Origin of the sequence: Pseudomonas asgharzadehiana (assembly GCF_019139815.1) — a bacterium.
Lineage (GTDB): Bacteria > Pseudomonadota > Gammaproteobacteria > Pseudomonadales > Pseudomonadaceae > Aquipseudomonas > Aquipseudomonas asgharzadehiana.
In genome coordinates this window covers 3,720,295-3,777,965 of record NZ_CP077079.1, presented here as the reverse complement: position 1 = coordinate 3,777,965, position 57,671 = coordinate 3,720,295, and the positions used below count along the sequence as shown (strand labels likewise).

48 protein-coding genes and 1 pseudogene (2 of these 49 only partly in view) are annotated in these 57,671 nt (G+C 59.4%); 34 read left to right on the top strand and 15 right to left on the bottom strand.

Annotation, left to right across the window (positions count from 1 at the left end; genetic code table 11):
- Nucleotides 1-974, top strand: partial view of an acetoin dehydrogenase dihydrolipoyllysine-residue acetyltransferase subunit gene (locus KSS96_RS16960; protein ID WP_065878759.1) — the 3' portion only. 130 nt of this gene lie to the left of the window's left edge; the window shows 974 of its 1,104 coding nt (coding positions 131-1,104); its start codon lies off the left edge, out of view; its stop codon occupies nucleotides 972-974.
- Between the two features lie 75 nt (nucleotides 975-1,049).
- On the opposite strand, the gene KSS96_RS16955 is transcribed toward KSS96_RS16960, so the two are convergent.
- The 3 genes from KSS96_RS16955 to rfaH all read right to left on the bottom strand — a co-directional run bounded on the left by KSS96_RS16955 (nucleotide 1,050) and on the right by rfaH (nucleotide 3,322).
- Complete coding sequence (locus KSS96_RS16955) at nucleotides 1,050-2,132, bottom strand: LLM class flavin-dependent oxidoreductase (RefSeq protein WP_065878761.1); 1,083 nt, start codon at nucleotides 2,130-2,132, stop codon at nucleotides 1,050-1,052.
- Nucleotides 2,133-2,338: 206 nt separating this feature from the next.
- Nucleotides 2,339-2,647, bottom strand: a complete 309-nt coding sequence (locus KSS96_RS16950; protein WP_223271478.1) for a phosphomannomutase — start codon at nucleotides 2,645-2,647, stop codon at nucleotides 2,339-2,341.
- Between the two features lie 165 nt (nucleotides 2,648-2,812).
- Nucleotides 2,813-3,322 carry a transcription/translation regulatory transformer protein RfaH gene (gene rfaH, locus KSS96_RS16945; RefSeq protein WP_017527327.1) on the bottom strand — a complete coding sequence of 170 codons (510 nt, stop codon included), beginning with the start codon at nucleotides 3,320-3,322 and terminating at the stop codon, nucleotides 2,813-2,815.
- Between the two features lie 362 nt (nucleotides 3,323-3,684).
- On the opposite strand from rfaH, the gene KSS96_RS16940 reads away from it, so the two are divergent.
- The 19 genes from KSS96_RS16940 to KSS96_RS16850 all read left to right on the top strand — a co-directional run bounded on the left by KSS96_RS16940 (nucleotide 3,685) and on the right by KSS96_RS16850 (nucleotide 24,952).
- Nucleotides 3,685-4,125: a low molecular weight protein-tyrosine-phosphatase gene (locus tag KSS96_RS16940; RefSeq protein WP_078732845.1), complete on the top strand. Its 441-nt coding sequence runs from the start codon at nucleotides 3,685-3,687 to the stop codon at nucleotides 4,123-4,125.
- A gap of 44 nt (nucleotides 4,126-4,169) precedes the next feature.
- On the top strand, nucleotides 4,170-6,398 hold the full coding sequence (locus KSS96_RS16935) for a polysaccharide biosynthesis tyrosine autokinase (protein WP_068935808.1): 2,229 nt from the start codon (nucleotides 4,170-4,172) through the stop codon (nucleotides 6,396-6,398).
- Nucleotides 6,399-6,602: 204 nt separating this feature from the next.
- On the top strand, nucleotides 6,603-7,766 hold the full coding sequence (locus tag KSS96_RS16930; RefSeq protein WP_068935810.1) for an acyltransferase family protein: 1,164 nt from the start codon (nucleotides 6,603-6,605) through the stop codon (nucleotides 7,764-7,766).
- A complete protein-coding gene (locus KSS96_RS16925; RefSeq protein WP_217855122.1) occupies nucleotides 7,757-9,034 on the top strand; it encodes an O-antigen ligase family protein in 1,278 nt (425 codons plus the stop codon). The genes KSS96_RS16930 and KSS96_RS16925 overlap by 10 nt, the downstream gene beginning before the upstream one ends.
- Nucleotides 9,035-9,059: 25 nt before the next feature.
- The gene (locus KSS96_RS16920; RefSeq protein ID WP_017527332.1) at nucleotides 9,060-10,085 is read left to right on the top strand and encodes a glycoside hydrolase family 5 protein; all 1,026 of its coding nucleotides are present in this window, start codon (nucleotides 9,060-9,062) and stop codon (nucleotides 10,083-10,085) included.
- 20 nt (nucleotides 10,086-10,105) lie between these two features.
- A complete protein-coding gene (locus KSS96_RS16915; protein WP_017527333.1) occupies nucleotides 10,106-11,281 on the top strand; it encodes an MATE family efflux transporter in 1,176 nt (391 codons plus the stop codon).
- Nucleotides 11,278-12,342 (top strand): polysaccharide pyruvyl transferase family protein, encoded by a 1,065-nt coding sequence (locus KSS96_RS16910; RefSeq protein ID WP_068935812.1) that lies wholly within the window; start codon nucleotides 11,278-11,280, stop codon nucleotides 12,340-12,342. The genes KSS96_RS16915 and KSS96_RS16910 overlap by 4 nt, the downstream gene beginning before the upstream one ends.
- An 18-nt stretch (nucleotides 12,343-12,360) precedes the next feature.
- Nucleotides 12,361-13,506, top strand: coding sequence for a glycosyltransferase family 4 protein (locus tag KSS96_RS16905; RefSeq protein WP_017527335.1), 1,146 nt, complete (start codon nucleotides 12,361-12,363; stop codon nucleotides 13,504-13,506).
- Entirely contained in the window at nucleotides 13,499-14,605 is a 1,107-nt protein-coding gene (locus tag KSS96_RS16900) for a DUF1972 domain-containing protein (protein ID WP_017527336.1), read from the top strand. Before KSS96_RS16905 ends, KSS96_RS16900 begins: the two co-directional genes overlap by 8 nt.
- A gap of 53 nt (nucleotides 14,606-14,658) precedes the next feature.
- Nucleotides 14,659-16,065, top strand: coding sequence for a mannose-1-phosphate guanylyltransferase/mannose-6-phosphate isomerase (locus tag KSS96_RS16895; RefSeq protein ID WP_017527337.1), 1,407 nt, complete (start codon nucleotides 14,659-14,661; stop codon nucleotides 16,063-16,065).
- 68 nt (nucleotides 16,066-16,133) lie between these two features.
- Nucleotides 16,134-17,201: a dTDP-glucose 4,6-dehydratase gene (gene rfbB / locus KSS96_RS16890; RefSeq protein WP_017527338.1), complete on the top strand. Its 1,068-nt coding sequence runs from the start codon at nucleotides 16,134-16,136 to the stop codon at nucleotides 17,199-17,201.
- 51 nt (nucleotides 17,202-17,252) lie between these two features.
- On the top strand, nucleotides 17,253-18,131 hold the full coding sequence (gene rfbA / locus KSS96_RS16885; RefSeq protein WP_065878778.1) for a glucose-1-phosphate thymidylyltransferase RfbA: 879 nt from the start codon (nucleotides 17,253-17,255) through the stop codon (nucleotides 18,129-18,131).
- Complete coding sequence (gene rfbC, locus KSS96_RS16880; protein ID WP_003173486.1) at nucleotides 18,128-18,667, top strand: dTDP-4-dehydrorhamnose 3,5-epimerase; 540 nt, start codon at nucleotides 18,128-18,130, stop codon at nucleotides 18,665-18,667. Before rfbA ends, rfbC begins: the two co-directional genes overlap by 4 nt.
- 2 nt (nucleotides 18,668-18,669) lie before the next feature.
- Complete coding sequence (gene rfbD / locus KSS96_RS16875; protein WP_026067226.1) at nucleotides 18,670-19,563, top strand: dTDP-4-dehydrorhamnose reductase; 894 nt, start codon at nucleotides 18,670-18,672, stop codon at nucleotides 19,561-19,563.
- A gap of 430 nt (nucleotides 19,564-19,993) precedes the next feature.
- A complete protein-coding gene (locus KSS96_RS16870; RefSeq protein ID WP_042944548.1) occupies nucleotides 19,994-20,227 on the top strand; it encodes a hypothetical protein in 234 nt (77 codons plus the stop codon).
- Between the two features lie 87 nt (nucleotides 20,228-20,314).
- Nucleotides 20,315-21,427, top strand: coding sequence for a polysaccharide biosynthesis/export family protein (locus KSS96_RS16865; RefSeq protein ID WP_017527342.1), 1,113 nt, complete (start codon nucleotides 20,315-20,317; stop codon nucleotides 21,425-21,427).
- Between the two features lie 14 nt (nucleotides 21,428-21,441).
- Entirely contained in the window at nucleotides 21,442-22,101 is a 660-nt protein-coding gene (locus KSS96_RS16860; RefSeq protein ID WP_017527343.1) for a YjbF family lipoprotein, read from the top strand.
- Nucleotides 22,102-22,133: 32 nt separating this feature from the next.
- On the top strand, nucleotides 22,134-22,865 hold the full coding sequence (locus KSS96_RS16855) for a capsule biosynthesis GfcC family protein (RefSeq protein ID WP_263290948.1): 732 nt from the start codon (nucleotides 22,134-22,136) through the stop codon (nucleotides 22,863-22,865).
- The gene (locus KSS96_RS16850; protein WP_065878782.1) at nucleotides 22,862-24,952 is read left to right on the top strand and encodes a YjbH domain-containing protein; all 2,091 of its coding nucleotides are present in this window, start codon (nucleotides 22,862-22,864) and stop codon (nucleotides 24,950-24,952) included. The genes KSS96_RS16855 and KSS96_RS16850 overlap by 4 nt, the downstream gene beginning before the upstream one ends.
- 88 nt (nucleotides 24,953-25,040) lie before the next feature.
- On the opposite strand, the gene KSS96_RS16845 is transcribed toward KSS96_RS16850, so the two are convergent.
- From KSS96_RS16845 to KSS96_RS16825, 5 genes are all read right to left on the bottom strand, one after another.
- Nucleotides 25,041-26,432 (bottom strand): undecaprenyl-phosphate glucose phosphotransferase, encoded by a 1,392-nt coding sequence (locus tag KSS96_RS16845; RefSeq protein ID WP_065878784.1) that lies wholly within the window; start codon nucleotides 26,430-26,432, stop codon nucleotides 25,041-25,043.
- 244 nt (nucleotides 26,433-26,676) lie between these two features.
- Entirely contained in the window at nucleotides 26,677-27,246 is a 570-nt protein-coding gene (locus KSS96_RS16840; protein ID WP_065878786.1) for a winged helix-turn-helix domain-containing protein, read from the bottom strand.
- Nucleotides 27,247-27,279: 33 nt separating this feature from the next.
- Complete coding sequence (locus KSS96_RS16835) at nucleotides 27,280-27,972, bottom strand: YuxH family protein (RefSeq protein WP_223271476.1); 693 nt, start codon at nucleotides 27,970-27,972, stop codon at nucleotides 27,280-27,282.
- A complete protein-coding gene (locus KSS96_RS16830) occupies nucleotides 27,965-28,693 on the bottom strand; it encodes a winged helix-turn-helix domain-containing protein (RefSeq protein ID WP_026067229.1) in 729 nt (242 codons plus the stop codon). Before KSS96_RS16830 ends, KSS96_RS16835 begins: the two co-directional genes overlap by 8 nt.
- Nucleotides 28,694-29,010: 317 nt before the next feature.
- Nucleotides 29,011-29,553, bottom strand: a complete 543-nt coding sequence (locus tag KSS96_RS16825; protein WP_017527350.1) for a thioesterase family protein — start codon at nucleotides 29,551-29,553, stop codon at nucleotides 29,011-29,013.
- 111 nt (nucleotides 29,554-29,664) lie between these two features.
- On the opposite strand from KSS96_RS16825, the gene KSS96_RS16820 reads away from it, so the two are divergent.
- Entirely contained in the window at nucleotides 29,665-30,624 is a 960-nt protein-coding gene (locus KSS96_RS16820) for a GlxA family transcriptional regulator (RefSeq protein ID WP_017527351.1), read from the top strand.
- Nucleotide 30,625: 1 nt separating this feature from the next.
- Here KSS96_RS16820 and KSS96_RS16815 read toward each other — a convergent pair whose 3' ends face one another.
- Nucleotides 30,626-31,489, bottom strand: a complete 864-nt coding sequence (locus KSS96_RS16815) for a LysR family transcriptional regulator (protein WP_017527352.1) — start codon at nucleotides 31,487-31,489, stop codon at nucleotides 30,626-30,628.
- A 103-nt stretch (nucleotides 31,490-31,592) separates the two neighbouring features.
- On the opposite strand from KSS96_RS16815, the gene KSS96_RS16810 reads away from it, so the two are divergent.
- Nucleotides 31,593-32,597, top strand: coding sequence for a quinone oxidoreductase family protein (locus KSS96_RS16810; protein ID WP_135196920.1), 1,005 nt, complete (start codon nucleotides 31,593-31,595; stop codon nucleotides 32,595-32,597).
- A gap of 62 nt (nucleotides 32,598-32,659) precedes the next feature.
- Here KSS96_RS16810 and KSS96_RS16805 read toward each other — a convergent pair whose 3' ends face one another.
- The gene (locus KSS96_RS16805) at nucleotides 32,660-32,890 is read right to left on the bottom strand and encodes a hypothetical protein (RefSeq protein WP_217855120.1); all 231 of its coding nucleotides are present in this window, start codon (nucleotides 32,888-32,890) and stop codon (nucleotides 32,660-32,662) included.
- A 145-nt stretch (nucleotides 32,891-33,035) separates the two neighbouring features.
- Complete coding sequence (locus KSS96_RS16800) at nucleotides 33,036-33,758, bottom strand: pirin family protein (RefSeq protein WP_065878789.1); 723 nt, start codon at nucleotides 33,756-33,758, stop codon at nucleotides 33,036-33,038.
- A 180-nt stretch (nucleotides 33,759-33,938) separates the two neighbouring features.
- Here KSS96_RS16800 and KSS96_RS16795 point away from each other — a divergent pair, with 180 nt between their 5' ends.
- Both KSS96_RS16795 and KSS96_RS16790 read left to right on the top strand, forming a co-directional pair.
- The gene (locus KSS96_RS16795; RefSeq protein ID WP_065878791.1) at nucleotides 33,939-34,889 is read left to right on the top strand and encodes a GlxA family transcriptional regulator; all 951 of its coding nucleotides are present in this window, start codon (nucleotides 33,939-33,941) and stop codon (nucleotides 34,887-34,889) included.
- A gap of 149 nt (nucleotides 34,890-35,038) precedes the next feature.
- Entirely contained in the window at nucleotides 35,039-36,508 is a 1,470-nt protein-coding gene (locus tag KSS96_RS16790) for an ATP-binding protein (protein ID WP_217855118.1), read from the top strand.
- On the opposite strand, the gene KSS96_RS16785 is transcribed toward KSS96_RS16790, so the two are convergent.
- The gene (locus tag KSS96_RS16785; protein ID WP_065878793.1) at nucleotides 36,455-39,223 is read right to left on the bottom strand and encodes an ATP-binding protein; all 2,769 of its coding nucleotides are present in this window, start codon (nucleotides 39,221-39,223) and stop codon (nucleotides 36,455-36,457) included. The two genes, KSS96_RS16790 and KSS96_RS16785, sit on opposite strands and share 54 nt — an antisense overlap.
- A 58-nt stretch (nucleotides 39,224-39,281) precedes the next feature.
- Complete coding sequence (locus KSS96_RS16780) at nucleotides 39,282-39,680, bottom strand: helix-turn-helix domain-containing protein (RefSeq protein ID WP_065878795.1); 399 nt, start codon at nucleotides 39,678-39,680, stop codon at nucleotides 39,282-39,284.
- A 204-nt stretch (nucleotides 39,681-39,884) separates the two neighbouring features.
- Between KSS96_RS16780 and KSS96_RS16775 the strand changes: the two genes are divergently transcribed.
- Nucleotides 39,885-40,802 (top strand): LysR family transcriptional regulator, encoded by a 918-nt coding sequence (locus tag KSS96_RS16775; RefSeq protein ID WP_017527360.1) that lies wholly within the window; start codon nucleotides 39,885-39,887, stop codon nucleotides 40,800-40,802.
- Nucleotides 40,803-40,935: 133 nt separating this feature from the next.
- On the opposite strand, the gene narL is transcribed toward KSS96_RS16775, so the two are convergent.
- Both narL and KSS96_RS16765 read right to left on the bottom strand, forming a co-directional pair.
- The gene (gene narL / locus KSS96_RS16770) at nucleotides 40,936-41,583 is read right to left on the bottom strand and encodes a two-component system response regulator NarL (RefSeq protein WP_017527361.1); all 648 of its coding nucleotides are present in this window, start codon (nucleotides 41,581-41,583) and stop codon (nucleotides 40,936-40,938) included.
- Entirely contained in the window at nucleotides 41,580-43,382 is a 1,803-nt protein-coding gene (locus tag KSS96_RS16765; protein ID WP_017527362.1) for a HAMP domain-containing protein, read from the bottom strand. Before KSS96_RS16765 ends, narL begins: the two co-directional genes overlap by 4 nt.
- Before the next feature lie 325 nt (nucleotides 43,383-43,707).
- Between KSS96_RS16765 and KSS96_RS16760 the strand changes: the two genes are divergently transcribed.
- The 9 genes and pseudogenes from KSS96_RS16760 to KSS96_RS16720 form a co-directional block, all read left to right on the top strand.
- Nucleotides 43,708-44,949: an MFS transporter gene (locus KSS96_RS16760; protein WP_017527363.1), complete on the top strand. Its 1,242-nt coding sequence runs from the start codon at nucleotides 43,708-43,710 to the stop codon at nucleotides 44,947-44,949.
- Nucleotides 44,950-44,951: 2 nt separating this feature from the next.
- A complete protein-coding gene (locus KSS96_RS16755) occupies nucleotides 44,952-46,349 on the top strand; it encodes a NarK family nitrate/nitrite MFS transporter (protein ID WP_017527364.1) in 1,398 nt (465 codons plus the stop codon).
- Nucleotides 46,350-46,406: 57 nt separating this feature from the next.
- A complete protein-coding gene (locus KSS96_RS16750; RefSeq protein ID WP_017527365.1) occupies nucleotides 46,407-50,180 on the top strand; it encodes a nitrate reductase subunit alpha in 3,774 nt (1,257 codons plus the stop codon).
- Between the two features lies 1 nt (nucleotide 50,181).
- A complete protein-coding gene (narH, locus tag KSS96_RS16745) occupies nucleotides 50,182-51,720 on the top strand; it encodes a nitrate reductase subunit beta (protein ID WP_017527366.1) in 1,539 nt (512 codons plus the stop codon).
- A gap of 3 nt (nucleotides 51,721-51,723) precedes the next feature.
- Nucleotides 51,724-52,479, top strand: a complete 756-nt coding sequence (gene narJ, locus KSS96_RS16740; protein ID WP_217855116.1) for a nitrate reductase molybdenum cofactor assembly chaperone — start codon at nucleotides 51,724-51,726, stop codon at nucleotides 52,477-52,479.
- Entirely contained in the window at nucleotides 52,472-53,149 is a 678-nt protein-coding gene (gene narI / locus KSS96_RS16735; RefSeq protein WP_065878799.1) for a respiratory nitrate reductase subunit gamma, read from the top strand. Before narJ ends, narI begins: the two co-directional genes overlap by 8 nt.
- A gap of 10 nt (nucleotides 53,150-53,159) precedes the next feature.
- Complete coding sequence (locus KSS96_RS16730) at nucleotides 53,160-54,065, top strand: peptidylprolyl isomerase (protein ID WP_065878801.1); 906 nt, start codon at nucleotides 53,160-53,162, stop codon at nucleotides 54,063-54,065.
- A gap of 1 nt (nucleotide 54,066) precedes the next feature.
- Nucleotides 54,067-55,053, top strand: coding sequence for a GTP 3',8-cyclase MoaA (moaA, locus tag KSS96_RS16725; RefSeq protein ID WP_065878803.1), 987 nt, complete (start codon nucleotides 54,067-54,069; stop codon nucleotides 55,051-55,053).
- A gap of 543 nt (nucleotides 55,054-55,596) precedes the next feature.
- Nucleotides 55,597-57,671: pseudogene (locus tag KSS96_RS16720) on the top strand (ribonucleoside triphosphate reductase) (it continues 112 nt past the right edge of the window).

The window sequence follows — 57,671 nt, the reverse complement described above, 5'->3', positions numbered from 1 at the left end:
TTTCCAGCAGCGTCGAGGCGCCGTTCAGTGGCGTGTTGCGCCGGGTGTTGGCCTTGAGCGATGAAACCCTGCCGGTGGGTGCCTTGCTCGGGATCGTGGTGGAGGGCGAGGCCACGGACGCCGAGATTGATGCGGTGATCGACAGTTTCAACGCGGGGTTCGTCTCCACCGCCGCCGAATCCGAAGCCAGCGGCCCGAGCGCGCAGAAGGTCGAGATAGGCGGGCGCTTGCTGCGCTATCTGGACCTGGGCGAAGGCGATACGCCGTTGGTGCTGGTACACGGGTTTGGTGGCGACTTGAACAACTGGCTGTTCAACCAACCGGCCCTGGCCGCCGAGCGCCGGGTGATCGCCCTGGACCTGCCGGGGCATGGCGAGTCGGGTAAGCAGTTGCAAACGGGTGATGCCGAAGAACTGAGCCAGGCGGTGCTGGCGTTGCTTGATCACCTCAAGCTCGACCGCGTGCACCTGGCCGGGCACTCCATGGGTGGGCTGGTCAGCCTGACGCTGGCCAGCCAGGCGCCGCAACGGGTTGCTTCCTTGATCCTGATCGCCAGCGCCGGGCTTGGCGCGGATATCAATGGCGATTACCTGCAAGGTTTTACCGCGGCGAATAACCGCAATGCGCTCAAGCCGCAACTGACCCAACTGTTCAGCGACCCGGCGCTGGTCACCCGGCAGATGCTGGAGGACATGCTCAAATTCAAACGGTTGGAAGGGGTGGATCAGGCGTTGCAGCAGCTCAATTCCCAGCTGTTTGAGGGTGGGCGGCAGCGCCTGGATCTGCGCGCCGTGGTGGCCCGACAACCGAGCCTGGTGATCTGGGGCAGTGACGATGCAATCATCCCGGCCGGGCATGCCGAGGGGCTGGCGGCCCAGGTGGAGATCGTGCCGGGGCAGGGGCATATGGTGCAGTTGGAAGCGGCGGAGCGGGTCAATCAACTGATCGCCACCTTCCTCAAATCCCAACCTTGAAATGCAGTTAAAAAGTGGGAGGGGCGGTGCGACGATTCGACTCGCCCCTCCCACATTGGTTTGTAGTGTTCTTGCTTACGCGACTTGCCTGGCCTGTTCGCGTTGTGCAATCAACTGGCGGGTGAGGGGGATCAATTGCTTGCCGTACTCAATCGCATCATTGAGCGGATCGAACCCACGGATCAGGAACGTGGTAATTCCCAAGTCGTAGTAATCCACCAGCGCCTCAGCGACTTGCTCGGCCGTGCCCACCAGTGAGGTGGAGTTACCTTGCGCCCCGAGCAGCCCGGCAATGCCTGTCCACAAACGCTTATCCAACCGCGCGCCTTGTGCCGCCGCCGCGAGCAAACGGCGCGAGCCTTCATTCGGTGGTTCGCGGCGTACAAAGCCATTCTGCTCGGCCAGCGCGGTGGCCCGTTGCAGGATGTTCTCGGCGCGCGCCCACGCCAATTCTTCGGTCTCGGCCAGGATCGGGCGCAGCGACAAACTGAAGCGAATCGTGCGCCCATGCCTGGCCGCTTCGGCACGCACCTGGGTCACCACCTCGCGCACCTGCTCATAGGTCTCGCCCCACAGCGCGTACACATCGGCATGCTTGCCGGCCACCTCAATCGCGGCAGTGGAAGAACCACCGAAATACAACGGAATATGCGGCTGCTGCGGCGACTTCACCGTGGAGTGCGCGCCTTCGACCTGGTAGTAAGTGCCGGCAAAATCGAAGGGCTGCTCGGCGGTCCATTCCTGACGCACCACGCTCAGGTATTCGTCGGTTCGCGCGTAGCGTTCGTCCTTGCCGATATGGCTGCCATCGGCACGCAGTTCGCGGTCATCGCCCCCGGTGATGATGTGCACGGCGGTACGCCCGCCGTTGAACACATCGAACGTGGCGAACTGGCGCGCCGCCAGGGTCGGCTGGACGAAACCCGGACGGTGAGCGATGAGAAATTGCAGTTTTTTCGTCACGCTGGCGGCGTGGGCGGCGATCAACGTGCTGTCCGGGCTGTTGGAATGAAAGGCCACCAGCGCGCGGTCGAAACCGGCCTCTTCGTGGGCGCGGGCCACGGTTTCCACGTAATCCGGTTGCAGGGTAGGGCCGCTGCGCGGGTGGATCTCGGACGCATGGTGGCCGCCGATATAGCCGATGAATTCGATGCTCATGGTCTGTCCTTGTCGAGTAGGGTGATCAACACCTCCGCCGGGTAGGGGGTCGGTCATGCTCGTTCAAGGTAGGGGCAGCGAGTGGCTGTGTAAAATGCCGTTTGGTTCTATCCTCATTATTAAAAAATAGAATCATGTAGGCGCCATTTGATCAGATAAATGCATTTAGCGTGTATGCCGGCAAGGGTGTCGCCCACCCTGGACGCTCATGTGCGCTCCCGGGTGTCGGATATGTGGGCCAGCAACTCTGCGGTCTTGACCTGCAGGTAGTGGCTGTCGCCGCGACTTTCCACGCACAGGCATACAGACAGGGCGTCACTGACCTGCAACTTGAAACGCCAGTCGGCAAAAACCATGGACAAGCCCGTGCACGACTCATCGCTGTCCAGGGAGTTGTCGGCATATAACACGTGCATGCGTTCAACGACATGCGTCGAGTTATTGACCTCGACATGAATATTTCCCGAAGAAGGGAATAGGCCAATACGCTCTACCAGTAACTTTGATGTGTTCATGGCCGTCCCCTTGCTGTTGCATTCAGGAGGCACTTTATTATGCGAGGGTAAAAAAGTACTGGAATGTTATTTTTAGTCGGCTAGGCCGACTCGGGTTGTTTTCGACGTGTACGACACACGCTTGAAGTTGACGAAGTGTGGTTGTAAATGGCTGATGGTGGGCGTTCAGTCAAGGCTTTTGACTGCGTTGAGCGGCAAGCCGACCCGGTGCTCGCGGTGCAGGAGATTGATCAGCACAATCGCGCGTTCCTCGCCTGTCATACCCAGGAATACGCCCTCGAGTTCAGCAAATGGCCCTTCATTGATACGCACGTTCTCCCCAGGAGCCAACAGCGGTGTCACAAGGGGCTGGTGATTGCGTCGCTGCAATTCGTCGACCAGTTCATCGCCCACCGGCAGTGGATCGCCACCAAATGCGACGATGCGCGAAACCCCACGCGTGGAGCGCAGAGGGCTCCAACTGTCCTGCGAGCTCAACTGAATAAACAGATAACCGGGGAACAGCGATTCAGTCATGACCCGACGCTCGCCTTTTAACAGGCGCTCACGTGTGCAGATGGAGCGAAAGCAGGTGTAGCCCTGGCGCTGCAGATGCGCTTCGGCGCGTTCATCCTGCCTGGCTTTACACTGAACCAGATACCAGGCTTTGGCGGCGAATTCTATCGTTGCGGTCATGGGATGTCCTTATGGCGGTGAGCCTGTTCAGCCGGCACTCGGATGCCACGCGTTGCGTTATTTATTGACTGTTCGTCGTGTCATGTTGATCGAACTAACGCCGGCAGTGCGTGAATGTTAGAAATTGTCGGTGGCGGGTATTAATAGCAAATAAGTGCCCGAGCAGGCGCCGTGTTATTTTTTGTCCGTTTAAAAACTTGGGTGCTGCCCAAGGGGCGTGATAAATAAGTACCGCGTTGAAGTTGTAAAGCGGGCTTTGCTGTTTCTGTGCCTGTCGATGGGCAGGCCTGTGCGTGGTTAAAGACTCTTATGTTCGGCAAGTGCGACGTCACCGCCAAAGTTGAAAAGACGGGGAAATTATCTTGCTTAAAAGAGTGTTGATTGTCTGTGTCGGCAATATTTGTCGCAGCCCCATGGCGGAGCATCTGTTGCGTGAGGCGCTCACTCGTTCCGATATCGAAGTGAGTTCCGCCGGCCTGTCCGCATTGGTTGGCGAGCCCATCGAATCGACGGCACTTGCGGTGCTGGCGGCGCATGGTCATGCGCCCAACGTGCACCAGGCGACTCAACTCGCGCCCCAGGCGATCACCGAGGCTGATCTGATTCTGGTGATGGAACAAAAGCACATCCGCGGCGTGCTCGGCATGGCCCCCGAAGCGCGAGGCAAGGTGTTGATGCTGGGGAAGTGGCAAAGCGACCGAGAGATCAGAGACCCCTACCGTCAAGGTAAACCTGCCTTTGTACACGCGTATGCGTTGATCGAAGAAGCGGTAAACGCGTGGGCGCTGCGTCTAGCAAAGTGACAACCCCCCTTTCTTGAATCGTATTAAGGCAAAGAATCCGACTTATGCAGCAAGTGCCAGTAGCCACCCTACGAGAAGACGACGCCGACGAGATTGATCTCCTTGGTCTGTTTGGAACACTGATCGACCATAAAGGGTTGATTGCAGCGATTACGGGCGCGTTTATGCTGACGGGGGGGGCCTATGCGGTGCTGGCGACGCCGGTTTTCCAAGCGAATGCGTTGTTGCAGGTCGAGGCCAAAAAGAACGATTTGCTGGGTTTCTCCGACGTCAGCAGCATGCTCGGAAAAGAGTCGCCGTCCGCGACCGAAATTGAACTGATCAAGTCACGTGCAGTGATCGGCAAGACCGTGGACGAACTCAAACTCGCCATCCTGATCGAGCCTGAGTACTTTCCCGTGATCGGCGGTTTTCTTGCGCGGCGTTTTAAAAATACCAACCCGGGTGAAGTCTCCAGCCCATGGTTGGGCCTGACCCGTTACGCGTGGGGAGGCGAGCTGCTGAAAATAACCCACCTGGACCTGCCGCCCAACTTGCTCGCCAAAAAACTGACCTTCATTACGGGTGAGGGCGGGGCGTTCACATTGCTCGATGACGATGATGAACTTCTGGCGCAAGGGCAGGTGGGCGAGGCTGTCGAGCAGCATGGCGTTGCGCTCTTCGTTGAAGCGCTACAGGCCAATCCGGGGACTCGGTTCAGCATCGTGCGCAAACCTCGATTGACCAGCATTCTGGATTATCAGGAGGCGCTGGATGTCACTGAGCGCGGAAAAGAATCGGGCATTATCGGGTTGGCGTTAGAGAGTACCGAGCCGGAACTCGCGGTAAAAATCCTCAACAAGATTTCTGCGCTCTATGTCGAACAGAATGTGCAACGTACTTCGGCTGAGGCGGCGCAAAGCCTGGAGTTTTTGAAAGAGCAATTACCTCAGGTCAAAAGTGACCTGGAAAAGGCCGGCAATGCGCTCAACGCCTACCAGACGCGCACAAAGTCGGTGGACATCAGCCTGGAAACCAAAGCGATCCTGGACCAGATTGTGTCGCTGGATACGGCCATCTCTCAGTTGAAACTCCAGCAAGCCGAGATGGACCGCAAATTCACCCGCCAGCATCCGGCCTATCGTGCATTGCTCGCGCAGATCGGTGAGTTGAGCAGCAAGCAACAGAGGCTGTCCGAGAAGGTCCAGGACCTTCCTTCGACACAGCAAGAACTGCTCAGCCTGAACCGCGATGTCGAGGTCGGCACGGCGATCTATACGCAGCTGCTCAACAAGTCCCAGGAACTCGACGTGATGCGAGCGGGCACGGTGGGTAATGTGCGTTTGATCGATGCGGCGGATGTGAACCTCATCAAACCGGTCAAACCCAAGAAAGTGTTGATTGTTCTGGTCGCAACGTTCCTGGGCTTATTCCTGGCGGTGGTGCTGGTGCTGTTGCGCAAAGCCTTGAACAGAGGCATAGAAAGCCCGGAGGCTATTGAGAAACTGGGGCTTGCGGTCTATGCCTCCATACCCTACAGCACGCTTCAAAAAGACCTGGAAGAACAACCTACCGCTACGCAAAAACGCCCTGCTCGCAGTGGCGGGTTGTTGGCCATCAACCATCCCACGGACCTGGCGATTGAAGCGCTGCGCAGCTTGCGCACCAGCCTGCATTTTGCGATGCACGAAGCCAGCAACAATCGCCTGATGATCTCCGGTCCGAGCCCACAAGTGGGCAAGACCTTCGTGTCGGTCAATCTGGCAGCCGTGATCGCTCAGACAGGCCTGCGCGTGTTGGTCATCGATGTTGATATGCGAAAAGGCTACATCCATAAAGTCATGAAAACCTCCAGCGCCAATGGGCTTTCCGATGTGCTCACCAAGCGCTGCGATCTGACAACGGCCATTCATAAAACTGCGATCGAACATTTTGACTTTATCAGCCGTGGGCAAATACCGCCTAACCCGTCGGAATTGCTCATGCATCGAAACTTCACGGAACTGCTATCGCAGGTCAGTGAACAGTATGACTTGGTCATCCTGGATACCCCTCCATTGTTGGCGGTCACCGATGCGGCGATTGTAGGGCGCCAGTCAGGAACGAACTTGATTGTGGCGCGGTTCGGTTTTAACCCCGCCCGGGAAATAGAACTCACCATGCGTCGGTTCGCCCAGAATGGGGTTAACTTGAAAGGCGCTATCTTGAACGGTATTGAAAAAAGAGCCTCGGCGAAATACGGGTACGGTGCGTATGGTTACTATACGTATGAATATAAGTCGGATGTTAATTAAGGCCTGTGGGGCGGGCTGATATAAAGACACGCCGTCATGAATATGGGGTTCTCAGGGAATGACGCTAAACCCTGGGGCGGTAGCGTGGGTTTTTCAAGTTTGTATGACGCACTGTCTGCGCCTGGGACCTGGCCACGGAAGAGAGACAGGCCTGTGTTTTGTTGAATACAGGTAGTTTTTATCCGATTGATAGTTGAGAGAAAGATGGCCATAGCAAATAAACAGGGCTTCTACGTAGAACTCGAGTCCATTCGTGGGGTGATGGCGTGGTGGGTTGTATTTGGGCACCTCTACTCTTGCTTTCGTCCCGCCATGGGGCACGTTCCTGCATTGATTGATAAGGTTCTATTGGCGACCGCTATCCCGGTAGATATCTTTATTTGTTTGAGCGGTTTTTTTATCGCGATGGCGTTGAGCGGCAAAAGCAACGGCTACCGTTCTTACATTATTCGACGTGCGTTCAGGATCATCCCGATTTATCTATTGGCCATCGCGCTTGCCGCGCTGTTATTCAATGAACGGATGAGTGTCCGCATGGACCTGCCGTGGAACACGCCAGCCCAAGCAGCGGCAGTTGAACAGTATTGGGCAAGTATCGCGGGTAATATCACGGCGTACCTGTTGCCTTGTCTGGTGCTGCTTCAGGGCGTGATCCCGGATCAATGGCTGCCCCACGCAGGTGATGCGTTTTTGGCGCCGGCCTGGAGCCTCACCCTCGAATGGCAGTTTTATCTGATCGCCCCTGTGTTGGTCGCCGCTTTTGCATTTGGGCGCGCCAAGGAACTGCTGGTGACGGTGGCGGTGTTGGCGTTTTTACTGCTGGCATATTCCGGCCTGACCTTCTCTTATGGCAGTTTCATATTAATCAAGTTACCGGTTTTCATGATCGGCATGTTGACCCACGATCTGTTTCGTCGCGATGAGGGCGAATGGCGTAACGCGATGTTGATCATGGGCATTGTAGTGTCGGTGGGTCTGATTACCCGTTCGTTCGCCAGTTTTGCCTCGATTGCGTTATGGGCAATAGTAGCGATAGCGTTCAAGTTGAATGGCAAACTTAACCCGCCAGTGCTCGGCCGGTGGTTGGCACTGTTTAAAATGCCGTTTAGGAACCCTGTGTTGCTCAGGTTGGGCGGGATGTCATACCCCACCTATCTGATGCATATTCTGATTATCGATGGGGTGCTGATAGTGGCGAGGAAATGCGGTTATCTCAGTAATGATCGGGTGGGGGTGTTGATCCTGCTCTCGATAGGGCTGACGTATGGTGTTTCATGGGCGGTTCATAAATGGCTTGAAGTGCCGTGTATTGAGATAGGTAAAAGATTGTCCGGGTCCGTTTATTCGCGAGCATTGAAATGCGAGTAACCGCGCTGATAAATTATTTTTTGTTTCCGCTGCTCTTGGTGGCTACGGCATTTAACTTGCGGTATCGGCTGACCGGGGCGGAGATACACCTGGGTGGTGCCGAACTGTCGGTTGCGCCTTACGATATTTTTCTTTTGCTGATTTTGGTATCCATTGTTTTTTTCAGTAAAAAAATCAATCTGGAGAAAATCAAGATCGACAGAATCACCACCCTGGCGATTTTTTTTGTGGTGCTGTCTTCTGTGTCGATCATTAATTCGCAAGCGGTGAGTTTCACGCTGTACGAAATCGTTCGCCATTGGAAAATCATTGTTTTGTTTCTGGTGGTGCGGTCGGTTTTCCATGATGCGAAATCGATGGATAAATTCACCCGGGTGGCGGCGCTGTTAATTCTGTTTGAGACGCTGTATGCGGCTTATCAGTTGGCAACCGGAGATGTGACCGAGGATGCTCAACAGGTCAAAGAACTGTTCGTGGAGAACGGCATTACCCGAGTGACCGGTACGTTACGACACCCCGCCTTGTTATCGTTGTTCACGGTACTGTTGTTGCCATTTTGCGTGTATGGCGCAGTGAATGGGCGCGGCAGGTTGCTGTATATAAGCGCCATCGCGGCGGGTTTTGTGGTGATTTGCCTGACCTACTCCAGAACTCAAATTGTGTTGTATTTTTTTGTGGTCGGGCTGTGCCTGTTCTACTTCAAGCGGCCCAATGGACGTTCTATTTTAAGAAACAAAAAGATCATCTATACCTCGCTGGTGTTTGCCCTGGTCATCATGGCCGGTGCCATTTATAACTTGGAAAATCTCTACGCCCGATTTTTCGATGCGCCAGAGTCGAGTACCACCTCCAGGCTGATTTTGGCCAAGATTGCCCTGAATATGTTTGTCGCCCATCCGATTATTGGCGTGGGGTGGAATAATTTTGTTGATGTGATGGATAAATACGATGAGTTCGGCGCCTCGCAGAGCTTCAGGTACCCCGCCCATAATATGTACCTGCTGGTCATGTCCGAGACGGGGTTGCTGGGCATTGTGAGCTATTTACTGCTTATATGGAGTGTCTACAAGCTGCACAAAAATACGATAAAAAGGCATGTCGGTGTGTCGATTAACAATGCTTCCGCGGCGGCGCTGGTTTCGATCATCGCGATATTGATAACCGGTATTCAGGGCTGGTCATTTCGAGCGGACAGTATACAAGCGATTATCTGGATAAATTTCGGCATCATCTGCGGCCTCAACGATAGGGCAAAACAGCATGTGTAGACGATACTTCCTGTGCCTCTGTCTGTTGGCGATCAGTTTCGTTGCCCAGGCCTCTACCCAACAGGCCGACACCTATAACGCGGGCAAGCAGTTACGCGGTTTCAATATCGATTTGAATTTGAACGAAGAGGATTTCAAACAGTTGGACGGCTTGAACGTGAACGCCGTGCGCGTGGCGTTTGCCTCCCACCCACTGTTTGACGACAGGGGCGGGCTTGATGATGTCGCGGTCAAGGTGCTTGATACCTATGTACGCTACGCGAAGCAGTACAATATTTTACTTCTGGTCGATGTTCATACCTTTCCCGGCAACGTCAAGAAATATTCAGGGTCAACTGAAGACGCATATTGGCGTGACGCCGAACTCATGGGAAACCTGATTGCCAGCTATGCGCAACTGGCGCAGCGCTACAAACATGAAAGCATGGTTATCGGCTATGACATCGTCAACGAACCGGCGCCCATCGAGCGCGGCGTTTATCTGGATTTTATAAAGAAGGTCAGCGCAACCCTGTTGCAGATCTCGCCGGACAAGGTTGTGCTTATCCAGCCGCGTATTACGGTCCAACCCAATGGTATTCCCAATGGGCAACGGTCCAATTGGAGTGAAATCACGCCGTTGATAGACGACCACTCAATAATAGGAAGCCTGCACTATTACGACCCTGGCAACTTTACCCATCAGGGCGTGCGTGGTTTTCCGGCGGATCAACGGTTGCCCTTCTTACTGAGAGGCGAGGGCGGTTTGAGTATGTACTTCAAGAAGACACTGTCCCAGGTGCTGAAACATCCGGGACCAGTGATCGTTGGGGAGTTCAGCGTATCGAATTACAGCCCGGTGGACGATGCGGGGTTGTATATGCAGACATTAATCGATCTGTTCGAGCAAAAGCGTTGGAGTTGGTTTTATCACGCTTATAAAGAAGCGGATATCTGGAACCCTCAGGTTACCCTGACAAACACCGGCTTGGCCCCCGATTCAGCCTCTAAAAAATATGTGCTGTTGAAGCGCTATTTCAAATTGAACGATCGATTTCAGAGCTCCGACTGAGGGCGTGCAGGAGTTTTTCCTTGAAGGCGATTCAATTATTGATCTCATCGTTTGGCGCTGCGGGCGCAACGTTCTTGCTTCAGGTCATCCTCAGTAGAGCCTTGGATGCTGCCAGCTTTGGTCTGGTCTCATATGCCAACGCTATTACCATCACGCTCGGCGCTTTGGCGTTCAGCGGTGTGAACAGTTTGCTGTTGAGGCGTGTCAGCCGAGCACCTGGCGAATATGCGCCGTCGATGCGGGTTGCTTATGTTTGCCTGTCGATCAATACGCTAGCGGCCTTTGCAGTCAGTGTGTTGCTGTTATGTGGTTCGGGAATGGATGGATTCGTGGCCGTTGCACTGGCGACGGGTGTGGCGGCATTGGCGGCGCAGGCGATCGTCATCACTCAAGGCCAGCTCAGGAGCAGCCCGCTGCGGATTTCCGTGGGGCAAGTGCTGGTACCGGTATTCCGGATCATAGCGGTTGCAGGGGTTTTTTATGCGCTGACTCCGAGCCTCGCGAACACCGCCATGGCCCTGGGGGTTGCCAACGTTTCATGTGCGATGTTGTGTTTGATGCTGATGACACGGCACGGCAAACAGGCGGCTTTGAAGGTGCGAAGCTTCCTGAAAGACTCCGTTAAATATTCGTTGAATGGCGCGCTGAATATAGCCCAGTTGCAAATCCCCATTTCGTTGCTGGGGCTTATCTATGGGTCGACGTATTCCGGGTATTTAGCCATTTGTAATACGCTGCTCACGGCGCTGTATATCGCACCCAATACGATTTTTAACACCTACCTTATAAAAAAGTACCACGCACTTTCGGGCGCTGAAAAAAACCTGCCGCTACAGCATGCGCGGTATTCATTGGGCGCGGGGGCGCTGGTTGGCATTGGCCTGAGTGTGTATTCCCATGACCTCGTGCACCTGGTATTTGGTGGCGACTATGTGTATGCCGCGCAGGTGTTGCAAATCGCCGCGCTGTCCATTGGCTTCAGGTTTTTCGCAACACCTTTAGGGGCGGCGTTATTGAGCGAAGAGTGGGTCAGCAAAAAAATAATGGTCGCCAGTGTTGGCGTGGCGTTGCAAGTGGGCTTGTTTGTTGTGTTGATGCCCTTTGAGGCGAACGGTATTGGCGCAAGTATTGTGGCCAGCGAATGCTTTATTGCCGTCTCGTATTACATTCTTTATAAAAAGAGCATGCGTGCATGAACATTGTGATCATTGGCTACTATGGCAATAACTTTGGTGATCTGCTCATGCTCAAGTCGCTGTTGTCTGAGCGACGTGCGGGTGTGGTGTATACGGTATTGACCTACGGCGATGGCGAAGCACTTAAACAACAGGGTTTCATTCGCCAAGGCGCGATTACTGTGGTGGAACTCAACAAGGCCAACCGCTGGCTTGCCTACAAAACAGTGATTAAGTGTTCTGCCATCGTGTGGGGTGGCGGAACATGTTTCATGGATGAGGGCGGCACCGGAGGGGTCAAATACATGGCATTGGCTCGCCTGTTCGGTGCTCATGTCATCTACGCAGGTATTGGCGTCGACAATCATAAAAAGCTGAAAACCCGTTTGATTTTATTTTTTGCGACCGTCATGGCCACAGCCTTTTATATTCGCGATTCAGCCTCGCTGCTGGCGGTGAGGAAAATCAACCCTTGGGCCCGCCGTGAAAAAATCAAACAATCCGTGGACCTGGCCTACGCGCTGGGTACTGACGACGCCGGCGCAGGGGGCGAACTGGAGAGTGCAGGGGACTACATCATTGTGTGTCTGCGCGATCTGCAAGGGTATGGCGAGCAATCCAGCGGCGACATTTATAGCCAATTGCTAGACGTATCCATCAGGATTTGCTGGCGGTTGCGTATTAACCGGATCGGCATATTCAATGCGGATGCAGAGGTTGATACCGGTGTGTCGCGGTACGCACAAAGCGAGTTGAAAGACCGTGGCTTTACGGTTTTCAACATCGCCGGTTCGGATATCGATCGCTCCATGGCGTATATAAAAGGGGCGCGGCACATACTGACGGCGCGGCTGCATCCCGCCGTGGTTGCGTATTCGTTAGGTACGCCGTTTTCCCTATACAACTACTCAGACAAAAATAAGAAATTTACCGCAGAGACTCAGACCGAGACGTGTTTGATTGAGCGCGGTGCGATAGACGAATTTATGCCGACTTACACGGTGGGTGTCAGTGCGGTTGCCACTACGCAGAGGCAACGGGCGCAGTCGACGATCAGCGAAATATATCGGTTGTTAAATTAAGCGGATAAGGATTTTCTCATGGGGCAATTGGCTTATTTCATCATTGAACCGGTTGGCGGGCATGGCGGAATGAATTACTACAATACCGGCCTCGGACAAGGGCTGGTTTGGAATGACGCCTGCGTCAATCTGTATACGTGTCCCGAGTCGCAGGAGCAGAGTTCGAACAATTTCACGATCAATAAGTTTTTCAAGGGTGTGTATGGTCAGTCCAATAAATTCCTGAGGTTCGCTCGCTTCATCGTTGCCTTGCTCAGGTCGATCGTGGATATCAAGAAAAAGGGTGGAAAAACCTGCCACCTGCATTTTTTTCAATATGCGCTACTGGAGTTGATCACCTGCAGGTTATTGCGCTTGAGCCGGATAAAAATCATTGCAACCATTCATGATGTCGAGTCTTTTGCAGGCGCGTCTCTGACCCGCACCCATGCGGCCATTCTGCGGGCCCCGCGGGAATTTATCGTGCATAACGAATTCTCGCGGCGCGAGTTGCAGGGCGTGCTGGCTGCTCAAGGTCTGAAGACGAACATCACCGTCATTCCCCATGGTAATTATCTGCCCTTCGTGAAACGGCGCGAGGGCGTCATTTCGCGTCGGCGTCTGGCGCTGCCTGAAGATAAGAAAATCATACTTTTTTTTGGCCAGATAAAAAAAGTAAAGGGGTTGGATGTACTGTTGAACGCGATGCAGATCGTCGCCAAGCGTGAGCCCCAGGCGGTGCTATTGATTGCCGGCAAGGTGTGGAAGGATTCATTCCAGGGTTATGAGAGTTTAATAAAATCGAACAACATCTCTGACGTGGTTATTCCGCATATTCGATACATCAAGGATGAGGAGGTCGACTTTTATTATTCTGCCGCCGATATTGTGGTCCTTCCCTATAAGAAGATTTATCAAAGTGGCGTACTGCTGATGGCCATGTCGTATGGCTGTATTACGGTGTCTTCACGGTTACCGCCGATGGTCGAGGTTGTCGACGAAAATGAAAACGGGTTTCTGTTTGAAACGGATAACCCGCACGATTTGGCGCAACAAATAATCAACGCGCTGGGTTCCAGCACTGCGCGGCACATTTCGCAGCGCGCTCGCACCACGATGGTTGAAAAACATGATTGGTCACTGGTCGCGCGTCAGCATATTAAGGTGTTCGAAAACTATGAGTAGGCATTTGCTGGTTCTTGGAATAAGAGGTATCCCGGCGCAGCACGGCGGCTTCGAGACATTTGCCGAAAAGTTAGCGGTGTATTTGCAGGCTAAAGGTTGGCGCATCACGGTTTACTGCCAGGAAAGCGGCACGGGCAGCGTCACTGAAACAGAGTGGAACGGTATCCGCCGTGTTCATATCCCGGTGTCTCGGGAGGGTGCGTTGGGCACGGTTATATTCGACTTGAAGGCTGTTTGGCACGCGCTGGGTGAGCGCGGCCTGTTTCTGACGCTGGGCTATAACACCGCTGTTTTCAATAGCCTTCAGCGGCTCAAAGGCCAAGTGAATATTATTAATATGGACGGTATCGAGTGGCATCGGCAGAAGTGGGGGAAGATAGCCAAGGCGTGGTTCTGGTTGAACGAAAGAGCCGGTTGCTGGATCGGTAACCACTTGGTGGCCGACCACCCAAGGATTAAGGAACATCTTGCGACGCGGGTCAGTGCCGACAAGATCACCATGATTCCCTACGGAGGAGATGAAGTGACGTCGGCGGCGGCTGAGGTGTTAAGTACGTTTGCGCTGGAGCCAAATCACTTCTCGATTATTATCGCCAGGCCCGAACCGGAAAATTCTTTTTATGAGATGGTCCAGGCATTCAGTGCGAGCGTCAGGCAGCACAAACTGGTGGTGCTTGGAAACTTCACGCCGAGTACCAACGAATACCATAAGAAAGTGATGGAAGCGGCCAGCGTTGAAGTGGTCTTTCCAGGGGCTATCTACGACGCCAAAGTCGTCCAGGCGCTGAGGTATTTCAGCCGTTTTTATCTGCACGGTCATCGTGTCGGCGGAACCAACCCCTCTCTGGTCGAGGCGTTGGGCGCCGGTTGCGCAATCATTGCGCACGACAACCCCTTCAACCGCTGGGTAGTGGGTGGGGGCGCTGCGTATTTTTCCGATAGCCAGGCGCTTTCTCGATTACTCGATGAACTATTGGAAGACCCACAACGCACCCTGGCATTGAAACAAGCCGGTGCGGCCAGGTTTGCCGAATGCTTCAAGTGGGAGCAGGTGTTGAGTGCCTATGAACAGCTGTTAATTGAATGGTATCCCGCCTGAGCCGTTGATCATTTCAAGCTGATCCTGACGTTTACTTTTCGATGAGGTGTCACATGATTCCGGTGATTTTATCTGGAGGCACGGGTTCGCGCCTGTGGCCGTTGTCGCGTCAATTAAACCCCAAGCAATTTTTATCGTTGGTGGACACTGACATCTCTCTTCTTCAGGCCACTATCCAGAGGTTGAAGGGGCTGGATGTACGGACACCCAGGCTTGTTTGCAACGAAGAACATCGCTTTCTGGCCGCTGAACAACTGCGCAAGTTGGGGCTGGAAGACGCGAATATATTGCTTGAACCCGTCGGCCGTAATACGGCGCCGGCGCTGGCATTGGCGGCATTGCAGGCCACTGCCGATGGGGAGGACCCCTTGCTGTTGATCTTGCCGGCGGACCACACCATCAAGGATGTGCAAGCGTTTCAAGCAAGTATCAACTGCGCCCTCCCATTGGCCCTGGACGGTAAGTTAGTCACCTTCGGCGTTGTTCCGACGTATGCGGAAACCGGCTACGGCTATATCGAGAAGGGCGAACCTGTCGGCGAGTGCGGCTTTCGCGTGAACCGTTTTGTCGAAAAGCCGGACTTGGATCTGGCTCAACAGTACCTGTTGGCCAAAACATTCTTCTGGAACAGCGGCATGTTTCTGTTTCGTGCCAGCCGTTATTTGGAGGAGTTGCAGAAGTTCTGCCCGCAGATCCTTTCTGTTTGCAGTGAGGCGCTGAACAACGGTTCCAGGGATTCGAGCTTCACCCGAGTTGACCGTGATGTGTTTGCTACTTGCCCCGAAGACTCCATTGACTACGCGGTGATGGAGCGCACCGCAGACGCGGTCATGGTCGTGATGAACGCCGGTTGGAGCGATATCGGCTCGTGGTCCGCGCTCGCCGATACATTCGTCAAAGATGCCGAAGGCAACGTATTAAAGGGCGATGTCGTTGCCCAGAACACGTTCAACACCTACGTTCACGCCAACAGCCGCCTGATTGCAACGGTCGGTGTCGAGAACTTGGTCATTGTCGAAACCAATGACGCGATCCTGGTCGCACACAAAGACCAGGTACAGGACGTAAAGAAAATAGTCGAGCGGCTCAAGCAATCCGCCCGGCACGAGTACGTCAATCACCGCGAGGTCTATCGCCCCTGGGGCATGTATGACTCGATAGACAAAGGCCACCGCTACCAAGTCAAACGTATCACTGTGCAACCCGGCGCCAAGCTTTCGGTACAGATGCATCATCACCGGGCGGAACATTGGATCGTCGTGAGCGGTACGGCCAAGGTGACCAATGGAGAGAAGACCTACTTGGTCACTGAAAACCAGTCCACTTACATCCCTATCGGTCAGGTGCATGCGCTTGAAAACCCGGGCGTGATCCCGCTTGAACTGATCGAAGTACAGTCCGGTTCCTATCTGGGTGAGAACGACATCGTGCGCTTTGAAGATAAATATGGCCGAGCGTGAGCGCCGGCGATCCGCTGATCAATAACGGGGCTCGATCGAGTTTTATTCCACCCTCAGGATCTTCACTCATGTTTAAAAAAATCCTCGTTACCGGTGGCGCCGGTTTCATTGGATCAGCCGTGGTCCGCCACCTGATAAATGAAAACCATAGCGTCGCGAACCTCGACTTACTGACCTATGCGGGCAATACCGATTCACTCGCCAGTGTCGAAAACTCGTCGCGCTATCAGTTCTTTAAAACCGATATAGGGGACGGCCCGGCGCTGGACCAGATTTTCATGACATTTCGCCCGGATGCGGTAATGCATCTGGCGGCGGAATCCCATGTCGATCGTTCTATCGATGGCCCCGCTGACTTTATCCGGACCAACATTGTCGGGACATATACGTTGCTTGAAGCGGCCCGGCGCTACTGGAGTGCGTTGGCGCCTGACGCAAAAAACCGGTTTCGCTTCCACCACGTTTCGACAGACGAGGTCTATGGCGACCTGGACGGCCCCGATAGCCTGTTCACGGAAACCACGCCTTATGCGCCCAGCTCGCCCTATTCAGCGTCCAAGGCCAGTTCGGATCATTTGGTTCGGGCCTGGCAGCGTACGTATGGCTTACCCGTGCTGGTGACCAATTGTTCAAATAACTACGGTCCTTATCACTTCCCCGAAAAGTTGATCCCCCATGTGATTCTGAATGCCATTCATGGCCGGCCGCTGCCGGTATATGGCGATGGTTTGCAGGTGCGGGACTGGCTGTTTGTTGAAGATCATGCGCGTGCGCTGTGTGAAGTCCTGTGCCGGGGCGCGGTCGGCGAAACCTACAATATTGGCGGCCACAACGAGAAAACCAATATTGAAGTCGTGGAAACACTTTGCGCGCTGCTCGAAGAGTTGGCGCCCGACAAACCGGCCGGCGTGGAACGTTATCGTGACTTGATCACTTTTGTTAAAGATCGGCCAGGTCATGATCTTCGTTACGCCATCGATGCCGGCAAGATTGCGCGTGAGCTGGGATGGCAGCCTCACGAAACGTTTGAAAGCGGTATACGCAAAACTGTTGAGTGGTATTTGCAAAACAAGACGTGGTGGCAACGCGTACTCAATGGTCAGTACCGGCCGGAGCGCCTGGGTCAGAACGCTTGAACTGGTTAAACACTGCCTCACCCATCGACATTCTCAAAAAGGAAGCACTCCATGAAAGGCATTGTTCTGGCGGGCGGTTCCGGCACGCGCTTGCATCCCATTACCCGCGGCGTCTCCAAACAGCTGCTGCCCATCTACGATAAGCCGATGATCTATTACCCGTTGTCGGTTTTAATGCTGGCCGGTATCCGCGAGATATTAATTATCTCGACGCCGCAAGACTTACCCAGTTTTCGAAGCCTGCTGGGCGATGGTTCTTCTTTCGGCATTGAGCTCAGTTATGCCGAACAGCCGTCCCCGGATGGTTTGGCGCAAGCGTTTATCATCGGCGAAGACTTTATCGGCGACAGCAATGTTGCGCTGATATTGGGCGACAATATTTTCTATGGCTACGGCTTCAGCGCGTTGCTGCATGAAGCGTCCCAGCGCAAGAGCGGCGCTACCGTCTTTGGCTACCGTGTCAGCGACCCCGAGCGTTTTGGCGTGGTCGACTTCGACAGCCACGGCAAGGCGATCAGCATCGAAGAGAAGCCTGAGCGTCCCAAGTCCAATTACGCGGTCACGGGCCTGTACTTTTACGATAACGACGTGGTGAACATTGCCAGGCAGGTCAAGCCCTCAACGCGTGGCGAGCTGGAAATCACCGACGTGAACAACGCTTACATGCAGCGTGGGGATTTGCACGTCAGCGTGCTGGGGCGTGGGTTCGCGTGGCTCGACACCGGCACCCATGACTCCTTGATGGAGGCCGGGCATTTCGTTCAGACCGTGGAAGCACGCCAAGGGCTGAAAGTGGCTTGCCTTGAGGAAGTGGGCTACCGCCAGGGCTGGTTGTCGGCGGCGCAACTGGATAGACAAGCCACGGATTTACGCAAAACCGGTTATGGCCAATACCTGGCACAGGTACTCGCTTCGGAGCCTGCGAAATGAATGTCATCAAAACCAGGTTGCCCGGTGTGCTGATTATCGAACCCCGCGTTTATGGTGATGCCCGCGGGTTCTTCCTGGAGAGTTACCAGCAGCAGCGTTATCGCGACATTGGGATTGAACAGCCGTTCGTGCAAGATAACCACTCGCGCTCCGCACAGGGCGTGTTACGTGGGCTGCATTTCCAACGCAGCCGTCCTCAAGGCAAGTTAGTGCGGGTGACCCGAGGCGCGGTCTACGATGTGGTCGTAGACATCGACCCGGCGTCTGCGACCTGTGGTGAACACGTGGCGGTTGAATTGACCGCCGAGGACCATCTCCAATTGTGGGTACCGCCGGGGTATGCCCACGGTTTCTGCGTGTTGAGCGATACCGCCGACTTTCAATACAAATGCACCGATCTGTATGACCCGAAAGACGAGGGTGGGCTTCTTTGGAATGACCCGGACCTGGGCATCGCCTGGCCTCTGGGTTCGCCGTTGTTATCGGAAAAAGATCAGCGCCACCCGCGCTTGCGCGCCTTGCTGAGCGGAGAATGACCATGCGTGTAATCGTCACCGGAGCACAGGGGCAGGTCGGGCGCGAGCTGCTGCTCAGGGCACCGTCCGGGTTCAACGTGATTGGCTATGGTTCGGGTGAGCTGGATATCAGTGACTCGGTTCAGGTCGAGGAGGTCCTGGCGCGGATCAAGCCGCAACTGTTGATCAATGCGGCGGCTTATACCGCTGTAGACAAGGCTGAGAGCGATATCGAGCGGGCTTATGCGGTGAACCGCGATGGCGTTGCGCACCTGGCGCGCGCAGCGCAGGCACAGGGTATTGCCGTGCTGCATATTTCTACCGATTACGTATTCGATGGCAACCACACGCTCCCCTATACACCGGGTGACGTCACCGCACCTTCAGGTGTTTATGGTTCCAGCAAGCTGGCGGGTGAGCAGCAGCTGCAGCAGCATTGTTCGCGCCATGTGATTTTGCGAACGAGTTGGGTGTTCGGCGCGCATGGCAACAACTTTGTTAAAACCATGCTTCGCCTTGGACGTGAACGCGATGAGCTGGCCGTCGTCGCGGACCAGCGTGGTTGCCCGACTTCCGCCGGCAGTATTGCCGACACCCTGTGGGCGCTGGCGACGATTTTTCGCCGCGACGGCATGCTCAAATGGGGCGTGTACCACTACAGCGGTGCGCCTGCTTGCACCTGGTATGACTTTGCCGATGAGATTTTCAACCAGGCGCGGTCCGAGGCGCTGCTTGAAAAGAAACCTCGGTTGAAGGCGATTACCTCCGCCGAGTTCCCGACGCAAGCCAAACGTCCGGGCTGGTCCGTGCTGGATTGCCAGACCCTCGAACAGGATTATGGGGTGTCGACGCGCAGTTGGAAGGTAGAGCTGCAACAGGTATTGCAACAACTGGGAAGTGCATCACTCGTTATCTAAACTGCCCGGTCAGGGCAGTGATACTTGCGCCTGTTAATACTGGGTTTTCACGGGCGAATGTTATTTTCTGTCGCGGTACGCGTGAATATCATTATTTAACAGAACGCCGTTTCGGTAAGGCTGACGAATAATAACAGTGGGGCGGTTGGCTCGGACGCTGGCGGCTGCAACATTGTGCGTAACATCGCTGTTATGGCGCTGAATGTCCGCAAATATCCTTAAACGTGTTCAATGTTTGCAACGAGTTTTGCGGCCTGTGCGTGACACATGGAAAGTGCTGTTGTATGGCATGCAGCACTTATAAATGACATGCTCCAAACGAGACTGGCGCTTAGCCGAGTGTGTTCGGCTGATACGCCTAAGTCTATATACCTGCTGTTCCATCACCGTCTCTTAATATCAACTTGTTGATGTTGAGGAGGAGTCTGCTATGAAGAAACTGTTTACCGCCAGCTTGCTGGTTTTAATGAGCACCACCGTATGGGCGGCTGAAGAGCCCCTAAGCTTGAGCACCCCGGTGGTAGGCGCTGTCACGGTCGGTGAGACCGTGGTGGCGGCGGTGGTGGTCGCCGGCGCCGTGGCGGCGGCATCAAGCTCCGGAGGAAGCTCCAATGGCGGAACCACAGGGACCTCGGGCACCACCGGAACTACGGGTACCCGTTGAACCCCCTGCGAAGTGTGTTGTTCAAGATCACTCAGAACCTTCTGGGTGATCTTGTTTGGACTTGTCCCCGACTAGTGTAGTGCCATTATGACCCGAAGGCTTTTTGCTGTGACGCTGGCAAGTATTACCTTGCACGGCTGTATGTTTTCCCCTGGCCAACATATGGACACCAGTCAATTGACACGTGACGGCTCTCCCGAGAGTAGCCGGGTGGAGCTTATACCCATCACGCCGAAGCTGATTGCCATGGATGCCGCCCTGCATGTTCGCGAGACGGTTGCCCCCGAACTGCTGTCGTATATTCCGGGCGGTTATCGCGTCGGCGCCAATGACTTGTTGTTTATTACGGTGTGGGATCACCCCGAGTTGACGGCGCCTTCCGGCCCGCAACAACAACTGGATGCCAACGGCCGTCTGGTGCGGCCGGATGGCACGCTGTTTTACCCCTATATCGGCAATGTCCCGGCCGCCGGTAAAACCATCGAAGAACTACGGGCGTATATCGCCGAGCGACTGTCACAGTTTGTAGAAAGCCCTCAGGTGGATGTCAGTGTCTTGCGCTTTGCCAGCCAGGTAGTGGTGGTTTCCGGTGCCGTGGCAAAAGCGGGTCAACAGTCGATCACTACCAATGCGCTGAGCGTGGTGGAAGCTATCGGCGCCGCTGGGGTAGACCCGATGAATGCTGACCTTTCGGGGCTGACGCTGACGCGCGATGGTCGCGAGTACACGCTGGACCTGGACACCCTCAACCGCCGGGACTCGCCACTGCATAAGGTCTACCTCAAAGGCGGTGACCAGTTGTACTTGCCTTACAACGACCTCAAACGGATCTACGTGATGGGGGAGGTCAACCAACCCCGGGCGTTGAGCTTCAAGAGCAAGTCGATGAACTTGTCTGATGCGTTGGGCACCGTGGGCGGTTTGAACCAGACCACCTCCAATGGCAACGCGGTGTACGTGATCCGAGGCGCGGGCAATCTGGAAACCGAGCCGGCCCAGGTGTTCCAACTGAATGCCGAGTCGCCGTCCGCCCTGGTATTGGCCACTCGTTTCGACCTGCAACCGCAAGATATCGTGTATGTCGGCCCGGCCGGCGTGACCCGCTGGAACCGCCTGATCAGCCAGCTTCTGCCTACGGCCAGTGTCCTCGGGACCGGGGCCAGCTCGGTCAACAATCTCAGTGAAGCCAACAGCAGATAAGGCTTAGTCAATCCGTGAAAACTTTGCATACCGGTGCCGTTCTGACGACGGCGCTACTGCTGTGTGGGTGCAACCCCTTGATGAAGGCTTCATGGGACACGTTCAAAGCGTCCGCCCAGGGGCCTGCCTCGCTGGAGTTGACTCCGGCCCAGGTAGCGGCCGTGCCGTATCCGCAAATTCTGGTGACGACCGTTACCAGCGAGGGCGTGATGGCCATGGCGCGTCGACGTGGCGACCTGCAGTTCTGGCTCGCATCCGGCAACCAGGTGTTGCTGATGCGCGACGGCCTGGTGGTGCGCACGGTCGGGCTGGGGGTGTCGCTCGATGGCACGCGCTTTGATGGAGAGTCGCCGTTCAAGCGCGGTCTGCAGCATCTGCACGACGGGCATACCAGCACGCGCTGGATCGATATCTACCAAGGCTACCGCGTCGGCCTTAGCGTCAATAGCCGTTTCAGCAGGCACGACATCGAACCTATCCGGATTCTGAACAGGGACTACGCCTTGCTGCGAATCGACGAGCAGGTGGCGATACCCGATCTGGATTTTCGCGCGACCAATCGTTACTGGGTGGACCCCCAGGACGGTTTCATCATGCAAAGCGAGCAGCACCTGACGCCGCAGATTTTTCTGAAAATAGTGCAATTGCGCCCTGATCGGGAGGCTGTCCGGTGAAGTATCCAAGCCTTTTATTGCTCGGCGCGTGCATGTTCGCCACGGGGCTAAGCCAGGCCGACATCACCGTCAGCGGCGATGTCCGAAGCCCCGGCAACCTCGCCATCCAACCCGGCACACGTCTGCGGGACGTGATCCTTGCAACCCAGCCCAACGCCGAAAGTTACTGGTTGGGCGCCGCGTGGCTGCACCGTTCCCTGGAAGGCCCGCAGGCCCGCTTGAAGGCCGGGGTGTTGTTCGATCTGAAATTGCTGCAGCAAGTCGCCTTGCTGGAGGGGCGTGACACTCGCGCTGCATTGAGCGCGCGTTTGTATAAGCAAGTGGAGCGGTTGCCGGTTACCGGGCGCCAGGTTGCGGTGCTTGATCCGATCGCCCTGGAGGTAGGGTTTGCGCTTGATAGCCCGCTCGATGAGGGCGACCGCCTGATCTATCCGGCCCGGCCGTCCACCGTCGAAGTGTTGGGAGCGGTGGAGCAGACCTGTCAGGTGCCCTATGCCGCAGCGCAAGAAGCCTGGGTGTACGCCCGGCGCTGCGCGATTCTCAGCGACGCCCAAAGCGATTATGTGTGGTTGATTCAGCCCGATGGCCACGTGAGGCGCCTGGGCGTGGCGCCATGGAACCATGAGCAAGGTGTTATGCCTGCCCCCGGCAGCCGGATCCTGGTGCCCATCCGAAGTGATGATCTGCAATCGCCGACACCTGAACTCAATGAACAGTTGGCCGAGTTTCTCGCCACTCAACCCTTGGCTGAGGTGGCCCCTTGAAGCTACGTTTTGCTGCTGCATTGCTCTTGCCGTGTGGGCTGGTTCATGGCGAACCGCGCTACACCCAAAATGACTTTGGCGGTGTCGGTCTGTTGCAGACACCCACCGCGCGCATGGCGCCTGTCGGGGAATTAAGCGCTACCGCCAGTCGTACAGACCCCTATTCGCGCTACAGTTTTTCCTTCCAGCCCTTTGATTGGCTGGAGGGTTCGTTCCGCTATACCGCGATCACTAACCGGCAGTACGGCCCGGAGGCGTTGAGCGGCAATCAAAGCTTCAAGGACAAGGCCATCGATGTGAAAGCGCGGCTTTGGGATGAGAGCCACTGGGCTCCGCAAGTCGCAATCGGCGCCCGTGACATCGGCGGGACAGGCTTGTTCTCCAGCGAATATTTCGTCGCCAACAAGCGTTACGGCGACCTTGATTTCAGCCTGGGTCTTGCCTGGGGTTACTTGGGCAACCGGGGCGATTTGAGCAACCCGCTGGCGATAGTGGGCAGCCAATTCAACGACCGGCCGCAAAGCGATGCGGATGTGGCCAGGGCGGGCGAAGTGAACACCAACGCTTACTTCAGGGGCCACCCCTCGTTGTTTGGCGGGATTGCCTATCAGACCCCCTGGGAGCCGCTGAGCCTGAAGCTCGAATACGAAGGCAATGATTACAAGAATGAGCCGCTGGATAACCCGATCAAGCAAGACCTGCCGATCAACGTCGGCGTCGTCTACAAGTTGGCCGACAGCGTCGACCTGAGCGCTGCTTGGGAACGCGGCAATACTGCGATGTTCGGCATTACGTTGCACACCAACTTTGTCAGCCGCAAGGCCCCCGTCAAAACTTATGACCCTCCTGCCGAACCGCTGCCGCCGCAGGTGCCGTCGACCCCGTTGGACCAGGTGAACTGGGCGAATGTGTCCAGCCGGTTGCAGCAAAACGCCGGCTACCAGGTCAAGCGCATTGCCCAGCGTGGTCCGGAGTTGTTGGTGTATGGCGAACAGTCCCGTTACTTCAACCCGGCCAAGACGGTAGGGCGGGCTAGCCGAATTCTCGACAACAGCGTTAACCAGGACGTCGAATGGTTCACCCTGGTCGATCAGCGTTACGACATGTCGATAGAAGAGACCAGTGTGCCGCGTGGCACCTTCCGCGCGGTGCTCAAGAATGATCGGCCGCTGCAGGATCTCCACCGCGCAACTGAAGTCAATCCGGCGCTCGCCCATCGGGAGACCACCCTCTATACCCAGGCCCTGGACCCGTTCACTTATGGCGTTGGCCTGGGCTACAAACAGAACATCGGCGGCCCTGACGGGCTGCTCTATCAGTTCACCGCCGATGCCGACGCGCAGTACCGTTTTACCCGCGATATCTGGTGGAGCGGCATGCTCAGCGCGAACCTGTACAACAACTATGACAAGTTCACCTACGATGCGCCGAGCGGGCTGCCGCGCGTGCGCACCGACCTGCGTAAGTACCTGACCACCTCCGACGTAACGATGCCGACGTTCCAGCTCAACCATGCCGTGCAGTTGGATCAGAACCTGTATGGCATGGTCTACGGCGGTTACCTGGAATCCATGTTCGCCGGGGTCGGCGGCGAAGTGCTTTATCGGCCCGTGGGGCAAGGCTGGTCAGTGGGCGCCGACGTGAACGTGGTGCGCCAGCGTGATTTCAACCAGGGGTTCGGGCTGCGTGACTATCAAACGCTGACCGGCCATGTCACCAGCTACACCGAGCTGCCGGGTGATGTGCAGGCGGCAGTCAGTGTCGGGCGTTATCTGGCGCGTGATTGGGGCTCCACCGTGGATCTGTCGCGCGAGTTCAAGAACGGCGTGAGGTTTGGCGCATGGGTCACACTCACGACCGCCTCGAAGGCGGACTACGGCGAGGGCAGTTTCGACAAAGGGATCTATATTTCCATCCCGTTCGACGAATTCATGAGTACCTCGACGATGCGTCGCGCCAATATAGTCTGGTCACCGCTGACCCGCGATGGCGGGGCACGCCTCAACCGTGCCTACTCATTGCACACGATGACAGAGGGGCGTGACAGCGGGCGGTTCTACAACAACTTCGAGAAGATCACCGAGTAGACAGGCTGAAGCGAGCAAGCCTGCCGCGCGGATAACGCGGATAAAAAAAGGTGGGAGGGAGCACGCTCCCTCCCACCTTTGGCCGTTATCAGTAGATGTCTTTTGAAAGCAGCGTAAACGGCGTCTTCACCAGGATCTTGATATCCAGCCATAGCGACCAGTTGTTGATGTAGTGCAGGTCGATGTCGACGCGCCGCTGCATCTTCTCCAGGGTCTCGGTTTCGCCCCGGCAGCCATTGACCTGGGCCAGGCCGGTGATGCCGGGCTTGATCCGATGGCGGGCCATGTAGGCAAGAATTTTCCCCGAGTAGTAGTCGTTGTGCGCAATAGCGTGGGGCCGTGGGCCGACCAGCGCCATATGCCCCTGCAGCACGTTGAACAACTGCGGCAGCTCATCAATGGAGGTGCGGCGGATAAACCGGCCTACCGGGGTGATCCGCGAGTCATTGCGGCTGGCCTGGCGCACTTCATGGTCGTCATGCACGCGCATCGAGCGAAACTTCCACACCTTGATCACCTCCCCATTCCAGCCATGACGTTCCTGCTTGAAAATCACAGGGCCTGGCGAGGTGAGCTTGATCAGCAGGGCGAACAGCAACAGCACCGGGCTCAGCACGATGATCGCCAGCAAGGCGATGCTCTTGTCCAGCAGCGACTTGCTCAGGGCGGCGGTGGGGCGGCTGGTCAACGGGCTTTCATTGAGGAAAATCGCCGGCAGCCCATCCACTTCGGCCACGCAATGGTTGAGTAGCAGCATGTTATTGAGGTCGGGTACCCAGATCACATCCACGCTGATGTCGAGCAGGTTGAGGTACAACGCTTCGATGTGCGTGGCTTCCTGCAGCGAGTGGGTGATATAGAGCCGACGAATGCCGTGTTGCCGGATCAATTGCGGCAAGTGCGGCAGCTCGCCGAGTATCTGCGGTTGCGCGCCTTCGACCGCTTCGGCGCGGCTGCCGACCAACCCCACCAATGGCGAGCGTTTCTGGCGCGAGAGTGTTCGGGCCAAGTCCACGGCGAGTTTGCCGGTACCCACGATTAATGACCTTTGCCGTTCATGGAGTTGGCGATGGTAATAGCGGGACAGGCTGTGCAGGGGGATATAACACAGTGCCAATAATGGATAACTCAACGCTGCCCATAGTAATAACGTTTCCAACGGGAACAGTGCGCCGGCGTCACACACCACCCCCACGGCAAACAATATGCCCACCGTTAACAGCCAGCCCATGAACAGCCGTCCCAAGCCCACGGCATAATCATCTTTCTTACTGTAGACATCGCACAGGCTATACGCCGGAAGAGAGGCCAGTATGGTAAAAGCGGCGAGCACTCGATAGGTATGCTCAAGTTGGCCCGTTTTTAAAAATACCAACATAAACAACACGGCAACGACCAAACTTGACGCCAGCGTCCATTGGCCCCAGAACGTTAGACCCTTGGGGGTCAGGTTGCGATGCATTCTAGTATTGTTCAGCATAGTTCTGCTCCCGGTGGCGACCACGCACGTAGTGGCAGGCTTTAATCAAGTCGCGGTATAAGCCGCACTAAACGACAGGCACGCGCAAGCGCGTACCCATGGATAGTAATGAACGGCCGGGGGCATTGGCTGACGACTTATAACAAGGTGTCGGCGATGTTGTTAGGGTGATGTTATAAAAGGGCAGGTATAAAAGGCTGGTAATAGGCAGGGTGTGTGATAAGGCCTGGAGCTTATTATTATATTAACGACGCGCGGGGGTCAGCTCTAACGGCTTCTTGATTTTCTGCGTGAGGCAATAACCACGGTTTCTGACGGCACGGAACAAGCGTTCGCCCTCATTGGCGCGCTTGAACTTTTCCTGCAAACGACTGAGGCACATTTCCAGGCCACGGTAGTGGTCAGGCTCGCGGCCTATATTACGGATCAACTCTTCCTTACTGACCACGCGTTCTTCGTGGTGCAGCATTTTTTGTATTAACGCCGACTCAATACTGGTCAGTGAAATACGCAGATCACCTTTGACCAGTATTCGATCATGTTGGGTCAGCAGCCAGACGTCCTGGGCAGACGGGTGGGGTGTTTCGAGTTGGTTATCCGTAGGGCGAGTGTGGTTATGCGGCGGGCTATCAGCGATCTTGGGCGAAGGCATTCTTGATTCCTGGCGCGCACTGTTAAACGGCTGCGAAAAGGTGAGCACGTGAGTGGCCAGTGCGTTCAAGTCGTAGTGGAACAGCTCTGCATTGGGCGTGAAGTCATGCAGGGCAATAGCGGGAGGCGCCGGGGTGAAGGCGTGTTTTTTAAGGGAGCTCATAGTGTCCACCGATATCAGGGAAGAGGCAGGGTTTTATAAACGGTCGGCAGGTGAGTAATAGCCGCCCTGAAAGTATTCGAATGGCAAGTTTTTAGCCAACATTGCGCTATCGGAAAACTCGATATTTTCGGCAATGAAGCGCACTCGGGCGGCATTGATCAATTCCAGCATGCGCTCGTAGAGCCGATCGAACAGACCGGAGCGCGTATTCAGGCTCAGGCGCAGGGCTGAGTCCGGGAAGGGCATCTTGATGTAGTCGTAGAGTTTCAGGTCGATTAACAGGTCGCCGGGTTTTGTATCAAGTGTGTAGTGGTTGTAGGCCAACTTGATACCGCTCTGGTCTTTGAGTTTATACAGCTGGCGCACCATGGCCCTGCGCTCTACGGGACCTGGCAGCGCGTCGAGCGGGTTATCAATGCTGAGCGTTAAGGTGTGGCCTTGTTTTTCCAGTGCGTGCGCCACCTGAACGATGTTTTGAATGAGGGTATCGTTCATTAACGCAGCCTGATCGACTTTGACAAACCTGTGAGCGATCACCTGAAGTGTTTTACGGCGCGGTAAAGTGCGACGCAGCGCTTCGCCGTAGGCCCAGTCAAGTTGCTCGCGATCACCGCTGCCCACCACGCTGATTTCACTGCCCCACAGGGCTTGACTGCGTTCGACGATGGCCTGCCGGGTCATCGTGAGTTCCATAACGTCGGCGGCGGATAGTTGTTCACTATTCACGGTTCGAACTCTCCTCGATGGCGTGGCAATGGTTGGCGTGAATAAACCCTCGGCTGAGTTTGTAGCCATAGCCACGAATGTTCTGAATGATGTTATCGCCGTAGTGCGCCTTGATCTTACTGCGCAGGCGACTGATAGACTTTTCCAGCGCCCGGGAGTCGTAATACTTGGTATTAAGGCCCATGACTTCGGCAATTTCATTGTGACTCAGGAGTCTGTTCTGGATCAGCGCTTCGAGTACTTTCATTTCAACGAAGGATATTTCCAGCTTTTTGCCGGCGCCATACAGGCACATACGATCTTGGTCGAGCATCAAACCGCAGCAATTCAGGCGCGCGCTTTCGCTTAGGAACGCATCAAACAGGCTTAGTTTTTTGTCGGGGGAGGTTTCTACCACCTTGACGCAATAATCAGCACCGGCCAGGTAGTATTTTGTCTTGCTCAGGGTGGAGGCAAACGTCACAACAACGAATATTGTGCAGGCCGGGTTGTCGCTCCGGGTCTTTCTTATAATGTCCAGCGTTTGATTTATCGCAGAGGGCGTATCAATTTCTATAATGACGGCACGGTAGTGTGCGTGATTTTCATGAGCCTCGATTAGTTGCCCGTAGCAACGTGTATCGACTTTTAAATCATTCGGTACAGTGCGAACTATCAGCGCCCGAAAGTCCTCCGATTTCGATTGAGTTCGTGCGATAGCGAGCACATTGGAAAAATGCATAACCTACTCCCTTTTCTGGCATGCAAGGCCACCAGTTCAATCGCTGCTAGCATTTAGATACTAATCGAATTGAATACGGTAAAACGTGACAAATTTTAACATTCGTCACGTTATTTTTGAGGGCGCGGCGGGGGAGTTGGGGGATGTTGCGAGGTTCTTTAGCTGAACTTAGACATAGGCTAGTGCAAATTCGTAAGGCTCGGTAAGTATTTTAGCCCCAACGATTTTTTTGGCATTGGGGCAAGGTTTAAAGCCTTGCCTCATCGCGGTGCAGGAATGGGAAGGGCGTGATGATCGACGCGAGGGTGGTGGCGCTCTCAGGTCTGCTCCTCTTTGCGTAAGTGCGCACTCATGTCCTCGCAACTTTGCGCCCAGTCCTTGAGCCACTGCGGCATCGGCGGTGACGTCGGGTCCAAGCCCAGTTCCCGTACAAACTCAGCAGGGGGCAGGGTGCCCTTGGCCGAGCGGAACAGCCCGCGCATCACGACGACGCCGACGACGCGGCCGCGACTGACAAAACGGTGTTCCATCAGGCTCCACTTGGCATCCCAGCCGAGCATGCGGGTGTGTACTTCGAACGCTTCGAACAGCTTCAATTCCCGACGGAACTTGCCCCAGGTGTCGCCGACGATGGGCAGTGCCTTGTGGCGTAGCGCAACGCGAAAGGCCCCGGTACGCAAGACGAAATCCATCCGTGCGACATCGGCCAGGGAAAAATAGCGGCCATTGGTGACATGCCGGTTGATGTCCAGGTCCAGGGGCCAGACCCGCATGCGCACCACGGTGGTGGCCAGGCCATGGGCGGGTGTGCGCCATGGGCGACGGCACAGCATAGAAAGCAGACGAAACCAGAGGTTCATAAGGGGAGCGCCAAATGGATGATGAATGGCAGCACTGTAAGGACCGGGAATCCGCTAAGGTAGGTGCGCAAATGACTTATTTCATGCGAAAAGCGCAATCGGGTTCCTTTCATGCACATCACGTTGCTTCTGGCTGATCAATGTTCTGCCGCCAGCGCCACCCTGGCGGTGGAAATGCTCAGCGCGGCCAACCAGTTTGCCGAGCGCCCGCCGTTCGAAATCGTGCTCGCCTCCCTGGACGGCCAAGCAGTGGTGACCTGGGGCGGGCAGCGCCTGCAAGTGGACTGCGCAGTCACGCAGATCGCGCAGACCGACCTGGTGCTCATCCCCGGCTTTCTTTTTACGCTCAAAGACGCATTGCCGGCGTTTCCCGCCTACGGCCCCTGGCTGCGCGAGCAACATGGGCGCGGCGCGGTGCTGGCGTCGATGTGCACCGCCGCCTTCCTGCTGGCCGAAACCGGGGTGTTGCAAGGCCTGCGCGCCACCACCCACTGGGCGTTTGCCGACCTGTTTCGCCGACGTTATGCGCAGGTTCACCTGGACGACGCGCAGATACTCTGCGAGGAAAACCGCGTGATCACCTGCGGGGGCGCCAGCGCGGCGATGGATTTGATGCTGCACCTGATTCGCCGCTTTGGCTCAGCCGAACTGGCCCATACCTGTGGCAAATACCTGTTGGTCGACGGCGTGCGCAGCGAGCAGTCGGTGTATGCCATGTGGTCATTGCCCAGGCATCACGGCGACGGCGAGATACTGCGGGTGCAGTACTGGCTGGAGCAGCACTTTGCCCAGTCACTGGTGATCGACGACGTAGCCCGGCGTTTTGGTTTTGGCGTGCGCAACTTCAAGCGCCGTTTCAAGGAGGCGACCGACTGCACGCCAATCGGTTATCTGCAAACCCTGCGCCTGGAACGGGCCAAACACCTGCTTGAGTCCACCCGCATGACGTTGGAGAGCATCACGTATGCGGTGGGCTATGAAGACAGCAACTCGTTCCGCCGCCTGTTCCAGCAGCGGGTGGGGCTGCTGCCGGCGGCGTATCGCAAGCGCTTCCTCGCCACGTCCAGTTGAGTCAGCGGCGTAACTGCGCCTGGCTCTCAAGGCAGTCGACTAGAAACTCCATCACCACCTTGACCAATGGCGAGCGGCGCATGTCGGGGTACACCGTCAGCCAGATATCGCGCAAAGGGCCTTCGGTGGCGGTGGGGAGCCGCACCAGCAGCGGGTCGTGATCGCCCACCAGGGTCGGCAGCACCACCGCGCCCATGGCCGACCGCGCCGCCATTTGCTGGGTGCTCAAGTCACTGGCGGCGAATGCAATTTCTCGATGGCCGCGCACCTGATGCATCCAGGCCTGCTGGGGCAAGTGATCGCGGCTGCTGTCGTAGGCAATGAAGGCCCACTGTTCGGCGGGCAGGTGCAGGAACGTTGCCGGGCCATACAGCCCAAAGCGCACGACGCCGACTTTGCGGCGCACCAGCGCTTCATCGTCGGGGCGTACGGTGCGCAGGGCAATGTCGGCCTCGCCTTTGTCCAGCGCCGCCAGTTGAGTGGAGGGCAGCAGCACCAGGTTCACTTGCGGGAACCGGGCGCGCAGGCGTGCCACTTGGGGCGCCACGCAATAGTTGGCGATGGACGGCGGGCAACTGATGCGCACCGTGCCCGCCATTTCAATGCAGGCCACGCGCGACAGGCGCATCACCTGCGTGGCCATATCACCCATGCCCGCCGCCAATTCGGCCAGTGCCAGGCCTTGGGCGGTCAGCGGGCGGCTGCGCGGCAGACGGTCCACCAGCTTTACGCCGAGGGCTTTTTCCAGGGCATCTACGCGCCGGCCTACCGTGGCGTGTTCCACCTGCAGCTCGCGGGCGGCGGCCGACAGGGATTGGGTACGGGCCAGTACGGTGAAGTAATACAGATCCTGCCAATCGAACATCGGGTTATTTCCGCACGGAGGGTGTGAAGTATTGGGGAATTTTCCTACTGAGCCCATGCTTTTACCATGGCCGCTTCCCAGTGCAAACGGAGTTGTTCCCTCGATGAAAGCCATCACGCTGCAAACCTACGGCGGCCCTGAAGTGGTCCACGTGCGCCATGACGTTCCCACGCCTCAGGTCACGGCGGGTCACGTGTTGATCAAAGTCGCCTGCGCCGGCATCAACTTCATGGATGTGCATACCCGCCAGGGCAAGTACGCCCATTCGGCCACCTACCCGGTACGCTTGCCCTGTACCTTGGGCATGGAAGGCGCAGGCGTGGTGGTGGAGGTGGGGGCGGGGGTCAGCCATTTGGCCGTCGGCGATCGCGTGGCCTGGTGCATCGCGTGGGGCGCTTACGCTGAATATGCCTCGGTGCCCGCCGACAAGGTTGCGCAGATTCCCAATGCCATCGCCTTCGATCAAGCCGCTGCGGCGATGTTCCAGGGCTGCACCGCGCATTACTTGATTGAAGATGTGGCGCGGTTGCAGGCGGGTAGCACCTGCCTGGTCCACGCTGCGTCCGGCAGCATCGGCCAACTGTTGGTACAGATGGCCAGGCACATCGGCGCCACGGTATTGGCCACCGGCAGTTCAGCGCAAAAATGTGCGATTGCCCGTGAGCGTGGCGCTCATCAGGCCTGGGTGTACGACGACGGCCGGTTTGCCGACCGCGTGCTGGAGGCTACCGCCGGGCAGGGGGTGGACGTGGTGTTTGATTCGCTCGGCAAAAGCACCTTGCGTGACAGCTTTCGTGCCTGTCGCCAGCGCGGCTTGATCGTCAACTATGGCAATGTCTCGGGCTCGCTGACCGACCTTGACCCGATTGAATTGGGGGAGGCCGGCTCATTGTTCCTCACCCGGCCGCGCCTGGCGGATCATATGGCTGACGGCCCGACGGTGCAGCGACGTGCCAATGCAGTCTTTGCCGCGATGCTGGAAGGGGCATTGGTGGTGGATACGCAGGAGCACTACACCCTGGACGCCGTGCAACAGGTGCATGCGCGCATCGAAGCGCGACAACAGATCGGCAAGGCGGTGGTGCGGCTGGACCGCGACCTGCATTAAATCCGAGACGAAAAAAAACCGGCTGATCAGGCCGGTTTGGGGTGCCCCGCGAACAGGGCGGGTTATGCGTGGTTGTCCAACAGACGATCCGCACCGCCTTCAGCCAGGCCACGTTCCTGCAAGCGATCCGCGCCGCCTTCAGCTATACGGTTGCCTTGCAGGCGATCAGCCCCGCCTTCGGCAACACGACTTTCGATCAGGCGATCCGCGCCACCTTCTGCAACGACAGGGTGGGCAAATGCGTTGGCAGCGAGTACCGAGAAAGCAAGGCTAAGCAAGATTTGGCGTTTCATGAGGGTGTGCTCCAAGTGTTTTAAGTAGGTGTTGCCGGGTATGGGTTTGATGTTACGCGTTGCATTTTTTAAGAGAACTTCATTGCGCTGATGGTGACTATCGACGTCAGCGATGGCCCATTTCGCGGGGCCATCGCGGCGCACTTCATGGCATCTGCGGCAGTTCTTGAGGGCGCAGGTCGAACACCAGCACCTCGGCATCGTCGCCGTGGCTGAGGCGGACCTGTTGTTCATCGCGAATGCGCGCACCGTCGCCTTCCTGCAAGCGTTGGCCGTTGACTTCCACGCCGCCCCGGGCCACATGCAGGTACACATGGCGATTGGGCGGCAGGTCGAGCGTGGCGGCCTCGTCACCGTTGAACAGCCCGGCATACACCCGAGCGTCCTGGCGCACGCTCAAGGAACCGTCGGCACCGTCCGGCGAGATGATCAATTGCAGGCGCCCGCGTTTTTGCGCCTCGCTGAAGTGCTCCTGTTGATAGCGCGGCTCGGCGCCGGCCACGGCGGGCACGATCCAGATTTGCAGGAAGTGCACGCCACGGCTTTGGCTGTGGTTGAACTCGCTGTGGGCCACGCCGCTGCCGGCACTCATCAGTTGCACGTCACCTGGGCGGATCACCGAGCCGGTGCCCAGGGTGTCCTTGTGTTCCAGCGCGCCTTCCAGCACGTAGGAGAAAATCTCCATGTCGCGGTGCGGGTGCTGGCCGAAGCCTTTGCCGGCGGCGACGCGGTCATCGTTGATCACCAGCAGGTCGGAAAAGCCCTGTTCGGCAGGGTTCCAGTAGTTGGCGAACGAGAAGGTGTGGAACGACTTCAACCAACCGTGATTGGCGGCGCCGCGTTCGGAAGCTTTGCGAAGGGTCAGCATGGTGGTGTCCTCAAGTGAGCGTGGGCTGCGAAATGCAGGGCGCTTGCGTTGAGAAGAAGGTTACTGGTTATCGGGGTATTCATTAAGAAGTTGGAATTTGAATAACTGTCTCCTTGAGGTTGACAGTGCTGGACGTGTCATACTGCCCGCCGCCTTCTTCCTTCCGATGGACTTCCCGCTATGAAAACCGTGGCCATGGCGCTGTTTCCGGACTTCCTGCTGCTCGACATGGCCGGGCCGCTCGAAGTGTTTTCCATTGCCAACCGCTACCTGCCGGCTGCGGCGCATTACCAGATCCTCATCATCGGCACCGAGCCCGGCCCACTGCGCGCATCCAATGGCGTACTGGTGCAGGCCGACCTGCTGCTGGAACAGGCCGACGGCGCCTATGACCTGCTGCTGGTGCCTGGCGGCCCGGGGGCCTATAACGAGTGCCACCCCGATCTGCTGCCCTGGCTCAAAGCGGCCGCCCCGCGCGCGCGGCGCTTCGGTTCGATCTGTACCGGGGCGTTTGTGCTGGGGCATGCCGGGTTGCTTGACGATCACCGCGTCACCACCCATTGGCACTACACCGAGCGGCTGATCAAGGCGTTCCCCAAGGCCAACGTCGAGACCGATCGCATCTACTTGCAGGACGGGCGCTTGATCACCTCGGGCGGGGTCACTGCCGGTATCGATCTGGCGTTGTCCGTCGTGGCCCAGGACCACGGCAAGCAAGTCGCGGTGGACGTGGCCAAGGTGCTGCTGGTGGTGATGAAGCGCCAGGGCGGCCAGGCCCAGTTCAGCCCGATGACTGCGGCGGTGGCGCCCCAGGAAACCCCGATCACCCGCGTACAGACCCATGTGCTGGCCCATCTGGAACAGTCGTTCACCATCGAGTCCATGGCTGAACTTGCCGGCATGAGCGCACGCCATTTCGCCCGGTTGTTCGCCCGCGAGGTGCGGATGACGCCCATGGCCTTTTTGCAAGGCGCGCGTATCGACCGCGCGCGGCAATTGCTGGAAAGCACCGACCTGCCGCTCAAGACAGTGGCCTTCCATGCCGGCTTCGGCAGCGTGCGGTATATGCGTGCCCTGTTCAGTGAAAAGCTCGGCCTGAACCCCACTCAATACCGACAACAGTTCAGTTAGCGACAGGATGTCCGTCTCGCGCACTCGATTGTCCGTGTCGCTCCCCGTGCCAGCATTGCCCTGTCTTTGGTAACTGGCAAGATAACGGCGAGCCCACGGAAAAGGATGCGCGGACGCCCAAGACCGGGTGTTTCAGCGCGATTGCAGCCATGAACAACCCCCAGGCAACTGACGCTGAAGGCACGCTGCGTTTCGGGGCGTATGCCTTTCACCGCCAACAACGGCTGGTCAGCAAGGCGGGCTGGCCGGTGCCCTTGGGGGGACGGGCGTTGGATATCCTGGCGGTGCTGCTCGAAGCACCGGGACAATTTGTCGGCAAGGCCACCCTGATCGAACGGGTTTGGCCGTGCAGCGTGGTGGAGGAAGGCAATCTGCGCGTGCACATTGCCGCCTTGCGCCGTGCCCTTGGCGGGCAACGCTTCATCATCAACGACCCCCAGCGAGGGTATTGCTTCGCCGCATCCGTACACGGGCAGGTGCCGGTCGTGATACCGCCACACAATCTGACCGCGCGCCTCAGCCCGGTGCTCGGCCGCGACGAGCTGCTGGGCGTGCTGGTACGGCGTCTGTCCGGGCAACGGCTGATGACGCTTACCGGTTGCGCCGGCGTGGGCAAGAGCAGCCTGGCCCAGGCGCTGGCCGAGCGCGTATTGCCGCGTTATCGCGACGGTGTGTGGTGGGTCGATCTGGCCACCGTACATGCGCCGATTGCGATGTTGCGGCACGTTGCAAGCGCGCTGCAGTTGGCGCCATGCACCGACGCCACCGAACTGTGCCGCCAATTGGCCCCGCGCCAACTGTTGTTGATACTCGACGGTGCCGACCTGCTGCTCGCGGCCTGCCGGCATCTGCTGCGCGTGCTGCGCGAAAACGCCCCCCAGGTCACGGTGTTGCTCAGTAGCCGCGAAATCTTGCATGCGCCTGGCGAATGGGTGCAACGCGTACCGCGTTTGGCAGTACCGGCACCGTCGGCGTTGGGCAGCGTCGAGCACGCGCTGGCGTGCCCGTCCGTGCAACTTTTCGTGGCGCGGGCGCGTGCCGGGCAGCAGGGCTTTGTGTTGCGGCCCCAGGAGCTGGCGCCGTTGCGCGATATCTGTCGACGGCTGGATGGCATCCCCTTGGCCCTTGAGCTGGCGGCCGCCCAAGTTCACGCCTTGGGCGTGCATGGTTTGCAGGCACAACTGCGCCGAGGCCTGCAAGTGTTGACGAGGGGGCGGCGCACGGCGGTGGAGCGTCATCAATCGTTCACGGCGGCGCTGGATTGGAGCTACGAGCGCCTGAGCCTGCCGCAGCGCTGGCTGTTCCTGCAACTGGGCTTGTTCAAGATGGCGGTGACGTTGCCCACCTTGAGCCAACTGGTGGCGGGCACCGAGCTTGAGCATGCCGACTTGGCGCATGTGCTCGGGCGGCTGGTCGACATGTCGTTGCTGGCGGTGGAGCCTGGCCTTGGCCCCGAACGTTATCGCTTGCTGCATTGCATGCGCAGCTACGCCCTGGCGCAACTGCGTGACCCCCGGCAAGTGGCGCGCCTGCAGCAGGGCGACGGGCATTACCCGGGGCCGTTTTCAGGCCGGCCGTTTGTCCTGCAGCTCATCGAGCAGGCTGCGTACGCGGACTAGATCGCGCGTGGCAAAACCCTCGGTGTATCGCGCATACACCGCACTCAGCAGATCGCGCGCCGCCTGCACGCGACCCTGGGTTTGCCATAGCCTTGCCAATGAGTCCGCGCAGCGCAGCTCCCAGGCCAGCGCGCCTTGCTGGCGTGCCAGGTCCAGCGCTTCGAGCAGCAGTGCCTGCGCGCCGCTGGGGTCGTCCGCCAGAGCGTGTTCGGCATACACCCGCAGGACTTCCGGGGCGCACCAGCCGGCGTCACCCTGGCGAGCGCGTTCGACCCCGGCCATGTCAACTTCATGCACGCCCAACGTGATCAGGATGTCCTGGACAATCCCCATGCCCTGCAAATCGCGGTGGCCGAGGATGCCTGCGTAATGCCCCGCCCACGTCTGGAACAACTGCACCGAATGTTTGTGGGCATGTTCGAGCAGCAGCGCTTGCAAGGTGTGGGCAGTGTTGGCGTCGTCGTTGTGGCGCGCGATCACCACGCCGGCCAGGGCCAGGGTGTAGCAGATGGACGTGCCGTGATTGATTTGCAGCGCCAGTTCCAGCGCCTGGTTGGCGGTGCGCGAAGCCTGTTCGGGAAAGCCTTGCAGCCACAGGATCCGCGCCAGCACTGTCAGCGAAGCCACGCTCTGGTCGTATTGCACGCCGATGCTGTGGCCAAACCGGTTGAGGTGGCCGCTCTGGGCCATGCGCTGGATCACCTGCTCGGCGTTCTGCCGGGCCAGCGTCTGATTGCCGGTGAAGTGCTGGGCCAGTACGCGCAGGCGCTGGGCGCTCAGGTCCAGCAGCGGATCGGTGCGCGGGTCGAGGTGATCGAATTGCAGGCTCTGTTCCAGCGCCTGGCGATAGAGGCCGGCACACAGGTTCACCGCCATGTGCCCGGAGACTGCGCGCAATTGTCCGGAAAGATCCTGGCGCTCATCGGCCAGGCGCCGGGCGTCGACAAACGCCGCGATGGTCTGCGCCGCGCCACCCACGGCGTGATAAGACAGGCTGCCCAGCGCCAACTGCAGTTGCATGTTCAAGCGCGGGCACGGCGCGATCACCGTGCCTAGCAGTGCCAGCGCCTTGCCCACATACAACCCGTGCTCCCTGAGCAATGACAGTTCTTGCCACAAAGGCATTGCGCTGACGGTCAGGCGGATCGCCAACAGGTGCTCGCCACCTTCGGCGAGGCCCCAGTCGAGCGCGGCGCGCACGTCTTCGCGTAACGGGGCATAGCGGTCGATCCAGGCTTGGGTGGCGGTCTGGTGCCAATCCTCCTGGGCTTGCTCCATCAACGCCAGGCAGCGCGCCGCGTGGCGCTCGCGGGTGGCGTCCAGCTCATCGGCAACGCTGAGTTTTTCCAGGGCGTAGGTGCGGGTGATGTCCAGCAGGCGGTACACCATGTCGTCATCGGCGGCCTCCACATTAAGCAAGGACTTGGCCACCAGTTGGGTGATCGAGCCGAGTACCTCGGCGGGCGCGATCTGCTCGCCGGCGATCACCGCCGCGGCGCTGGCCAGGCTGAACCCGCCGCGAAACACCGCCAGGCGGCGCAGGCAGACCTGCTCGCAGCCGGTGAGCAGGTCGAAGCTCCAATCCAGCGTGGCGCGCAAGGTCTGGTGGCGGGGCAGGGCGCTGCGTCGGCCCCGCGTCAGCAGGCGGAAATTGTCTTCCATCTGCACCAGCAGCCCGGGCAGGCCGAAACGTTCGATCTGCGCCGCCACCAGTTCGATCGCCAGGGGTATGCCGTCCAGGCGCTGGCAGATGTCAATCGCCAGGGGCAGTTCGGCTTCGCCGAGGGCGAAACTGTCCTGATGGGACATCGCCCGTTCGATCAGCAATTGCAGGGCCGGGTAACCCAGGGCCTGGGCGCGGTTGCCGGTGGTGGGCGGGCAGGCCAGCGGTTCCAGGCGCTGCACGTATTCGCCTTCGGCCCGCAATGCTTCGCGGCTGGTGGTCAGGATATGCACGCTGGGCGCATGCCGCAGCAGGGTTTCGCAGATCAGCGCAATGTCGTCCAGCAGGTGCTCGCAGTTGTCGATCACCAGCAGCAACTGGCGCTCGTGCAGGCTGCGGGCAAAGGACACCAGCGGTGCGTGTTCGGTGTGGGTCAGGTCGAGCAGGCTGGCGAGGTTGGGCAGGATCATCGACGGCGTGCTCAGCGGCGCCAGGTCCAACAGGCGAATACCATCGCGGTAATTGCCGATCAGCAATTCCGCCACGCGCAATGCGACGGTGGTCTTGCCGATGCCGCCGGCGCCGGTCAGGGTAATGAAGCGTTGCGCGGGCAACTGCTGCACCAGGCTGTCGATCAGGGCCTGGCGGCCGATCATGCGGGTGCGCCGCAACGGCAGGTTATGGCTCGGGCGTTGCGGCACGCCTTCGGTGGGTAGCGTCATCGGTTCGATGCTCAGTGGTGCAACAAAACTGTAGCCGCGCTGGGCCACCGTGACGATATAGCGCTGCCCGGCCTGGCCATCGCCCAATGCCTTGCGCAGCGCCGCCATGTGCACGCGCAGGTTGCCGTCTTCCACCACGCTTCTGGGCCAGACTCGGGCGATCAGGTCCTGCTTGCTCACCACATTGCCGGCCTGTTCCAGCAGGACCAGCAGGATATCCACCGCCCGCCGCCCCAGGCGCAACGGGCGCCCGGCCTCCAGCACCAGGCGCTGGCGCGGATGCACGCGGTAGGGGCCGAAATGCACGGCTTGGTCGCTGAGGTCACTCATGGGTGGCCATGCTCCGGGGACAGTAGGCGGCCAGCATATGCCAGGCGCATGCAGACCACTAGGCGGCGATCACTTGGGGCTTGTTGCGTAATTGGTGATTTCGCCAGGTCATCGGGTTGACGCCTTCGCTGCGGGTGAACATGTGGCAAAAGTGCGCCTGGTCGCAGAATCCGCACTCCAGGCTGATTTGCGTCAGGCTCAGTTCGGAACCGGTAATCAGCTCCTTGGCCCGCTGGATACGCTGCTGGCGAATCCACTCTTGGGGCGACAGCCCGGTGGTGCACTTGAACGCGCGGGAAAAATGGCTGCGCGACAGCGCGCAGGCTTGGGCCAAGTCGGCAATGGCCAGGCTTTCGCCGAGGTTGGCCAGGATCAATTGCTTGGCAATGCGTTCGCGTCGGGGGCACAGCCCGCCGGTGGTGGGCAAACGGGGGGCACAGTACTCAAGTCGGGCCATGACAGATATCCGCAGTCGATGGGAGCGTTCCCGGTGAATGGATCCAGTGTAGAGCGTGCTTATCTTGTTGCCCGACCGTCCGGCTGACGAGTTAATCGTTGTTAATTTCGCCAGGTGCGGTGCAGGAAAAGACAGCACAGGCGTGCAATCGCCGCCGCGTCATGCGTGCTTATCTGGCGGCTTGATAACCGTTTGGATACCGCCATGAACCGCAACGACCTGCGCCGCGTCGACATGAACCTGTTGGTGATTTTCGAAGCCTTGATGTTCGAGAAGAACCTGACCCGGGTCGCCGAAAAGCTGTTCATGGGCCAACCGGCGGTGAGTGCGGCGCTGGGGCGCCTGCGCGATCTGTTCGACGACCCGTTGCTGTTGCGCAACGGGCGGGGCATGGAGCCCACGCCGCGTGCCGTGGCGATACTCAAGGAGTTGCAGCCGGCGATGGACACCATTTCAGGCGCGGTCAGCCGCGCCAAGGATTTCGACCCTTCTACCAGCTGTGCGGTATTTCGCATCGGCCTGTCCGATGACGCCGAATTCGGTCTGTTCCCGCCGTTGCTCAGCCAACTGCGCGAAGAAGCACCGGGGATCGTCGTGGTGGTGCGCCGCGCCAACTACCTGCTGATGTCGGCGTTGCTGGCCAGCGGCGAGATCTCGGTGGGGGTGAGCTACACCACTGAGCTGCCGGCGAATGCCAAGCGCAAGAAGCTGCGGGACATCCCGTGCAAGGTCCTGCGTGGCGATGACGGCCTCGAACCGCTGAGCCTGGACGATTACTGCGCGAGGCCCCACGCGATGGTGTCGTTCTCGGGCGATTTGAGCGGCAATATCGACCTCGACTTGGCGCGCATCGGCCGTGCGCGGCGCGTGGTGCTGGCCGTGCCGCAGTTCAGCGGGTTGCGGGCGCTGCTGGCCGGCACGCAGATCATCGCGACGGTGCCGGATTACGCGGCGTGTGCCTTGACCGAGGGCACGGCGTTGCGTGCCGAGGACCCGCCGTTTGCAATTGATGCGGCGGAGTTGTCGATGGTGTGGAGCGGGGTGCATGACAACGACCCGGCGGAGCGCTGGTTACGGGCGCGGATTTCCGAGCATATGGCCGGCGCAGTCAGTCGTCTGTGACAGCAAGGGCCTTATCGGGAGCAAGCCCCCTCCCACACTTTGATGTGTGAATACAGGCAAATGTGGGAGGGGGCTTGCTCCCGATAGGGCCAGTTCAAACACCGCATAACCCCAGTGAAATTTGCAAAAAGCCTCACCCCACCTGCCGCAAATGCTCCATCGCCCAAACCGCCGCTTCCACCCGCGAGCGCAACCCCAGCTTGTGCAGCAGGTTCTTCACATGCACCTTCACGGTGCCCTCGGTAATGCCCAGCTTATGCCCGATCACCTTATTGCTGTACCCACTGGCGATCGTGCGTAACACCTGGCGCTCGCGCTCCGTCAATTCCACCGCCGCATGGGGTTGCGGCGAACGCAGGGCCTGCGCCAGTACGCGGGTCAGCCCTGGGCTGATCACCAGGGCGCCGTGCAGCGCATCACGGATAAACTCCACCACCAACTCGGGCTCCATGTCCTTGAGCAGGTAACCGTTGGCATCCAGGCGCAGCGCATCACGGATGTCGTCCTCGGCATCGGAGACGGTAAAGAGCAGCACCTTGCCGCCATAGTGCATGGCGCGCAGGCGGCGCAGGGTTTCCAGGCCGTTCATGTGCGGCATGTTGTTGTCCAGCAGTACCAGGTCCGGTTGCAGGGCGTCGATCCGGTCCAGGGCTTCCTGGCCGTTGCCGGCTTCGCCGACGACCTGAAGGTCGTCTTCCAGTTCGAGGATCTGGCGCATGCCGTGGCGCATCATCGGGTGATCATCGACCAGCAGGATACGGTGGCGCGGGGCGGTGTTCATGGGGCGGTGCCTTGTAAGGAGTGGCCGAGAAATTCCGGCTGGAAACGCAATTGCACGCGAGTGCCCTGGGGCGCTCGTGGGTTGATCTCGAGGTCGCCGTGCAGGCTGCGCGCGCGTTCGTCCATGATGGTCAAGCCGTGGTGTTCGCGGCGGTCGACGTCGCCGCAGAAGCCGCGACCATCGTCTTCGATGCAAAGGCTCACGGTTTCGCCGACCTGGCGCAGTTGCAGCCAGGCGTTCTGCGCATGGGCATGGCGCAGGCAGTTGGACAAGGCCTCGCGGGTGATCTGCAACACATGGATCTGTTCGCTGGCCGACAGCTGGAAGGCCAGCGCCTCCACGTGCAAGTGCACCTGGAATTCGCCGCGTCGGGAGAACTCTTCGGCGGTGTCCGACAGCTCGTGTACCAGCCCGGCGTCGTGAATCTGCAGACGGAACGTGGTGAGCAATTCGCGCAGTTGGCGATAGGCATTGTTCAGGCCATCGCGCAGTTCGCCGGTGACGGTGGCCAGGGTCTCCACCGGTTCGCCACGGCGGATCAGGGTTTGCATGCGGCTCACTTGCAGCTTCATGTACGACAGCGCCTGGGCCAGGGAGTCATGCAGCTCGCGAGCAATGATGGTGCGTTCGTCGAGCAGCAGCAGGCGGTGATCCTGCTCGCGTTGGCGCTTGAGCGACAGCGAGGTGCCGATCAGGTTGGCCAGGGCCTGGATCAACTGTTGTTCCCAATCCTGGGGCGCGTGGCCGTCGAGGAAGTGCGCCTTGAGTTCGCCCAGTTCGGCGCCCTGGTTGCTGATGCTGAACACCTGCGGCGGCGCAACGTGGTGACGCTCGCACGTCGCGCAATCGCCAATCGCGCAGATATTGCGGCTGTGCTCGCCGTGCAGGGCGAGCATCTGCTGCGCCGGTGCCAGGAAGTGGCCTTGCAGGCACAGCGACAGGCGCAGGCCCGGCAGGCGTGTCTGGAAGCGCCGGATCAGTTCATCCAGGCCTTCGGCGTTGGCCAGGCGCGTGGCCAGGCTGCTGCTGCTCTGGTAGAGCAATTCGAGGGCGGCGTTGGCTTGTTGCAGGTTGAGGGTCTTGAGTTGCACCTGGCTTTCCAGGGTGCGGTGGGACGCCTCGATGGTCTCGGCCATGGCATTGAAGCTCAGTGCCAACTGCCCCAGCTCATCTTCGGAGCGGTGGTTGACCCGGGTCTTGAGGTCGCCGTCACGGAAGCGCCGGGTGGCGTGCACCAGTTCTTCCAGGGGGTTGACTACGCCGTACTGCAATTCGTACAGGCCCAGCAGCAGGATGATCAAGGTGCTGAACAGCGCCAGGCCCTGGATGCCTTGCTGCCAGCTTTGCTTTTGTTCGCTGTGTTGCTGCAACAGGCTGACGAACCGGTTGAGCTGTTCGACGAAGGCCGGTGCATTGGCCTGGAACAGCTCACGGTTACCGCTTGCCAAGGCCGGGCGCAGATCGTCGTGCCAGCGTTGCTGGATCTGCTGGTAGCTCTGCAACAGGGCACTGCGCGGGCCGTCTTCAAGCACCGCCTTGAGGGACTGGCTGTCCAGGCGCCCTTGCAGGCTCTGGGTGATGGTCTCGATTTCTCCGGGCGGTGCGCCGGCGGCGAGTTTCCAACTGAGGTGGTAGGTCTCCATGCGCACCGAACCTGCGGTGTTGATCGCGGCCGCGTCGCCCTGGCTGAACCACGCGATCAGGCCGGCGCTCAGGGAACTGGCCAGGGCGAGGACGGCGATCAGAATAACGGCCAGGCCGGCGCGGGCCGGCAGGGAGCTGCGCAGCCAGTCAAGCATGGCGGCGTAATCGAAGGGGGCAGGCGAGCAGCATGGTTGTACCGGGCATGGGAAAAAGGGCTGAACACGGCCTTCCCTGGCGTCCTACCTCTAAAGAGTTGCCGGCGCACCCTCCCACGGATAAAAGCCGGCACAAGAGACCAATCCATTGATAAATAAAGGCTTTCTCTTGTTGTTGCGGCTACCTCCTTGGAGGTAGACGGGGCCAGCATAGCTCCATACCCCCTGGGTCGACGTTGATCTGGGTCAAGTTCCACGGGGGTGTCGCCCCTAACCTGCGCTCATGGAATCACTTTCTGGAGCGCATACCGTGACTCAACCCCGTATGAGACAGGGCCTGGTGCTGGGCATGAGCACCCTGGCGTTCACCGTCTGCTTTATGGTGTGGATGATGTTCGCCGTGCTGGGCGTGCCGATCAAAGAACTCTTGCAACTGAACGAAACCCAGTTCGGCCTGCTGGCCGCCACGCCGGTGCTGACCGGCTCACTGGTGCGCCTGCCCCTGGGCCTGCTCACCGACCGCTTCGGCGGGCGCATCGTGTTCTTTTTGCTGATGCTCGCCTGCGTGCTGCCGCTGTACCTGATCACCTACGCCACCGCTTATTGGCAGTTCCTGGTGCTGGGGTTGTTTGTCGGCTTGGCCGGCGGCTCGTTCTCGGTGGGCATCGCCTATGTTGCCAAGTGGTTCGACAAGGGCAACCAGGGCTTTGCCATGGGCGTGTTCGGCGCCGGCAATGCCGGGGCGGCAGTGACCAAGTTTCTGGCCCCGGCGCTGATCGCCCTGGGCACCTGGCATCTGGTGCCCAAGGTGTTCGGCGCCATCCTGTTTATCACCGCGCTGCTGTTCTGGTTCCTCACCAGCGAAGACAAAACCCACCGCAGCGCCGGCGGGGCCACCCTGCGCCAGCAGTTGCTGTGCCTCAAGGACCCGGCGGTGTGGCGCTACTGCCAGTACTACTCGATTGTGTTCGGCGGCTATGTGGCCCTGGCGCTGTGGATGACCAAGTACTACGTGCAGGAATACGGCTTCAGCCTGCAAAGCGCCGCGCTGCTGGCCGCCTGTTTCTCCCTGCCCGGCGGCGTATTGCGCGCGGTAGGCGGCTGGATGTCCGACCGTTGGGGCGCCCAGAGCGTGACCTGGTGGGTGCTGTGGGTGAGCTGGATCTGCCTGTTCCTGCTCAGCTACCCGCAGACCCAACTGCAGGTCATGACGGTCAACGGCCCCCTCGATTTTCATATCGGCCTCAACGCCACGCTGTTCACCGTGCTGCTGTTTGTGATGGGCATCGCCTTCGCGTTCGGCAAGGCCTCGGTGTTCAAGTACATCGCCAATGACTACCCGCAAAACATGGGCGCGGTGTCCGGCATCGTCGGCCTGGCCGGTGGCCTGGGCGGCTTTGTGCTGCCGATCCTGTTCGGCGCCCTGGTGGACCTCACCGGCGTGCGCTCTTCCTGCTTCATGTTGATGTACGGCGTGGTCTGGGTGTCCCTGGCCTGGATGTACTTCAGCGAAGTTCGCAAGCAACCGCTTATGGGCAAGACCGCCCAACCTCTCCAAGGAGAATGAACATGTCCATCGCGCAAAAGCCCGACTCGGGCCCGGTGATCCACGACTGGCGCCCTGAAGACCCGGCGTTCTGGGGTGCCAGCGGTAAAAAGACCGCGACCCGCAACCTGTGGATTTCGATTCCCGCGCTGCTGCTGGCCTTCTCCGTGTGGATGGTCTGGAGCACGGTGATCGTGCGTCTCAACGCCATCGGCTTCAGCTTCACCACCGACCAACTGTTCTGGCTGGCCGCGCTGCCGGGTTTGTCCGGCGCGACCTTGCGAGTGTTCTACTCGTTCATGGTGCCGATCTTCGGCGGGCGTCGCTGGACCGCGCTGAGCACCGCCTCCTTGCTGCTGCCGTCGCTGTGGATGGGCTTCGCGGTGCAAGACCCCAACACCCCGTACAGCGTGTTCGTGCTCATCGCCTTGTTGTGCGGTTTCGGTGGCGGCAACTTCGCTTCGAGCATGTCCAACATCAGCTTTTTTTACCCCAAGGCCCAACAGGGCACCGCGCTGGGCCTGAATGCCGGCCTGGGTAACCTGGGCGTGTCCGTGATGCAGTTCTGCGTGCCGCTGGTGATCACGTTCGGCGTGTTCGGCTTGATGGGCGGGCAACCGCAGACGCTGGCCGATGGCAGCCAGTTGTGGTTGCAGAACGCCGGGTTTATCTGGGTGCCGTTCATTCTCGCCGTTACCGTGGCGGCCTGGTTCGGCATGAACGACCTGTCCAGTGCGCGTGCCTCGTTCAGCGAACAGGCGGTGATCTTCAAGCGCAAACACAACTGGCTGATGTGCTGGCTATACCTGGCGACCTTCGGTTCGTTCATCGGCTTCTCGGCGGCGTTTCCGCTGCTGATCAAAACCTCGTTCCCGGATGTGGTAGCACTCAAGTTCGCCTTCCTCGGCCCGCTGGTCGGTGCGCTGGTACGCCCGCTGGGCGGCTGGCTGGCAGACAAACTGGGCGGTGCGCGGGTGACCTTGTGGAACTTCGTGCTGATGATCGTGATGGTGTTCGGCGTGCTGCACTTTCTGCCGCAGAACGGGCAGGGCGGCAGCTTCTACGGCTTTCTCGGCATGTTCATGCTGCTGTTCATCACCACCGGGGTGGGCAACGGTTCGACCTTTCGCATGATCCCGGTGATCTTCCGTACCCAGCATGAACAAGCCAGCGCCGGCAAACCTGCGGCGGTGCGCGAGCAAGCCCTGAAAGACGCCGGCAAGGAATCGGCCGCCGTGCTGGGTTTCAGCTCGGCCATGGGCGCGTTCGGCGCGTTCTTCATTCCCAAGTCCTTCGGCACGTCCATGGCCGCCACCGGCAGCCCGGCCATGGCGTTCTACATGTTTGTCGGTTTCTACCTGAGCTGCATTGTCGTGACCTGGTGGTGGTACGCCCGCAAAGGCTGCGCCACACCCTGCTGATCGACCACGAATTCGCGGGGCAACGCACCCCACGGCACGCCTGATGAGGAAAGCACCATGAGTCACTTACTGGATCAACTGCGGTTCTTCAACCGCAAGCAAAATGAATTCTCCGACGGTCACGGCGAGACCCGCAAAGAGTCCCGCGACTGGGAAAACGTCTACCGTTCGCGCTGGCAGTACGACAAGATCGTGCGCTCCACCCACGGCGTGAACTGCACCGGCTCGTGCTCGTGGAAGATCTACGTGAAAAACGGCCTGATCACCTGGGAGACCCAGCAGACCGACTACCCGCGCACCCGCAACGACCTGCCCAACCACGAGCCCCGTGGCTGCCCGCGCGGCGCCAGCTACAGCTGGTACATCTACAGCGCCAACCGGCTCAAGTACCCCAAGATCCGGAAACCGCTGCTCAAGTTGTGGCGTGAAGCGCGCCTGACCCTGCCGCCGGTGGAAGCGTGGGCGAGCATTGTCGAGGACAAGGTCAAGGCTGAGTCGTACAAGAGCAAGCGCGGCATGGGCGGTTTTATCCGCTCCAACTGGGAGGAGGTGAATGAGATCATCGCCGCCTCCAACGTCTACACCATCAAGCAATACGGCCCGGACCGCATCGTCGGCTTCTCGCCGATCCCGGCCATGTCCATGGTCAGCTACGCGGCGGGCTCGCGTTACCTGTCGCTGCTGGGCGGTGTGTGCCTGAGCTTCTACGACTGGTACTGCGACCTGCCACCGGCCTCGCCGATGGTGTGGGGCGAGCAGACCGACGTGCCGGAATCGGCCGACTGGTACAACTCCAACTACATCATCGCCTGGGGCTCCAACGTCCCGCAGACCCGCACCCCCGACGCACACTTCTTCACCGAGGTGCGCTACAAGGGCACCAAGACCGTGGCCATCACCCCCGACTATTCGGAAGTGGCCAAGCTCACCGACCTGTGGCTCAACCCCAAGCAGGGCACCGACGCCGCGTTGGCCCAGGCCTTCAACCATGTGATCTTCAAAGAGTTTCACCTGGATAAACCGAGCGCGTATTTCACCGATTACGCCAAGCGCTTCACCGACCTGCCGGTGCTGGTGATGCTCAAGCCCATGAGCGGCTTCGCACCGGGCGCCGGTTTCCAGCCCGACCGCTTCCTGCGCGCCTCGGACCTCACCGGCAACCTCGGCCAGGACAACAACCCGGAATGGAAAACCATCGCCCTCGATGAGAGCGGCGCGTTGGTCTCGCCACAAGGCTCCATCGGCTACCGCTGGGGCGAGAAGGGCAAGTGGAACATCCTCGCCAAGGAGGGCGGTGAAGGCCGCGCCATCGACCTCAAACTCAGCCTGATCGGTGATGACGTCGCCGAAGTGGCCTTCCCGTATTTTGCCGGTGAAGCCCACGAGCATTTCCAGCATGTGGCCGGCGATGCGGTGCAGTTCCGCCGCGTGCCGGTACACAGCGTGACCCTGGCCGACGGCACGGTGGCCAAGGTCGCCACGGTGTTCGACTTGTCTGCCGCGAACCTGGCCATCGACCGTGGCCTGGGCGGTAGCAACGTGGCCAGAGACTACGACGACGCCAGCGTGCCGGGTACCCCGGCGTGGCAGGAAGCGATCACCGGCGTCAGCCGCGAAAAAGCCATCCAGATCGCCCGTGAGTTCGCCGACAACGCCGACAAAACCCGTGGCCGTTCGATGATCATCGTCGGCGCGGCGATGAACCACTGGTACCACATGGACATGAACTACCGTGGGCTGATCAACATGCTCATGCTCTGCGGTTGCGTGGGCCAGACCGGCGGCGGCTGGGCCCACTACGTCGGCCAGGAGAAACTGCGCCCGCAATGCGGCTGGCTGCCCCTGGCCTTCGGCCTGGACTGGAGCCGCCCACCCCGCCAGATGAACGGCACCAGCTTCTTCTACGGCCACAGCTCCCAGTGGCGCCACGAGAAGATGAACATGCACGACGTGCTCTCGCCCCTGGCCGACAAGTCGCAGTTCCCCACCCATGCCCTGGACTACAACATCCGCGCCGAACGCGCTGGCTGGTTGCCCAGCGCGCCGCAACTCAACACCAACCCGCTGCATATCTGCCGTGATGCGGCAGCGGCGGGCATGGACCCCAAAGACTACGTGGTCAAGTCGTGGCAGGACGGCAGCCTGCGTTTCGCCTGCGAACAGCCGGACAGCCCGGTGAACTTCCCGCGCAACATGTTTATCTGGCGCTCCAACCTGCTTGGCTCCTCGGGCAAGGGCCACGAGTACATGCTCAAGTACCTGCTGGGCACCAAGAACGGGGTGATGAACGAAGACATCGGCTTTGGCGGCGAAAGCAAGCCCACCGAAGCCGAATGGGTCGACGACGGCGCCATCGGCAAGCTCGACCTGGTGACTACCCTGGACTTCCGCATGTCCTCCACCTGCGTGTATTCCGACATCGTCTTGCCGACCGCCACCTGGTACGAAAAAGACGACATGAATACCTCGGACATGCACCCATTCATCCACCCGTTGTCGGCGGCCATCGACCCGGCGTGGGAGTCGCGTTCGGACTGGGAAATCTACAAGGGCATCGCCAAGGCGTTCTCGGCCATGTCGGTCGGCCACCTGGGCGTGGAGCAAGACCTGGTCACCGTACCGTTGATGCACGACAGCGTCGGCGAACTGGCCCAGCCGTTCGGCGGCACCGACTGGAAAAGCGCCGGTGTGGCGCCGGTGCCGGGCAAGAACGCGCCGAACATGGCAGTGGTGGAGCGCGACTACCCGAACATCTACAAGAAATTCACCTCGCTGGGCCCGATGCTGGAAAAACTCGGCAATGGCGGCAAGGGCATCAACTGGAACACCGACGATGAGGTGCAGTTCCTCGGCGAACTGAACCACCACGAAGGCGACGCCGGTATCAGCCACGGCCGGCCGAAAATCGACACGGCCATCGATGCGGCCGAGGTGATCCTGTCCCTGGCGCCGGAAACCAACGGCCACGTGGCGGTCAAGGCGTGGGCGGCGTTGTCGGAATTCACCGGTATCGACCACAGCCACCTGGCGCTGCCCAAGGCCCACGAGGCGATTCGTTTTCGCGACATCCAGGCGCAGCCGCGCAAGATCATTTCCAGCCCCACCTGGTCGGGCCTGGAAGACGACCACGTGAGCTACAACGCCGGCTACACCAACGTTCATGAAAATATCCCGTGGCGCACCATCACCGGCCGCCAGCAGTTCTACCAGGACCACCCGTGGATGCAGGCGTTCGGCGAGCAGTTGATGAGCTACCGGCCACCGGTCAACACCCGCACCATCGAAGGCGTGAAGGGCAAACGCAGCAATGGCGAGACCGAGATCGTGCTGAACTGGATCACCCCGCACCAGAAGTGGGGCATCCACAGCACCTACAGCGACAACCTGTTGATGCTCACCTTGAGCCGTGGCGGGCCGATTGTGTGGCTCTCGGAAATCGACGCCAAGCGCGCCGGCATCGAGGACAACGACTGGATCGAATGCTTCAACGTCAACGGCGCGCTCACCGCCCGCGCGGTGGTCAGCCAGCGTGTCAAGGAAGGCATGGTGATGATGTACCACGCCCAGGAACGCATCGTGAACGTACCCGGTTCGGAAACCACCAAGACCCGTGGCGGCCACCACAACTCGGTGACCCGCGTGGTGCTCAAGCCCACCCACATGATCGGTGGCTACGCCCAGCAGGCCTACGGCTTCAACTATTACGGCACGGTCGGTTGCAACCGCGACGAATTCGTCGTGGTGCGCAAGATGGCCAAGGTCGACTGGCTCGATGGCTCCAGCGGCGATGACTTGCCGCGCCCATTGCCGACCGATATCGAGGAGAACTGAGATGAAGATTCGCTCACAGATCGGCATGGTGCTGAACCTGGACAAATGCATCGGCTGCCACACCTGCTCGATCACCTGCAAAAACGTGTGGACCAGCCGCGAAGGCATGGAATACGCCTGGTTCAACAACGTCGAGTCCAAGCCGGGCATCGGCTACCCCAAAGAGTGGGAAAACCAGGACAAGTGGAAGGGCGGCTGGGTGCGCAACGCCAACGGCTCGATCAACCCGCGCATCGGCGGCAAATTCCGCGTGTTGGCGAACATCTTCGCCAACCCCGACCTGCCGAGCCTGGACGACTACTATGAGCCGTTCGACTTCGACTACCAGCACCTGCACACCGCGCCCCTGGGCGAGCACCAGCCCACCGCCCGCCCGCGTTCGGTGGTGTCGGGCAAGCGCATGCAGAAAATCGAATGGGGCCCCAACTGGGAAGAAATCCTCGGCACCGAGTTCGCCAAGCGGCGCAAGGACAAGAACTTCGACCAGATCCAGGCCGACATTTACGGCGAGTACGAAAACACCTTCATGATGTACCTGCCACGCCTGTGCGAGCACTGCCTGAACCCGGCGTGCGCGGCCTCGTGCCCCAGTGGCGCGATCTACAAGCGCGAAGAAGACGGCATCGTGCTGATCGACCAGGAAAAATGCCGTGGCTGGCGCATGTGCATCAGCGGCTGCCCGTACAAGAAAATCTACTTCAACTGGAAAAGCGGCAAGTCCGAGAAGTGCATCTTCTGCTACCCGCGCATCGAAGCCGGCATGCCTACCGTGTGCGCCGAAACCTGCGTGGGGCGTATTCGTTATCTGGGCGTGTTGCTGTACGACGCCGACCGCATCAGCGAGGTGGCGAGTACCGCCAGTGAGCAGGATCTGTACGAGAAACAGCTGGAAATCTTCCTCGACCCGAACGACCCGGCGGTGATCCGCCAGGCCCTGGCCGATGGCGTACCGCAGTCGGTGATCGACTCGGCCCAGCGTTCGCCCGTCTACAAGATGGCGGTGGACTGGAAACTCGCACTGCCGTTGCACCCGGAATACCGCACCTTGCCGATGGTCTGGTACGTGCCGCCGCTTTCGCCGATCCAGAACGCTGCGGCCGCCGGCACCGTGGGCATGAACGGGGTAATCCCGGATGTCGACAGCCTGCGCATTCCGCTGCGTTACCTGGCGAACATGCTCACCGCCGGCGATGAAAAACCGGTCAAGCGAGCGCTCAAGCGCCTGCTGGCGATGCGGGCCTTCAAGCGCTCCCAGCAAGTGGACGGCGTCGAAGACCTGCAAGTGCTCGAAGACGTCGGCCTGAGTGTAGAACAGGTGGAAGAGATGTACCGCTACCTGGCCATCGCCAACTACGAAGACCGTTTTGTGGTGCCCAGCGCCCACCGTGAAGACGCCATGAGCGACGCGTTCGCCGAGCGCTCCGGTTGTGGGTTCAGCTTCGGCAGCGGTTGCAGCGGCAGCTCCGACACCAACATGTTCGGCGCCAAGAAGGCCAACCGCCGCGACGTGCTCAAAACCGTACAGATCTGGGAGGACTGAGCCATGCGCATTCTCAAAGTGATTTCGCTGCTGCTGGATTACCCCACCGAGACCCTGGTGAACGGCCGCGACGAATTGGAACAGGCGATCATCGAATCGCGGGAAATCAGCCCCAAGCAGCGCGGCGCGTTGTTTGAGCTGCTGGAGCTGATCTGCGCCAACGACCTGATGGACGGCCAGGAACACTACGGCGCGCTGTTTGGCCGGGGGCGTTCGTTGTCGCTGTTGTTGTTCGAACACGTGCACGGTGAGTCCCGCGATCGTGGCCAGGCCATGGTCGACATGATGGCCCAGTACGAAGCGGCCGGCTTTGCCATCGGCGTCAAGGAGCTGCCGGACTATATCCCGCTGTATCTGGAGTTTTTGTCCACCCGCGAAGACATCGAGGCCCGCGAGGGCCTGGCGGATGTGGCGCACCTGCTGGCATTGCTCGCCGCGCGTCTGGAAGAGCGTGAGAGCGCTTATGCCGGTTGCTTGCGTGCGCTGTTGCAGATCGCCGGCGCCGAGCCGCACCAGGCCGTGGCCGAGGTGCGCGCCCAGGTCGCCGCCGAACCGCGCGACGACTCCCTCGAAGCCCTGGACAAAATCTGGGAAGAGGAAGCGGTGGACTTTATGCAGGCCGAACAGCAGGACCGCTGCAGTTCGCTATCGAGCGCGCCGGGCAAGGCCCGCGAAGAAAGCGCGGTGCCGTTGCATTGGGTGGATTTTCAGCGAGAAGGCCAGGCCAGCGTGCCGGCCGGGGAGGTGGGTAATGTCTAAGTGGAATTTGCTGGTATTCGGGGTCTACCCCTATGTGGCCCTGGCCATCTGTCTGTTGGGCAGTTGGGCGCGGTTCGACCTCTCGCAGTACACCTGGAAGGCCGGCTCCAGCCAGATGCTCAATAACCGTGGCATGCGCGTGGCGAGCAACTTTTTCCATGTCGGCGTGCTGTTCGTACTGGCCGGGCATTTTGTCGGCCTGCTCACCCCGGCGTCGGTCTACCACCATGTGATCAGTACCGAAAACAAGCAACTGCTCGCGATGGTTTCCGGCGGCTTCTTCGGCCTGCTGTGCCTGGTGGGCTTGCTGATGCTGGTCAAGCGGCGCCTGAGCGACCCACGGGTGCGCGCGACGTCGAGCCCGTCGGACATCCTGATCCTGCTGGTGCTGCTGGCGCAATTGCTGCTGGGCTTGCTGACCATCGTGGCCTCCACCGGCCATATGGAGGGCTCGGTGATGGTGATGCTCGCCGACTGGGCACAGAACGTGGTGCTGTTGCGGCCGGTGCAGGCGGCCGAGTCGATCGCGCCGGTGTCGCTGATCTACAAGGCCCATGTGGCGCTGGGCCTGACCCTGTTCGTGCTGTTCCCGTTTACCCGCCTGGTGCACATGGTCAGCGCACCGATCTGGTACCTGGGGCGTCGTTATCAAATCGTGCGGCAAAAGTGAGGAGAACAGCATGAGCAGTGGATGCGGATGTGGTGGCGGCAATGGCGGCAGCGGCGGTTGCGGTTCGTCGGCCAAAGAGGCGGTGGTTGAAGTCGCAGTGCCGCTTGAGCCTGAGTTGATCGCCAGCAGTGAGCAGGAATGGCCGATCATCAGCGTCAACGGCGTGCCGGTCACGCCCGAGGCGATGGCCCTGGAGTTGCAGTATCACCCGGCCGAAAGCCGCGAGGCGGCGGTGTACCTGGCCGCCCGTGCGCTGGTGATCCGCGAGCTGTTGCAGCAGCGGATTGCCGAGCTGGGCCTGGCAGGGGACATTGCCCCCGGCGAAAACCAAGAAGAAGCGGCCACGCGTTTGTTGCTGGAGCGCGAGGTCACGGTGCCCGAGTGCGACGAGGCCACCTGCTTGCGTTACTTCGATAACAACCGTGGGCGCTTTCACAGTGCGCCGTTGTTGGCGGTGCGGCACATCCTGCTCGAATGCGCGCCGGACGATAGCGAGGCGCGCGATCTGGCGCACAGCCAGGCAGAAGTCTTGCTGCTGAGCCTGGAAGAGCAGCCGGGCCAGTTTGCCGAGTTGGCCCTCAAATACTCGGCGTGCCCGTCCAAGGCCCAGGGTGGTTCGTTGGGCCAGGTGAGCAAAGGCCAGACTGTGCCGGAGCTGGAGCGCCAGTTGTTCACCCTGGCACCGGGCCTGGCCGCCAAGCCTTTGGAGAGCCGTTATGGCTGGCACGTGATCAACGTCGACCAGCGCGTCGAAGGCCAGCCGCTGCCGTACGAAGCGGTGGCGGTGGCCATTCGCACCCAACTGCAACAGGGTGTCTGGCAGAAGGCGTTGGTGCAGTACCTGCAAACCCTGATCGGCGCGGCGGACATTCGCGGCATCGCGTTGCAGGGTGCCGACTCGCCGTTGGTGCAGTGACATGAGCCTGGTGGATGGTGTGGGTCGCTCCATCGATTACCTGCGCTTGTCGGTGACCGACCGCTGTGATTTTCGCTGTGTGTACTGCATGGCGAAAAACATGACCTTCCTGCCGCGCCAGCAGGTGTTGACGCTGGAAGAGCTGCAGCGCCTGGCTGCGTTGTTCGTCGGCCAGGGCGTGCGCAAGATCCGCCTTACCGGCGGCGAACCGCTGATCCGCCCGGGCATTGTCGGCTTGTGCCGCAACATCGCCGCGTTGCCGGGGCTGCGTGAACTGGTGATGACCAGCAATGGCTCGCAGTTGGCGCGATTGGCCCGGCCGTTGGTGGAGGCGGGGGTCAAGCGCATGAATATCAGCCTCGACAGCCTGGACGCCTCACGCTTTCGCGCGATCACCCGCAACGGTGATCTGCGCCAGGTGCTGGCCGGTATCGAGGCGGCCCGGGAGGCGGGGTTCGAACGGGTCAAGCTCAACTGCGTGGTGATGAAGGGGCGCAATTTTGATGAGGTGCCGGGGTTGGTGCGGTATGCCATCGATCAAGGTATCGACATCAGCTTTATCGAGGAAATGCCCTTGGGCGATGTGGGGCGCTCGCGCGGGGAGACGTTTTGTTCCAGCGATGAAGTGCGCGCGGTGATTGCCCGTGAACATGGTTTTGTGGACAGCACCGAGAACAGCGGCGGACCGGCGCGGTATGTGCGCTTGGCAAGGCATCCGGCAACGCGCATCGGGTTTATTTCGCCCAACTCCCACAACTTCTGCGGCAGTTGCAACCGCGTGCGCATGACGGTGGAGGGGCAGTTGTTGTTGTGTCTGGGGCAGGAGCAGGCGGTGGATTTTCGGGGGTTGTTGCGCCGCTATCCGCTGGACGATGGGCCGTTGGTCGAGGCGTTGGTTCGTGGGTTGAAGGGCAAGCCGTTGCGGCATGACTTTACCGGGGCGGGGGAGGTGCAGGTGGTGCGGTTTATGAACATGAGTGGGGGGTAGGGCGGTGCCTCAATGTGGGGGCTTGCTCCCGATGAGGGCGTGTCAGTTGATGCATCGGTTGCTGACCCACTGCCATCGGGAGCAAGCCCCCTACCACATTTTTGATCTCCATACATCAGATAGGCCTCAGTCTGCTTTGGTTTTTGATCTGGCTTTTGATCGTGATCTCAGGCGCCCCATTAAACACGCTGGCCGAACGCAGGCTTGAATCCGTGGGTAACCCGGCAGGACGCCGGGTTAGCCGCCCCGCGCCATGGATGGCGCGTGGCGGCGGCCCACGGATTCAAGCCTGCGTTCGGGCACACCGAGCCTAAGCGAGGTGCCGAGTGTTGGGGCAAGAGCGTTTTGCTTACTTTTGCGCTGTTCAAAAGTGAGCCGCCGTAAGGGCGGAACCATAGGCGGCCGTTACCTAAATAACGGATATACCCCAATCAAAAAACCTTGACCCCAATCAAGGGGCGCCCACCCCGTTTTCCGTAATCTCACTGCATCTTGTGTCTACTCATTAATAAATCACTATATGTGGTGCCTGGAGCCCTGAAAATGCAACCCACGCTCACCCCGCTGTTCAGCACTCGCCTACACAAGCGCGACGGCAGCCTCGCCCCCTTCAACCCGGAAAAAATCCGCCAGGCGCTGATCGCCGCCGGCACCGCCACCGGCGAATATCAACCCACCGACGTCGACCTGCTGCTGGGCGCCGTCCTCGCGCGCCTTAAGGGCATCGAGCAGTTGGACGTCGAACAAATCCAGGACAGTGTCGAACGCGTATTGATGGACGCCGGCTACTTCCTCTCCATGCGCGCCTACATCGTCTACCGCGAACAACACGGGCGCCTGCGTCGCGACCGCAAGACCCTGGTGGAAGTCGCCACCTCGATGAACGAATACCTCGACCGAGAAGACTGGCGCGTACAGGCCAATGCCAACCAGGGCTATTCCCTCGGCGGGTTGGTGCTCAATGTGTCGGGCAAGGTCACCGCCAATTATTGGCTCGATGAGGTCTACAGCCAGCAGATCGGCCGCGCGCACCGTGAGGCGGATTTGCATATTCACGACCTCGACATGCTCGCCGGTTACTGCGCCGGCTGGTCGCTGCGTTCGTTGTTGCACGAGGGCCTCAATGGCGTTGCCGGGCGCGTCGAAGCGGGGCCGCCCAAGCATCTGAGCAGCGCCCTGGGGCAGATGGTCAACTTCCTCGGCACCCTGCAAAACGAATGGGCCGGCGCCCAGGCGTTCAGTTCGTTCGACACTTACCTGGCGCCCTATGTGCGCAAGGACCAACTGAGCTACGCCCAGGTGCGTCAGGCGGTGCAGGAGTTCATCTACAACCTCAACGTGCCGTCGCGCTGGGGCACCCAAACGCCGTTTACCAACCTGACCTTTGACTGGGTCTGCCCGGAGGATCTGCGTGAGCAAATCCCGGTGATCGGTGGTGAGGAAATGCCGTTTGCCTACGGCGACCTGCAGGCCGAAATGGAGCTGATCAACCGCGCCTATATCGAAGTGATGCAGGCCGGCGATGCCAAGGGGCGGGTGTTCACCTTTCCGATTCCCACCTACAACATCACCCACGATTTCCCCTGGGACAGCGACAACGCCGACCGCCTGTTCGAGATGACCGCGCGCTATGGCTTGCCGTATTTCCAGAACTTCCTCAATTCCGATATGCAGCCCAACCAGGTGCGCTCGATGTGCTGTCGCCTGCAACTGGACGTGCGTGAGTTGCTCAAGCGCGGCGGCGGGCTGTTCGGGTCGGCGGAGCAGACCGGCAGTCTGGGGGTGGTGACGATCAACTGCGCGCGCCTGGGCTATCTGTTCAAGGGGGACACCTCGGGCCTGCTGCAACGCCTGGACAGCCTGATGGACATGGCCATGGAAAGCCTGGAGGTCAAGCGCAAGGTGATCCAGCACCATATGGACGCCGGCCTCTACCCCTACACCAAGCGGTACCTGGGCACCCTGCGCAATCACTTCTCCACCATTGGCCTCAATGGCATGCACGAGATGCTGCGCAATTTCAGCGGCGATGAGCAGGGCATGCACACCGAGCAGGGCCGCGCGTTTGCCCTCAAGCTGCTCGACCATGTGCGTGCCACGTTGCTGCGGTTCCAGGAAGAAACCGGCCACCTCTACAACCTCGAAGCCACGCCGGCCGAAGGCACCACTTACCGCTTCGCCAAGGAAGACCGCAAGCGCTACCCCGACATCCTGCAGGCCGGCAGCGATGTCGCGCCGTATTACACCAACTCCTCGCAATTGCCGGTGGGCTTCACCCAGGACCCATTCGAAGCGCTGGAGCTGCAAGATGAACTGCAATGCAAATACACCGGCGGCACCGTATTGCACCTGTACATGGCCGAGCGGATTTCCTCGACCCAGGCGTGCAAGCAGTTGGTGCGCAAAGCCCTGGGACGTTTCCGCCTGCCGTACCTGACGATCACCCCGACGTTCTCGATCTGCCCGGTGCACGGCTACCTGGCCGGTGAACATGAGTTCTGCCCCAAGTGCGACGAAGTGCTCGCCCTGGCCGCTGCGCGATAAAGCGTTTTTCAACCCTCAAGGAGCTACACCATGCAAACATCCCAGCCACAACGTCAGCGCTGCGAAGTCTGGAC

Coding starts and splice junctions, on each gene's coding strand:
- KSS96_RS16930 (WP_068935810.1), top strand. CDS start 6,603: ATGGCCATAGCAAATAAACAGGGCTTCTACGTAGAACTCGAGTCCATT.
- KSS96_RS16780 (WP_065878795.1), bottom strand. CDS start 39,680: ATGGCCCGACTTGAGTACTGTGCCCCCCGTTTGCCCACCACCGGCGGG.
- KSS96_RS16805 (WP_217855120.1), bottom strand. CDS start 32,890: ATGAAACGCCAAATCTTGCTTAGCCTTGCTTTCTCGGTACTCGCTGCC.
- KSS96_RS16895 (WP_017527337.1), top strand. CDS start 14,659: ATGATTCCGGTGATTTTATCTGGAGGCACGGGTTCGCGCCTGTGGCCG.
- KSS96_RS16935 (WP_068935808.1), top strand. CDS start 4,170: ATGCAGCAAGTGCCAGTAGCCACCCTACGAGAAGACGACGCCGACGAG.
- KSS96_RS16865 (WP_017527342.1), top strand. CDS start 20,315: ATGACCCGAAGGCTTTTTGCTGTGACGCTGGCAAGTATTACCTTGCAC.
- KSS96_RS16755 (WP_017527364.1), top strand. CDS start 44,952: ATGTCCATCGCGCAAAAGCCCGACTCGGGCCCGGTGATCCACGACTGG.
- KSS96_RS16750 (WP_017527365.1), top strand. CDS start 46,407: ATGAGTCACTTACTGGATCAACTGCGGTTCTTCAACCGCAAGCAAAAT.
- KSS96_RS16730 (WP_065878801.1), top strand. CDS start 53,160: ATGAGCAGTGGATGCGGATGTGGTGGCGGCAATGGCGGCAGCGGCGGT.
- narL (WP_017527361.1), bottom strand. CDS start 41,583: ATGAACACCGCCCCGCGCCACCGTATCCTGCTGGTCGATGATCACCCG.
- KSS96_RS16760 (WP_017527363.1), top strand. CDS start 43,708: ATGAGACAGGGCCTGGTGCTGGGCATGAGCACCCTGGCGTTCACCGTC.
- KSS96_RS16840 (WP_065878786.1), bottom strand. CDS start 27,246: ATGAGCTCCCTTAAAAAACACGCCTTCACCCCGGCGCCTCCCGCTATT.
- rfbC (WP_003173486.1), top strand. CDS start 18,128: ATGAATGTCATCAAAACCAGGTTGCCCGGTGTGCTGATTATCGAACCC.
- rfbA (WP_065878778.1), top strand. CDS start 17,253: ATGAAAGGCATTGTTCTGGCGGGCGGTTCCGGCACGCGCTTGCATCCC.
- KSS96_RS16900 (WP_017527336.1), top strand. CDS start 13,499: ATGAGTAGGCATTTGCTGGTTCTTGGAATAAGAGGTATCCCGGCGCAG.
- KSS96_RS16845 (WP_065878784.1), bottom strand. CDS start 26,432: ATGCTGAACAATACTAGAATGCATCGCAACCTGACCCCCAAGGGTCTA.
- KSS96_RS16925 (WP_217855122.1), top strand. CDS start 7,757: ATGCGAGTAACCGCGCTGATAAATTATTTTTTGTTTCCGCTGCTCTTG.
- rfbD (WP_026067226.1), top strand. CDS start 18,670: ATGCGTGTAATCGTCACCGGAGCACAGGGGCAGGTCGGGCGCGAGCTG.
- KSS96_RS16830 (WP_026067229.1), bottom strand. CDS start 28,693: ATGCATTTTTCCAATGTGCTCGCTATCGCACGAACTCAATCGAAATCG.
- KSS96_RS16955 (WP_065878761.1), bottom strand. CDS start 2,132: ATGAGCATCGAATTCATCGGCTATATCGGCGGCCACCATGCGTCCGAG.
- KSS96_RS16855 (WP_263290948.1), top strand. CDS start 22,134: ATGTTCGCCACGGGGCTAAGCCAGGCCGACATCACCGTCAGCGGCGAT.
- KSS96_RS16795 (WP_065878791.1), top strand. CDS start 33,939: ATGAAAACCGTGGCCATGGCGCTGTTTCCGGACTTCCTGCTGCTCGAC.
- KSS96_RS16800 (WP_065878789.1), bottom strand. CDS start 33,758: ATGCTGACCCTTCGCAAAGCTTCCGAACGCGGCGCCGCCAATCACGGT.
- KSS96_RS16775 (WP_017527360.1), top strand. CDS start 39,885: ATGAACCGCAACGACCTGCGCCGCGTCGACATGAACCTGTTGGTGATT.
- KSS96_RS16905 (WP_017527335.1), top strand. CDS start 12,361: ATGGGGCAATTGGCTTATTTCATCATTGAACCGGTTGGCGGGCATGGC.
- moaA (WP_065878803.1), top strand. CDS start 54,067: ATGAGCCTGGTGGATGGTGTGGGTCGCTCCATCGATTACCTGCGCTTG.
- KSS96_RS16820 (WP_017527351.1), top strand. CDS start 29,665: ATGCACATCACGTTGCTTCTGGCTGATCAATGTTCTGCCGCCAGCGCC.
- rfbB (WP_017527338.1), top strand. CDS start 16,134: ATGTTTAAAAAAATCCTCGTTACCGGTGGCGCCGGTTTCATTGGATCA.
- KSS96_RS16950 (WP_223271478.1), bottom strand. CDS start 2,647: ATGAACACATCAAAGTTACTGGTAGAGCGTATTGGCCTATTCCCTTCT.
- KSS96_RS16810 (WP_135196920.1), top strand. CDS start 31,593: ATGAAAGCCATCACGCTGCAAACCTACGGCGGCCCTGAAGTGGTCCAC.
- narI (WP_065878799.1), top strand. CDS start 52,472: ATGTCTAAGTGGAATTTGCTGGTATTCGGGGTCTACCCCTATGTGGCC.
- KSS96_RS16870 (WP_042944548.1), top strand. CDS start 19,994: ATGAAGAAACTGTTTACCGCCAGCTTGCTGGTTTTAATGAGCACCACC.
- KSS96_RS16765 (WP_017527362.1), bottom strand. CDS start 43,382: ATGCTTGACTGGCTGCGCAGCTCCCTGCCGGCCCGCGCCGGCCTGGCC.
- rfaH (WP_017527327.1), bottom strand. CDS start 3,322: ATGACCGCAACGATAGAATTCGCCGCCAAAGCCTGGTATCTGGTTCAG.
- KSS96_RS16785 (WP_065878793.1), bottom strand. CDS start 39,223: ATGAGTGACCTCAGCGACCAAGCCGTGCATTTCGGCCCCTACCGCGTG.
- KSS96_RS16790 (WP_217855118.1), top strand. CDS start 35,039: ATGAACAACCCCCAGGCAACTGACGCTGAAGGCACGCTGCGTTTCGGG.
- narJ (WP_217855116.1), top strand. CDS start 51,724: ATGCGCATTCTCAAAGTGATTTCGCTGCTGCTGGATTACCCCACCGAG.
- KSS96_RS16825 (WP_017527350.1), bottom strand. CDS start 29,553: ATGAACCTCTGGTTTCGTCTGCTTTCTATGCTGTGCCGTCGCCCATGG.
- KSS96_RS16910 (WP_068935812.1), top strand. CDS start 11,278: ATGAACATTGTGATCATTGGCTACTATGGCAATAACTTTGGTGATCTG.
- narH (WP_017527366.1), top strand. CDS start 50,182: ATGAAGATTCGCTCACAGATCGGCATGGTGCTGAACCTGGACAAATGC.
- KSS96_RS16815 (WP_017527352.1), bottom strand. CDS start 31,489: ATGTTCGATTGGCAGGATCTGTATTACTTCACCGTACTGGCCCGTACC.